We start from the raw sequence: 57,011 nt of genomic DNA on the forward strand, positions 1-57,011 counted from the left end.
TCTGGTGGCTGTGGGCTTTTTCATTCCTTTATTTTACCAGATGCCGCCACTTAAGTTTTTTTGACCTGAATCCTTACCATAAAGCTTCAGTAAAAGTAGAACCCCTAGAAGGCGAAACAATACTTTTTTTTAACATAGATGACCAATCAAATCCTGGTTGTAAGCTGCGTCAATTTTTATGGGGCACAGAAAAAGGTCAAAAAATGTGCGACCTGATGGTGTTTTACGCTAAAGACAGCAAGCGTGTTATCTGTTTTGTAGAATTAAAAGATAATATCGGTGATTTAGGTCAGGCCACAAAGCAAGTAATTAATACATACGATACTTTCAAGGTACATCTGCAAAAAAGTTATACGCCGAAAGCATTTATCTATGCGTGGGCCGGTTCTTTACCCTACGAACATGAGGAATATCAGAGAGAGTTATTAAAGGCGTTTGGGAAAAATAATTTTGATTTTAATAACAGAAGTAATGATGCTTTAGGTGATTTGTTGCGGGGAAACCCACCTAAAACAGGTGGAGGGAAGCGGAAAAATAAAAAGTAGAAAAAATCTGTCAATTAAGGCTATTCAATAAGATTTTTTTGAAGCGCCACACCTATGTTCTCTCTTTAGTTGCACCTCTGCGGTGAAAATACGTCAAATCAAAAAACAAGGCGACCCAACCAGGTTGCCTTGTTTTTTATCATAAAAGATGCAATTTGTCAACAGCAAAGAGCTACTTTTTTTTCCGTTTAGCCTTATCTAACCGCCTACGATCGCGCCACTCAACAGAAGTCAAATAAGCGACCCCGCCAGTCACCGTCACCAGCAGTACAAAGGCCACTAAAACGAGAAAATTAGCAATCGAAAATTCCACAACCCCTCTTCCTCTGATTTTACATTTTCTACTTTCGATTTTAGATGAAAAATGTTAACAATTAACAGTTAAATGTTGACGGCTAACTGTTAACTGTTAAGACTCCCTTCAAACTGCTGGCAACTCTTCCAAAATGGTAAACCTCACATGATTAATTGCCAGACTCCCCACGGAAACATCCTCCTTGTTTAAAGGAAGACCGCCGCTGGTGAGACCTTGAAACCGGATTCCTTTGCCAATTTCTACGTGATACCAAGCCAAACCCATAAAAAATCGCAACGGATAAGGGCCTCTGTCTTGAATATCATCAGGATTAGATTCCATCGGCACCCAGCCAAAACCTGGAATGTAAAATTCCAGCCAAACGTGATTGAAATCCGGCTCCAGCGACACACCTTTTCTGTCACCAAAAGCCGGACACTTGTAGCGGCCGATCGTGCGGCAAGCAATCCCGTTTAACCTAGCCAAAGCTAACAAAAGTCCCACGTATTCGCCGCAGGAACCGATACCACGGCGCAGCACAATATCGGGAGTGTCAATGTGAGGTCTAATTCCGTAAGAAAGTTGATCGTAAACAAAATTACGAATGCTCAGCAATTGCCTGAGAATGTTAGTTTCCGAACCAATAGCCGCCGCAGCCGCCGATCGCACAATCTCCGTATCCATCGCCAAATTGTCATTATCCACCAAATACTTAGCTGCAAACTCCGGCGACAGCTTCGGACTCTTTTCGACATCCCGAGGCGATAACTGATACTTAATCGATCGAACTTCTAACAAAGCCTTCCAGCCAAAAATTCGGCGTTCCCCAGGGTGCAGCCGATCGAACTTAAACACCGCCACCCGTTCCCCTTCCTGAATTTCCTCAGTAAAAGGCATTCCAATCGGCGTAATTTTCCTGACCTTTTGTCGGTGAGTTTGCGAAGGCAAAGCAATCCGCCACTCCAAATTTTCGATTTCTACCTCATCGAGAGGAGACAGTTCCTCCACATAAGACATTTCCATCAAAAAACCGTTTGACAAAGCGTAGCGCTCGGCTTCATTGTAGTGAAAAGACAAAGGCTGAATAAAAGTGCGATCGCGCTTCGTCAACTGAAAAGGATCTTCCGAATTCGGGTCATCCCGGATGTAAAGTTCATCCCCGGCATAAGCCACGTACAGAACCTCCTCCCCAGTTTCGGAATCCTTGTGAAAAGCCAAACCCGAAGGCGACTCAAAGGGAGTCAAAACGCTAAATTTAATCTCCCCAGTTCCCCGTTCCAAACAGTAAACAGTTTGCTCAGTCTTGTCACAAACCCAAATTTCCTCATCCCGGACAGTGATATTTTCTACCCCAATACCGGGAGCATAAAACCGAGTAATTTCTCGACCAGTTTTTAGGTCAAAAACCAGAATCGAGGCTAATCTCTGGCAAGTCACATAAAGCGTAGATTTCCAAACAGCAATCCCGTCAGCAGGATAAGAAAGCGAAACAAAATGTTCCGGTTGGAGTTCAGTTATCGCCCCGTCCCGAATTGCGCCCCGACAGCAACAAATATCCTCATCCCGCGCAAACCAGAGAGTATCTTCCGAAATAGCTAGCCCAGTTGCGCCCGCAAACTTAGCCGTTTGATAAGGATTCAAAACAGTAGTGTTGTCAGTTTCTCGATCGATCTCCAATAGCAGCCCTTCGGCGCGATCGACAGCGAACAACCTATTTCCTAAAAAAGCAATGCCGTGCAGTGCCAAGACTCCGATGGGTCTGACCATCCGCAGCCCCGAAGGCTGTTTGTCCGAGAGAACAGGTGAATCGAGATTCATGCTAAATTTCTTGCCGGTATTGTACACAAAAACTGATTTGTAACTTGTAGCCGATCGCTTGAGGTTCACCAGCAAAATTGCCGAGTTTCCTGATATCCATGATTGACGCATCAACCGGGTGTTGTTAGGAAAAGACGCCTTGTAGCCTCTTGTCTGAGTTAAAAAACCCGGAATATTAGTCTTTGTCAAAGTTGGGTTGAACAAGCTCAACCGAACCTGCAGCCGTGAATGGAAGTAAGTATAACTACTAAGCTACCACTGACAAACGCGACAGAGAATTCTATGTTGAGCACAGCGACCAAAATAATCGTATCTGCCTGAAGATATAAATTAAGTACAACAGATTACGATATCCGTCAAAACCTTGGATAGAATAAAACCGTGAGATAAAGTTCCTAGGTTCATCAAAAGGCAGGTTCGTCATGGCTTTGAAGTCTGCTCTAAATATCGGTGCTCTTTCCTTAATTCTGTCTTTAGAGGCAGTTGCCGCCGGTAGTTTTTTAATACCTGCAGAGGCTCTCAACAGCCCCGCAAACATTGTCCAGCGCGCCTCACCACCGCAGCTACCCCTCAACTGGCAAACAGCTCAACCCCCTGAACCAAGCGGAAGCAGACCGAACAGCCAGCAATTGGAACCCGCGTGGAATAGCTTTCAACCGCCGGAGGACGGAGTACCCGGAAGGCGGGAAGGGGGAGGAACCCGCGGGTTAGAATGCCCCACGGCCACAACTGCCTTAACTGCCTTGATTCCCCAATCAACTATGGGGCAAACCATATCAGCAAAGCCAACATTTTTCTACTACCTTCCCGTAGCCCTCGACAAAACAGTTCAGTTTGAGTTAGCAGACGAAAGGGACAAAACACTATACAAAAAAAGTTTTCGCATGGTAACTAGCCGTGCAGGTGTAGTTAGCGTCAGCCTCGGCTCCGATGACAACTCGCCAGCCCTGGAAGTTGGCAAAAACTATCAATGGTACTTTACTATCAAATGCAACCCAAAAAATACAACCGATGATGTTCTCGTTTCCGGGTGGATCAACCGCACCGCACTCGCCCCAACCGTGAAAACAGAGTTGGATCGATCGTCCGATCGCACCAAGCTCAGCATCTTCGCCCAACAAAATCTCTGGTACGAGTACCTGGCAACTCTAGCTCAATTGCGTATCGAGTCTCCCAGCGATGCCAGTTTAGCGATCGAGTGGTCAGCAGTGCTCAACTCAGTCGAACTCGGCAAAATAGCCCAAGAACCCTTAGTCGCAAGTGAGTTAACACCTATCACAAGAAAATAATTCAACACCAGTTTCACGCAAAGAATGCAACGGTAGGCCCGTGCCCCAAACCCTGATAGCCATAAGTCATTGGCAATTCTAAAATCTAAAATCTAAAATCTAAAATCTAAAATGGTATGACTGGTGCAGCAAGTACGAAAAACTCGGTTTCGAGCGCGGTATTTGGCAGCGCCACAGATGATTTTTGCCTGTTGCGGATTGTTTGGTCGATCGTCCTAAATAAATTAAAATTTTTGTACCGATCGGCAGTTCGGACTTCTGACATCTTGAAAGCCGGACTGTGGAAATTTTGATGGTCAAATTTCGCCTAATACTAAATGATAAACTGGCATAGTCAAGCAGGCGACAAACTTATTTTAGAGAAATTATTAATTATGCGCCCGAATGCAAATATTGCACTATTTCGGTTGGGGATTTCACTTCTAACTGCGCTGCCGATGGCTTGCTTTTATGCCAATAAAGCTATATCCCAAACAAAGGATATTTCTCAGTTGCCCGTCGCCGCTGACAACTCAGCAGATACGGGCAATCAAGTATTAGCACTTCAAAAACTGGAAATCAAGCAAAATGAAACAGCAACAAACTTAAATCAGCTTCCCGATTCGATCGAGACCAACCCTGAACGAGAAACACAATCGAACCCCGCCGAGAACAGGCAAGATGCCTGTTCCACAAGCAGTTTGATTGATTGTCGTACGGGCATCTTGCCCGTAGCAAAAAATCTGGTTGACAACGATCGCCAATGTCAGAACCCGCTAGATTGCAATCATGTTTTAGCCCAGAACCAACCCTCGCTGCCTCCAAACCTGCCATCGCCGCCGACGGAGCCCGATCCAAATCGCGATCGATTTCTGCAACCGGCCCCGCAGCCTTCCCCAGAACCTCCCCAAGCACCGCCCACAGTAGCGCCGCCGTCCCGGTCGCCAGTTCCCCCAACCCTGCCGAATACACCAATTGAGGTGCAGAAAATTCAAGTAGTTGGCAGCACAATTTTAAGCCAAGACGAAATTAATGCCTTAGTCAACCCGTTAGAAGGCCGTTCTACCACCCTAGAACAGCTCAAACAAATCGCCGACAAAATTACCGAAATTTACCTCAATCGTGGCTACATCACTTCGAGAGCAGTCTTGCCGCCCCAAACTATCACCGCAGGGGTAGTCCAAATTCAAGTGATTGAAGGCAAGCTAGCCCGAATTGAGGTAGAAGGAACTAAAAGATTGCATCCGAGTTACATCCGCAGCCGGATTCGACTCGGTGCCGGAATGCCTTTAAGCACAGCTTCATTAGAAGACCAACTCCGGCTGTTACGAGTCGATCCTTTATTTGACAATGTAGAAGCCAGTCTGCGGGCTGGGGATAATGAAGGAGAGAGCATTCTGATCGTCCGAGTCTCGGAAGCTAATCCGTTTCAACCTACTTTCAGCATTGACAATTACTCGCCTCCCAGTGTCGGTTCCGAAAGATTGGGAGTTAGTTTGCGGCACCGCAATATAACAGGAAATGGCGACGAACTGGCAGCGGCTTATTACAGATCGCTCGGCGATTCAGACGTGTTTGATTTTAGCTATCGCGTGCCGCTAAATGCAATGAACGGCACTTTGCAATTGAGGGCGGCACCGAATCGCAACAGTATCGTACAACCACCTTTTAACCGTGCTGACATTTCGGGAAAATCGCATTTATTTGAAGTTAGTTACCGCCAGCCGCTGCGGAGAACGCCGATCGAAGAATTTGCCTTGTCTGCCGGTTTTACTTATCAAACAGGTAGAACTTTTGTCGCCGGCGAACCGGTTCCTTTTGGCATCGGCCCGGACTCCAATGGTGTCACCACTACGAGCGCAATTAAGCTGGGACAGGACTACATTCGGCGCGACCCGCAGGGTGCTTGGGCCGTGCGATCGCAATTTACGATCGGCACTAGCTTGTTTGATGCTACTCAAAACGAAGGTTCTGATCCCGACGGACAATTTTTGAGTTGGCTGGGTCAATTGCAGCGAGTACAGCGATTGAATGACAAACATTTATTAATTTTGCAGGCAGACTTGCAGTTGTCAGCTAATAGTTTGTTACCTTCCCAGCAATTTGTAATTGGCGGCGGGCAATCTTTGCGCGGCTACCGCCAAAATGTCCGTTCTGGGGATAACGGCTTCAGAGTTTCCATCGAGGATCGGATTACTTTGCAGCGCGATGCTTCGGGAAATCCCAAACTTCAATTAGCTCCCTTTTTGGATGCGGGTACGGTATGGAACGTTGCGAACAATCCTAATACATTAACCAATCAGACATTTTTAGCAGGTTTAGGTTTAGGGGTAATCTGGGAACCGATACAGCGGGTGAACCTGCGCGTTGATTACGCTTTTCCTTTGGTGAGAATTAGCGATAAAGGCGACAATCTGCAAGATAACGGCATTTACTTCAATATAATTTATACACCCTAAAGGGACTTGCTGATATCTGGCACTATTGTCAGCAACAGGCAAGATGCCTGTTCCACAAAATATAAATTTTCTTGTGGAACAGGCATCTTGCCTGTTCATAAAAGGCTAGTTGAGAATGGTGCAACCTATGAGGACTTAGGCACTCCCGGTGTCCTGACTGGGGGTAATATTAATTCCCACGCTACCGGAGTTGGTATTAGACGCAGGTAGCTGTCCCTTGAGAAAAATCAGCTCGCTTTACAAACCACAGTCAGCTAGTCAAAAGATAATAACATCGACGAGCCAACGCCCCGCAGCCGATTCAAGTTACATCCCTTAACGTCCTTGCCTCACCCTTGACGCACCCAATGACAGACAAAGATTATGAAAAATGATAGAGTTTGTCCTTAACATAAATAATTTTTTCTGACAACTAACCCCCAGCCCATCTTAATTTTGATGACCTCGGTAAAAAAAAGAGCCAACGCTAAGCAGATTTGCCTATCCAAAAAGAAACTATAGCTTTTGGCTTTTACGGAGTCGATAGAGAAAGGTTCAGTTGACCCCCCTCTCCCAATTCTTAACTCTCCCAAAAAACAATTATGCTGCCAGATAAATACCGAAAAGTGCATCGCTGTCTCCCTCTGGTGATGGGAGTGGTATTCGCTACTACCTACAGCATCCCCATCAGCGGCCAACCCAGGATTCCCACACCATCCCAGTCACCGACAACAGAAAAACCCAACCCATCGGGAACGCAGCAACCCGTGCAAGCATTTGGCGGGCAACTCGCCATGTTTGTGGGGCATGAGGAGATGGTCATAAGTGCAGTATTTAGCCCCGATGGTCGCCAAATCCTCACTGCTAGTGCAGATAAAACCGCCCGCTTGTGGGATACCAAAGGCAATCTCCTAGTTATGTTCCAGGGAGATAAAGCGGCAAGTAGATCGGGAGGCTTCCCAGGAACCAGATTCAGTACAGCCATATTTAGTCCTGATGGCAGCCAAATTCTCACTACTACTGAGTATGGAGTCCGCTTATGGGATATCAAAGGCAATCTCCTCAAAGAGTTCCGGGGGGATCAGGAGCGGGGTGAAGTTATAAGTGCCGTGTTTAGTCCCGATGGTTCTAAAATCCTAACCAGTAGTAACTTTGGGAATGAAACCGTCAGGTTGTGGGATATCAAAGGCAATCTTCTCAAAGAATTCCAGGGGCATAAAGCAAGAATTAGCGCACCAGTCCGCCCAAAAGCTGTATTTAGCCCTAATGGTCGCCAAATCTTTACTGTCGGTTCGGATGGAACTGCCCGCTTATGGGATATCAAAGGCAATCTTCTCAAAGAATTCCAGGGGCATAAGGATCGTGTCGCCAATGCAGTCTTTAGTCCCGATGGACGGCAAATCCTCACCGCTAGTCTAGATAAAACTGCCCGCCTGTGGGATACCAACGGTAATCTCCTAACCGAGTTCCAGGGGCATGAAAATCATGTCCAAAATGCAATATTTAGCCCCGATGGTCGGCAAATCCTAACCTATAGTAGGCAAGTCCGAGTTTGGGATACCAAAGGCAATCTCCTCGCTGTGTTCGGGCAGCATGGAGATTCCCACTGGAGTTCTGTCTCGATTGCAACAGGATTTAGCCCGGATGGTCGCCAAATCCTTACCAGTAGTATGGATGGAACTGCTCAAATTTGGGATACCAAAGGCAATCTGTTGGCAAAATTGCGGGGGCATAAGGATCTCGTCTGGGGAGTATTTAGTCCCGATGGCCGGCAAATCATCACATTAGGTTGGGATAAAATCGCCCGCCTGTGGGATGTGTCAGCCGCAATTGCTGCCGAATCCGAGCAAATAGCTGTCAAGGAAAGCCTTCAGGAAGGCGTGTCCAAAAATAACGCTCAACTGGCAATATTCCGAGGGCACAATAGTGATGTCCTCAGTGCCGTATTTAGTCCCGATACCAGGCACATCCTCACCGCTAGTCAGGATAAAAAAGCCCGTCTGTGGGATCTCAAAGGCAATCTCCTAACCGAGTTCCAGGGGCAGGAGGGGCTCAGCCGCGCAATATTTAGCCCCGATGGTCGTCAAATCCTCACCATTAGTTTTGGTAGTGTTGATGCGAATGATAGCACTACCCGTTTGTGGGATACCCAAGGCAATCTCCTGGCTCAGTTGCGGGGGAGTGGCTCTTTAGGAATCTACAGTGCAAAATTTAGCCCCGATGGTCGCCAAATTCTCACCGCTGGTGGTAATGGTGGTGGTGATGATACCGCCCGCCTGTGGGATCTTAAAGGTAATCTCCTAGCTGAGTTGCAACCACCTGAGAAAGTATGGGGGGGAATAGCCACAAGTGCGGTATTTAGTCCAGATGGCCGGCAAATCCTTACTGCTAGTAACGATAAAAAAGCCCGCCTGTGGGATCTCAAAGGTAATCTCCTGGTAGAGTTTCGGGGGCATGAGAAGGGGGTCAGAAGTGCACTATTTAGCCCCGATGGTAGTCAAATCCTCACTGCCAGCGATGATGAAACCGCCCGCCTGTGGGATCTCAAAGGCAATCTTCTAGCTGAGTTCCGGGGGCATAGAGAGAGACTCACAACAGCCGTATTTAGCCCCGACGGGAAGCAAATCCTCACCTATGCTTGGGCTGAAACTGCTCGCTTGTGGGATACCAAAGGCAATCTCTTGACAGAGTTTCGGGGAGATGAAAAATATTTCTACAGTGCAGTTTTTAGTCCCGACGGCAGCCAAGTTCTCATTATCAGTAATGATGCTGCAAATGGAATCGACCCTGGTATCGCCCGCTTATGGGATACCAAAGGTAATCTCCTGGCTGTGTTCCGAGGGCATGAAAGAGGTTTCGGTGCAGTATTTAGCCCCGATGGTAGTCAAATCCTCACTGCCAGTGATGATGGCACCGCCCGTCTGTGGGATGTATCAGTAGCAATTGCTGCCCAAGCCGAGCAAATGGCAGCGCTGCAAACTTTTCGGGAAAGCGTATCTAAAAATAGCGCTCAACTAGCAGAGTTACGGCACGATAAGTATGGAGTCAAGCGTGCCGTATTTAGCCCAGATGGCCGCCAAATTCTCACCGCCACCGATAAAACCGTTCGCCTGTGGGATATCAAAGGCAATATCCTCACCGAGTTCCAGGGACACAAGTATTCTGTTGAAAGCGCCGTATTTAGCCCTGATGGTCGGCAAATCATCACCGCCAGCGATAAAACCGTTCGCCTGTGGGATAACAAAGGCAATCTCCTAAGTGAGTTTCAGGGCCGTGATCATAGAATCGAAAGTGCAGTATTTAGCCCGGACGGTCGTCAAATTCTCACTGCTAGTAGTGATAACACCGCCCGCCTGTGGGATACCAAAGGCAATCTCCTGGCTATATTCCAAGGACATGAGATTCATGTCAACAGTGCAGTCTTTAGTCCCGATGGCCGGCAAATCCTCACTGCCAGTTTAGATAAAACCGCCCGTCTGTGGGATACCAAAGGCAATCTCCTGGCTGTGTTCCGAGGGCATGAGACGAGTGTCGAAAGTGCAATATTTACCCCAGATGGTCGCCAAATTCTCACTCTAGGCAGTGATTTCCACGGAAATGCCCGCCTGTGGGATATAAAAGGTAATCTCAAAGCAGAGTTTCGAGGGCAGAAGGATGTAGATAAAGGTTCCAGTCACGATGAGAGTGCAGTATTTAGCCCCGATGGTAGTCAAATCCTGATCACCAGTAACGATAGACTTTCCCGCCTGTGGGATATTTCTGGCAATCTCCTAGCAGTATTGCGAGATCATGACAGTTCTGTCAACAGCGCCGTATTTAGTCCCGATGGCAGGCAAATCCTCACCGCTAGTGAGGATCAAACCGCCCGTTTGTGGGATGCAAAAGGAAATCTTCTAGCGATATTTCGAGGACATGAGGATGGGCTCAACCATGCAAAATTTAGCCCTGATGGTCGCCAAATCCTCACTGTTAGTAGTGATAGAACTGCTCGCCTGTGGGATTTATCAGTTGGGATAAAAGTTTCTGCTGCTGAAGTAGCATTTATCAAAGGAACTCAACTTTCTAGCCAAAGCACAGTCGAATCTAAACAACTTGCACTGGGAAAGTTAGAAGAAGCCCTCGCACTTTATCGTGCAGATAGAAACTACGCCCAAGCCACACGCACTCTCCTTTCAATGGGTAAAATTTACGCCCATTTCGGACAATTTCAATCTGCCCTAGACTCCTACAATCAAGCATTACCCTTATCAAAACAAGCCGGTGCCAAAGCCGAAGAAGCCGCTATTATCAACAGTTTTGGTCAACTTTACATCGATTTAGCTGATCCTCCAAGCGCCCTGGATTACTATAACCAAGCTTTGCCCTTATTCTATCAATTAAATGACCAAGCGACAGTCGCCAACACCCTCAACAACATTGGTAATATTCACGCTGCTACAGGAAACTGGAAAAATGCCCTAGACTCCTACAACAAAGCTCTAGTCATCTCCAGACCCGCAGGTAATTTAGCAGCAGAAGCGACTGCCTTAACTGGCATTGGTAGCACCTACATCGCTTCAAAAGAATGGTCAACGGCCTTGAATGCCTACAACCAAGCCCTAAAAATCTCCCGACACTTAAACGACAAAGTAAAAGAAACCACAGTCCTCAATCAAATGGGGAAAATACAAGCTGCTTTAGGTCAGAATTCTACCGCCATTGAAAACTATAACCAAGCCTTATCTCTATCCCAACAACTCGGTTACAAAACAGAAGAAGCGCACATCATCTACAATCAAGCCATCTTAAACCGCCAACAAAATAACCTCACCGTTGCCCAAACCGAAATTGAAACCGCAATTAATATTATTGAAAACCTCCGCACTCAAATCGGTAGCCAAGAACTGCGCCAGTCTTACTTTGCCCGCAACCAAGATTATTATCAGTTTTACATCGATTTGTTGATGCAACTGCACCAGAAAAATCCCGATAAAGGTTACGACGCACAAGCCTTTCATGCTAGCGAACGTGCCCGTGCCCGCAGTCTGCTTGAACTCCTCAGCGAAGCCAGCGCAAATATTCGTCAAGGTGTTGACCAGCAACTGCTAGCACAAGAACAAAATTTGCAACAACAACTCAGTGATTTTCAGAGTCGCAAATACCAAATTATCAGCGCTAGATCTACCCAAGAATCTCTGGATGAAATTCAAGAAAAAATCGATACAGTTCTCAAGCAACTCGCTCAAATAGAAGCTAAAATTCGCGCCAGTAGTCCTCGTTACGCTGCTCTCCAATATCCCGAACCTCTCAATTTGCAACAAATTCAACAACAGGTAATCGATGACAATACGCTACTTTTAGAATATTCTTTGGGTGAGGAGCGCAGTTATTTGTGGGCGGTGACGAAAACTTCTTTCACCAGTTACGAACTCCCTTCTCGCACCGAGATTGAAGCCACGGCTAAGAATTTCCGCGATACTTTAACCAAAGAGACCACGAGAACCTCTCCTCAAATGGTTGCTGAATCTGCTGGACTTCTGAGCCAAATGATCCTCGCTCCGGTTGCTTCTGAGTTGGGCAACAAGCGCTTGCTAATTGTTGCGGATGGCGCCTTGCAATACATTCCTTTCAGTGCCCTTACTCTGGAAAAATCTGAAGCGCCACTAATAGTTAAGCATGAAATTGTTAACCTGCCTTCTGCTTCAACTCTGGCTATTCTGCGGCGGGATATGGCGACTCGTCAACCGGCTCCAAAGGCGATCGCCTTGTTTGCAGATCCAGTTTTTAGCACGGACGACGAACGGCTCAAAGGCACAAGTACATCGCCTGTAACCAAGAATCAAACTGTTGAAAATCTGCCAGTGGAAGCGCAACAATTACAGAGATCCGCCTCAGAGGCTAACATTTATTGGACTCGCTTACCTTTCTCGCGAACTGAAGCTGAGCAAATCCTGGCTTTGGTTCCCGATGATTTGGAAAAACAAGCGTTTGACTTTACTGCTAATCGTACCACGGCAACCGCTCCCGATTTATCTCAATATCGCATTGTTCATTTCGCTACCCACGGATTTGCTAATAGCAAACATCCAGAATTATCGGGATTGGTGCTTTCTTTAGTTGATGAGAAAGGCTCGTTACAAAATGGCTACTTGCGACTGAATGATATTTTCAATCTCAATTTACCGGCCGAATTGGTGGTGCTGAGCGCGTGTCAGACGGGTTTGGGAAAAGACATTAAGGGAGAAGGGTTGGTGGGTTTGACGAGAGGGTTTATGTATGCGGGGGCGCCGCGTGTGGTGGTTTCTCTGTGGAGTGTTGACGACCAAGTAACTTCTGAGTTGATGACACGATTTTACAAAAAAATGCTCCAAGATAAATTGGCGCCTGCTGCGGCACTGCGATCGGCGCAAATCGAAGTGCTACAGGTTTCAGAATGGCAATCTCCTTATTATTGGGCTGCTTTTGGGCTGCAAGGAGAATGGAATTGAGTGCGCTTCTGGCGGGAGAGGGGGAGAAAGTGGGGGAGTGCGACATGAAGAAAATATTTCCTTCTTGCTTCTTCCCTCTTCCTTGTTCCCTCTTCCTTCCAGATCCGATATTAATCGCCGACTTCCCCGACAACCTCCGCAGCAGCCTGAGTTTCGAGCCAGAGTTTGAGCAGCAAGAGCTCTGCCCGATCGCCCAACACAGTCGCAAACACGCCGTCAGCCCCCTCAGACGCATCAGAAATCCACGTACCGCGCAGAGTCACTTCTACAAAGTCAGCATCAGCAACACAAAGGGCGATCGCATCATTGTCGTTTCGGCGCGCCTCAGATTCCAATAGAGGCAGCGCCGGCAAATTCGCGGGCAGCAAAAATGCCGCAGTGCTCGGTTCGACGCTGATGCTTTGACCAACTCGCATAGCCAGCACCACTCGCAGCGCCACTAACTGTTCGGGAGATTGAGCCAAACGCTCTAGGTTAAAGCCCGTTTCAGTATAAGTCAACTTCAGCATATTGACAGCCCTAAATTTGGAATTGAAAGTTAAAAATTGGTAATTGAAAATTGGCGATCGGGAATTGGGAATTGGGCATTGGGCATTGGATAGGAAGGAATGAAAAGTTTGCTATTCCGACCTAAAATCCTTTTTAATTACAGGACTGAATTAGCTATTAACTATTAGCTATTACCAATTACCAAGAGACTGTTTGGCCCATGCCCCATGCCCTATTCCCCATGCCCCATGCCCTATTCCCCAATTTGGTATTCGTGCCAAAACAGTTCGGCAAAAGCAACAGTGGGGTGTATGGGGGCTTTCGGCTTAGTTCGCAGAGACATTCCAGCTTCTACGGGAGTTCGATCGCCCTTACGAGAGTTGCATCGTTCGCAAGCAGTCACCACGTTGTCCCAAGTATGCGGGCCGCCCTTCGATCGAGGCATGACGTGATCCAACGTCAAATGCCGATTGCTACCGCAGTATTGGCAAGAATGAGCGTCGCGGCGCAGAACTTCCCGGCGATTAACCGGGGGCACTTTCCACAGGCGTTCCCTGTTACCAAAAGTCAAGCGGATTTGTTCGGGTACGTGGATGCTGGTGCTGGGCGATCGCACCAGCCAGCCGTTGCCGATGCTAAAATCTAGAGGTTCAGCCTTGCCTGTTACCAACAGTACGATCGCCCGTTTGATGTTGACACGGCTCATTGGTAGGTAATTCTGAGAAAACACCACCACAGATTGCCTCAATACATCAGTTACTACGGTCACGGCTTGCTCCTCCTCATTTGGATTTTAGATTTTAGATTTTAGATTTTAGATTTGGGATTTGGGATTTGGAATTTTCGGTGCAACGCCTGCATTGGCTACATCTGGTTTTTTCCCAGTTCCCCAAGCGGATCGAATTTCTCAAATATCCAATCAAATGCCCCCGCTTCTCTTACTTAGAAGCGGGGGCTAGAAAAACTGCTTTCATGCAAATTTTCATCCTGTCTTGGTACAGTAGTTTAGCTGTACCTCCCGCTTCGCGTCTCTCGATATGGCTGTGCCACTTGCCGACCGTGCTGGTCTACCTCGTTGTAATTAATTTCTGCAATTTCTCCTAATCCACTATAACCGGGTTTAATTAGGCCCAAGCCCGCCCACGAGGTCGCTGCGACAGTCGCAAAACCCGTGCTAAAGACGTGCCGTGACGACTCGGAGCGACCCGTGGGGCGATCGCACTTCAGTTGATAGGTGGAGTAGGTGGGGAGAAATTTCACAGCAGGCAGAAGGTGGTTAAGAGGCTTTCAATCTAGCTGTAAACATACTACACTGATATTACACATATGTCCACCCGTCACGGAGAAAAATTATGCATACCCTACCTAGAACCTCAACCACCGAAATGGAAGTGACCAGCATTCGACTCGAAAGAGAGCTCAAGGAGAGACTCAAAGAACTCGCGGGCAATCAAGGCTATCAAGCTTTGATTCGAGATTTGCTCTGGAATTACGTGCAGCAGAAGTCTGGAGAGTATCGGCAGATGTTTTCTCGATCGGATATTCGAGCTAGCATTAATGCCACAGCACAGCAGGAGGAACGCTGCGCGCTTACAGGAGAGTTGATCCGACCGGGCGGCCCGATGTTATTAGGCCTGACGATGCACGGCGAAATGGTGCCGCTGAGTATAGGGAGTATGGCTGGTTGACACTCCTGGGCCTGAAGGCATGAGGATTCTTCTATCTACGAGCTGACTTGCTCTAATTGGATTTCTCCAACGAAAGTAGAGGACAATTCTCCCGAAGCGTTATTTGCATCTAGTGCAAGAGTTCCGGTATGCCCTACCGTACTCAATCCCCGACTTAGGATTATTCTAGCTGCGTTCTCGTCTCTATCTAACAAGCACCCACATTTACAAGCGTGGGTTCTAGTAGATAGAGTTTTTTTGACAATTTCACCACAACTAGAGCATTCTTGACTGGTATATTGCGGATTTACCGCAACCGTTACCCGCTCGAATACTTTTCCAAAATATTCAAGCCAGACACGGAATTGATACCAAGATGCGTCGTTAATAGACTTGGCGAGACAGTGATTCTGCACCATATTTTTGATTCTCAAATCTTCGTAGGCTATCAAGTCGTTGGACTGAGTGACGCACCTTGCCAACTTTAGGGCATGGTCTTTACGTTGCCTGCTTATTTTGAGATGGCGCTTACCAAGAATCTGTCGAGCTTTGCCTCTATTCTTTGAACCTTTGACTTTTCTAGATACCCGACGTTGACTGCGTTTGAGAACACGTTCACCTTTCCTCAGAAACCTAGGATTTTCAACCTTGATTCCGTTTGAATCGGTGTAATATTCTTTTAGCCCGACATCCAATCCAATAGTATTACCTGTCGGCGCTGTATTTTCCTTTCGGTCAACATCAATACAGAACTGGACGTACACACCATCCGCACGTTTTACCAATCGAACCCGTTTTATTTGGTTGATTTGGTAAAAATGCAGGTCGCGTGTGCCTTTGAGTTTGAGTTTGCCAATTCCTTTTTTATCCGTGAAAGTTATCGACTTTCTGTCATCTGCAACCTTCCATCCGGTTGACTTGTACTCTACCGAGCGACAGTCTCGCTGGAACTTTGGATACCCTTTTTTACCAGGAATCTTCTTCTTGCAGTTTTCGTAAAATCGGGAGATAGCTGCCCAAGCACGTTCAGCACTTGATTGTCTTGCCATTGAGTTGAGTTCGTCAGCAAACGGAAACGTAGCTGCCAGTACAGCACAATATTTATTCAAGTCGTATTTGTTCTTTTTGGGATTGTCCATCCAATAGCGCAAACAGCTATTGCGGACAAATTGAGCGGTACGAATTGCTTCGTCTACTGCTTTGAACTGACTTGATTTTCCGTAAGATTTAAACTCAAAAACGAGCATGGCTCTACCTCCACTCTTATGCTACCGCAATCAGCACAAAACGGAGTATGGCGTAATGAAAAGTTACAATTAAAGCCGTCCTAGAAGGACGGGGTTTTCAACCCAGTTTTTTGATAAACCAGTTTATCGAAAATTTGTGAGAGCGATCGGCCTGGGGTGAAGGCCCCAGGCGCTGAAGATGGGTTTCCGAAGCATTTCAAGGAGATATATTTAACGAACCGCGAAGACGCGAAGTGCGCGAAGAAAGATGGAGAAGGAAGAAGATAGGCAATTTTAGCGGTTCGGGAGTTTGGTAATGCAGATCCGGAGGCTCGCCCCACGCGCGAGAAGAATGCTAAACTTTCCATCGGGCGTGCCGAACAGACGATCGTACATTATGATGAAAAAAATTAAAGTAATGCTGAAAAACCGCTACTTGACTGCTGCGAGTTCGATCGCCCTTCTCACAATTATTGCCGGATGTGCAGCTACTGAATCACCTCAACTTGCATCTCCCTCTCCTGTAGCTGAATCTTCCCCGCCGCCAGTTAAACCAAGTCAGCCTCAGCCCTTAATAGTCTCTGCTACCAATCCCGAAACCCCCACAAATACCAAAATCCAGCAATATCTCAACGGCTTAGCCGCCCAAGGTTTTGCCAAAGAAAACCAAGGCGTCTGGATGCAATCTGGCAATACTTTGCTAGCCAATCATCAAGGTACCGTTCCTCTGTCAGCCGCTTCTATTACCAAAGTAGCAACATCTCTCGTAGCGCTGCAACAATTCGGGCCGGAACATCAATTTATTACCTTAATTGGTACAACGGGAAAAATTGAAAACGGCGTATTAAAAGGCGATTTAATTGTGGGCGGAAGCGAAGATCCGTTGTTTGTTTGGGAAGAGGCGATCGCCCTCGGTAACGCCTTAAATCAAAAAGGCATCAAGCGAGTCAGTGGCAATTTGATAATTGTCGATAAGTTTTACATGAACTTTGAACTTGATCCCCTCAAATCGGGAGAATTGCTCAAACAAGGATTGAACAGTCAAATCTGGCCCAGCGAAGCCGCCGCCCAGTATCAAACACTGCCTCCAAATACGCCAAAACCCCAAATAGCAATTGAGGGTACTGTACAAGTTTTGTCAGCACCTCCCAATGACGTGCAGCCTTTAGTCAAACATTATTCTTTGCCCCTTGCCGAACTGATCAAAAAAATGAATCAGTACAGCAACAATCTCATGGCAGATATGCTAGCTGATACTGTCGGTGGCGCTAAAACAGTCGCGCAAAAAGCAGCAGCAGCAACCGGAGTTCCTCCCGCAGAAATTCAACTCGTCAACGGTTCGGGATTGAGCGAAGAAAATCTCATTTCTCCACGGGCGGCTTGCGCGTTGTTTATCGCTTTAGAACGCTATCTTGAACCTTACAGCATGACAGTTGCTGATGTCTTAACTGTAGTTGGGAAAGATGAAGGAATACTGGCAGAACGGGCGCTTCCAAAATTAGCAGTAGTCAAATCTGGCACCTTGGATAATGTTAGCGCTTTGGGCGGAGCGCTGCCAACTCAAAAACAAGAAACTGTGTGGTTTGTGATTATGAATGGAGGGGCAAATGTCGAGACATTTCGCACTCAGCAAGAGGTTTTGCTGAAAAGCTTTTTGAATGAGTGGGGAAGTGTTCAAGTTTCGCCGCCGGAATTAACGCCAAATCCTGCTAGAAAGAGTAAGGTATCTCGCAGCGAAATTGTCAATTGATATCAATTCCGGTTGCACTCTTTATGATTGTTGACTGTTGACTGTTGACTGTTGACTGTAGAAGGAGGGGTGGAAAAACTCAATGGTTGAGTGTTAACTGTTGACTCGATTTTATTATTCCGATGCAACCGGAAACGATATGATTGGAGGCTTACGCATGGGGGCCCAGAAACCGGGTTTTTTTACAAAAAGACGCCTTGTCACCCGCAAATTCAGCAAAAAATCCGGTTTCTTTAGTTTGTAGGGTGTGTCAGCACAGAAAAGTGGAATTTTTAGCTAAAATAATGCAAGCTGATACACCCTAGGAGTACAAACCAATTTAATTAGGTGTTTTTGCCCTAGCGACTACAATGCCGATCGCACTTTCGACTCTGCTAATATATCTCTGCAAGTCGTAAGCAACTGTCACCTCCCCAGCCGGCGAAGCGTGAATTAAACCCATATTGCCGTCAGCATTGCGGTATACTAAACCGGTGTGGGTGACATCCAATCCTTTAACATCCGTGGCTACCGCTACAATATCCCCTGGTTTTAACTGAGAATAAACACTTTTTATCTGATTTGTGGGGATGTAATTAACAGTAGTTTTGGCTAACTCTGCTTCTTGGCTGACTATGCACTGATAAGTCGTTTCGTCTTTGACCATTTGCGGGTAACTGCTGCGGTGCTGACTCATGAAATTTAGTGTTTTATTCATGGGTACTCCCCCTAATTCAGCCGTGATATTTTCCACAGTTTGCCGTTTTTGATTGTCGTTAATCCATTCGGAAAAATAGTGCAATCTGCTGCAATAACCGTTGATTTTACCGTTTAAATACCGCTGTTCTTCTATGCGATTTACAAAATTTTGATAGTCGTAATCTTGTACTGCTACGCCCCTGGCGATCGCCAAAACGGTTTCTACAAATAAAACGCAATCAAATTTATTCAAAGTTACGATCAACTTTTCTTCGCCGGATTTGTCCAGCAAACCAGCGGCGTAGGGCAATCCTTGGAACTTATCGGCGATCGCCTGGACGATTTCTCCGATCGAGCGATCGTGCAAATTTTGTTGTTTTGCATACTGTACAACCTGTTCAAAACGTGCTATGTCTTCAGGTTGTGCAGCGGTTTCTCTCTCCGTGTTATTTGAATTATTTGAGTCCGATCGTCTCGCCAGCACTTTCAGCAATTCGGAATAGGAAATTTCCGCTAAATTGTTGAAGTCCCACAACATACTCGGAAAACTGGAAACAGTTTGCTTGTTTGTTATCTCCAGATTTTCGCTTTTTCCCGTCAAGGAAAACGCTACATCCGCGCCCTGTCCTGCTGTTTGTCGATCGACAACATATCCCGTAGCAGATTGAGACTGAAATGCCCAAACATCAGGTATCAAAGAATTATTCACGCCGACGATCGCAAATCCCAAAACAGCCAGACTCCAAAAATTTCTCATGTTTTTCAAAGGATTTTGCTTCAACTCAGTGCTATCCTGAAAATTTTACAATTACTAGAAGTCTCAATCAGCCTAGTAGACAGATAAACTTGGCAACAGCGGACTAGATCGATACACTTGTCATTTAGATGCCGCCCTATTATAAACTGATCGTGCGAGTTTGATAGCACAAAACTGTAATGCAAGTAGAACGCCGACGCCGCCCCATCGGGCCGCAACCCCCAATCGAGTCCCGACGCCAAAGCACCGAGCGCCCATTCCAGTCCCGACGCCAAAGCACCGAGCGCCCAGTGCTATCTCGTCGTCGCCCAATCCCGACCCGACGCCCCATAGACCTCTTGCAAAAGTCGCTCTCAATTCTGGGAATTATCTGGGTTAATCTGCGTTCATCTGCCTTGTATCTGCGGTTGACCGATCGAGCAAAGATTCATGCAACAGGTCTAATCCAATCCCGACGCCAAAGCAGCCAGCGCCCCGTCGGACGCCGACGCCAAAGCAGCGAAGGCCCAGTGCCATCTCGTCGCCGAGTGAGGACGAAATTTTCTCGGCTAAAATACCGTAACATTTTGTGTTTAATCGCCGGGGCGATCGCGATCGGTTGGATTGTCACAATACCGTTCAGAATTCGCCGTGCCCCAGAACCGCCAGTCATATTGCCTCAACAGGCCGTCTCGCCTCAAGAAACACTCTCGCCTCCGACAATTGAACCATCGGAAAATTTAGCCGATCGTCAAAGCGAGCCTACCTTTAGCTACAACATCAAAACACCTCCCAATCCAGTTTACTCTCAAGAATTGCAAGGGATTGTTGATGAATCTGTGAAAATTGCAACCAGCAAAGGACTGCCTGCTGAACGGGTATCAATTACCCTATTTGATGTCAGCAATTCCCAAAGTCACACCTTTGCTGGATATCAAAATCAAACTCTCCGATTTCCCGCTAGCGTGGCCAAGTTATTTTGGATGGCAGCGTTCTACTCAGCCATAGAAAAAGGCATCATTACGCAAAGAGAATCTGCCTTTAAAAACGACCTAGAACAAATGATGCGCGTCTCCAATAACGATGCTGCCAGCCGACTTTTAGACAAAATCACAGATACAAAATCCGGCGGCAGGCTCGCAGGAGAAGAGTTGCAAACCTGGCTGAAAAAGCGCACTCAAATTAACACATTTTTCCAGTCGGCCGGCTACAATGATCTTCGTATAAGCACCAAAAATTATCCCATATACTATTTAAGACAAGAAGGGCCAATCGGTCGCGACTTGCAATTGCGGGGCGATGCTTCTGTGCCGATTCGCAATCAAGTAACTACCGACCAAGCAGCCAGATTAATATATGAAATCTATACTAGGCAAGCGGTTTCCAGCGTCGCCAGCCGCAAAATGGCTTACTTGCTAACGAGAGACTTAGACCCCAAGGCTTGGAAAAAAGACCCTCTCAACTCAATACAAGGATTTCTCGGCGAATCTTTACCACCTAATATTTATTTTGGTTCCAAAGTAGGCTATACTTCCAAATCCCGCAGCGAAGCGGCATTTGTGAGAACTTTAGACGATCGCGCCATTTATATCTTAGTTGTTTTCGCAGACGATCCGGCTTATGCCAAGGACGAAACAGCATTTCCGGCAATTTCCCGATACGTTTTCGATCGGCTAAACGATCGTGGCCCCAGCACTTTGCAGTGATATGGAGTAGTGCCTGTTGACTGTTGACTGTTGACTGTTAGTCGAAAAACTGAATGATGGTTAGATGCAATCGGGTAGCATCGGAATTATTCGTCTCTCTGTTCTCTTCCTCTGTTTTCTCGGCGTCAACAGCGGTTTAATCATTCCAATGCAACCGGATTTGATATGAGTGTTGAATGTTGACTCGATTTTACAATTCCGGCGCGGTCAGAAGTGAGATTATGCACAAACAACTGTTTCTGCGAAAAATGGGTACTGGCGGCCAAAAAAAACAATTTTTTGACCACAACTCTATGCTTTTAGGTTAGGTAAAACCCGCATAAATAAATCCGGTTTCTGATATCCTATGATACTATGTCCGGCCCATTACCCTTAATAGGGTAAGGGCGGGTTCACGAAAAATATCTGCCAATAATTGACAATCTCAAAAACCCGCCCTTTTAATCACGGTCACTCGATCAGACATGATATGAGCAAGTGCTAATTAAGTTTGTCGTAATGAAGTCGTTTTTCTCTCGTCTGCCAAGCGCTAACTCTAAACGGTGAGTTTAACAATTGATTTACTGGATACAATTTAACTGGGGCGAAAGGATTCGAACCTCTGAATGGCTGGACCAAAACCAGCTGCCTTACCACTTGGCGACGCCCCAACGTCTCAACATTTAATATAGTAACACCCAGACACGGGAATCTGTCAAGCATTTTGACAATAAAATTTAAAAAATGTTTTTGGAACCGCTCGCCCGCAGGTTTATGCTTTGACCGCAGGGGGGCGAGCTACCGGGATTTCAATCCTGAAATCCGCTCCCTGTCCAGGTTCCGAGATACAATTCAAACTTCCTCCGTGTTTTTCCACCACTATCTGGTAGCTGATAGACAAGCCGAGCCCCGTACCCTTGCCTACAGGTTTAGTGGTAAAGAAAGGGTCAAACAAGTGGCATTTAGCTTTTTCGGGCAATCCGGGCCCGCTGTCTTGAATCCGAATCACCACAACTTGACCCCTCGACTTTCCTGACTCATCAGCCTCCGAGTCTGGGTTCACCACCGCCGTCGAGATTTTGATCGTCTTGGGCGGAGGCTGATTTTCCAAAGAGTCGATCGCATTCGCCAAAATATTCATAAATACTTGGTTGAGCTGTCCGGGATAGCACTCTACCTTCGGCAAGTCGCCGTAGTCTTTAATTACCTCAATTCCCGGCACTAGCCCGTTTGACTTCAAGCGACTCTGCAAAATCAGCAGCGTGCTGTCAATCCCTTCGTGAATGTCCACCGGCTTCATCTCTGCTTCGTCGTGCCGTGCGAAGTTCCGCAGAGACAGGACAATTTGGCGGATGCGTTCAGTTCCCATCTCTATTGAAGACAGAATTTTCAGCAAATCCGGCACTATGAACTCAACATCGATTTCTTCGTTTTTGTCGAGTATTTCGGGGCAAGGCTCGGGGTAGTGCTTTTGATACAAGTGCAGCAAATCCAGCAGATTTTTCATGTACTGCTTGCAATAAGTCAAGTTGCCGTAAATAAAATTAACCGGATTGTTAATTTCATGGGCGACGCCGGCGACCATTTGACCGAGAGAGGACATTTTTTCGTTTTGGATGAGCTGAGCTTCTTTCTGCTGCAACTGCTGCAATGTTTCCGTCAGTTGGCGGGCTTGAGTTTGAGCTGCTAAGGCTGCCGCCCGGGTTTGGGCGTAGAGTTCGGCTTGGTCGATCGCGATCGCCAATTGATCCACCACCGCTTGCAGCAATTCCACTTCGCTCGTCGCCCAAGAACGGTGGCTGCTGTAATGGTTACAAACTACAGCACCCATTTGACCGGAGCGAGTCTTGACAGGCAGCAGCAGGTTAGAAACAATCCCGATACTGCTCAAAAAAGCTCGCGTGGGCGGTTCGATGCACAGTGCTGTGGCAGTGTCGCCGAGCCGGAGCGTTTGGCGGTGGCTAATTTTCTCGGCCAGCAGGGTTACTTGTTCGATCGGGTATTCTGTAAGTCGGTCTTTCAGTTCGGGATTTGCCGCTTCGTGGGTGATTGCAAAGCTTGGCTGCCCGTCTCGCGAGATGGAATACCACAAAAAGTAGCACTGGTCAACCTGCAACAAGCTGCGAATTTCGTTGACAGCCGTATCTAAAATTTTGTCGAGATCGAGGGAATTCCGCATCTGGCTGGCGAGGCCGAAGAGCAGGGCTTCGCGGCGGCTCAACAATTCTTCTCGGGCAGTGACGCGATCGATCGCCACGGCGATGGCGTTAGCCATGCAGCCCAGAACTTCTAGCGCTCCCTCGCTTGCCAAAGCGTTACTGCACAGAGCCATCACTCCCACCAACCGATCCTCCACAATCAGCGGATAGGCGGCGCAGAGAGACGGGTTCGACAGTAGGCACACAGGAGCCGTTTGGAGGTTTCCGGCTTCTGTTCGCACCCAATCTTCTATTTCCCGTGCCCACTCTTGGCTGCTAAGTCCTGAATTGGCCTGCAATTCTAACCGCTCTGTCTGCGGGTTGAAAGTCCAGATGCTCACCCCTGTGGCGTCTAGGTACTCTACCATTGCCTCGGTGCAGCGGTTGAGGATGACCGATATTTTCCCGCCTTGTCCGAGGGCTGCACCGACTTTAGCTTGCAGGGTTCCCAAGCGAGCTCGCTCTTGTAGGGATGCTGCCGTTAGTTGGCGATCCGAGGTGTCGCGGGGGCCGGCAACGATTTCTCGGATTTGTTGGGTATCGTCCGCGCGCCCGATGCCCGCTGAAGCTTCCCACCCATATTGAGATTTGCCTGTTTCCCCCAGCGTCGGGAGCTTTTTTGTTCCGTATATTGTCCTGCTACTCTGTGGCGTATGTACCGCATACCAGCTCGATCGGTTAGAGCCAGGAACTAACTCCGAGATTTGCTGGCTGTTCGAGCTGATATCTTCTACCTCTGGCAACTGTTTCTGGGCTTTGACTAATTGCCAGCGCAGCTCCACCAAACTCGCAACTTGCCGACTTAAAGCTTGGAGAGCTTCTATCGTTTCTTTTGTCAAGTCTCGCGGCACCGAGTCCATGACGGATAGCACTCCCAGCACCTGCCCATCTGAGCTAACAACTGGGATTCCGGCGTAAAATTTCACGAAGGGGTAGAAAACGATCAGCGGATGCTCGCCAAATCTCACATCTGTGGAAGCGTCTCGAACAATGGCTGCAGGCAGTCCTTTAAAGGAATTTATAGGGAGTTCGATCGCTAATTCGGGAGCAACTGGCGGTTTTTGCAGGGGAATTGCCCGGTCAAATTCCGAGTTTGAGTTTGAGCCGACTGCGAACTCTTCGGGAATTTGATCCAGGGCGCGAGCGCAAAAATTCAGGTAACGGTGGGCCAAAGTTCGATCGATACCTAGCTGCGACTTCAACCAGTGGCGGTTTCCGTCAATCAAGCTCAAGAAAGCAATAGGAGTTCGGCTAAGCTGAGCTGCCAAACCTACCAAATTGTCCAAGCAAGCGTCTGGAGCAGAGCCGAGAAGCTGATACAAGTCAATGTTATGGAGCTTGAACACTTTTTTATCAAGAGGCAAGGGTGCTTTCATCATGTGTAACTGCCCGTCTAGTTGCTGGCAACCGCCCTTCTCAATACTTTCGAGAAAAACAAGCTATGAATTGTGTGATGGGAGACTGTGGGCGCAAATTCGGCGCAGGCTGCTTGCGCCAAATTCCGACTAACCTCTTGACTGATCTGGAAACTTTTGGGTTATGGGAGTTAGAGCACCCCAGATCTAAGACTATATAAATTATACTTCCAGTTGACTATGCTTTTGAATACCTCCGGCTCTCTAAATCTAAGAGCCTCTGTTGGGAGGAAGCCGCTTTCCCAAATATATGACTATTGCTTACCTTTAATTTTTTAATCAGTTTAATTGTATTTTAACAGACTTGTCTAATCGTGGGTAGCTGGCTTGCTGGTAGATTTAAATCAGGGGTTTGTGCCACAATACCAGTGTCCTTTACCGAGCTGTGCCGATTCCGACCGTTCAACTACAGTTAGGAGATGAATTACAAAAGATTGGTAAGATGTTAAACTTTGTAACAAGAGTTGTTCAAACTCGACCTTTTAGGGTTTATGGGCCCGGATGCACATTTTGCAACTGTTGTAATTGCCGATCGACCACTCTCCCAATCCCTTTTTTCGGGTTTGAGGTAAAAAAACCGGGCTAAAGTTTCAACTAACGCTCCAACGGGGTTGACAATTATTGCACAGAGACAACTCTCAAAAAATGACGGCGGGAATTATGTTTGGTATTTTCAACAACTATAAATAAACAGGGAGAAGAATATGTCTGCAAGTAGCAGTCAAGTACCAACTATTTTGGCAGTTGATGATAGCGTCGTGATGCAAGGACTTGTTAAACAGGCCTTAAGCAAAGAGTTTCGAGTTCTCGTAACCGACAATGCAGTGGATGCTTTGTCAACGATTTATCACGAACAAATTTCGGTTTTGTTGCTCGATGTTTCGATGCCTGGTATTGACGGATTGGAACTCTGCCGCACGGTGCGGAGCTTGCCTCAGTTTCAGAATTTGCCGATCGTAATGCTGACAGCGCGAGATGGAGCCTTTGATAAGGTACAGGGGCGTTTGGCGGGAGCAACAGAGTATTTAACTAAGCCTTTTGATGCTGATAAGTTGCGCGAGGTAATTGGTAAGTTTATCAAAATCAAATAATCGGAATAAAAAAAAATCAGTTTTGAGTAATTAATGAAGTAATTTGAGTAATTAATTAACTAAAAAGTTGGGTTCGCGCTCTCTGAGCCTCGACTTCTTTAACAAGTCGGGGGGCGGGGTATTCTGCACTATTTGCGAGGTAAGTCCTAAATTTTTAATTTTGCCAGGAGTAGGGGAGCGATCGCACTGACAGGTAGAACATATTGGGCGGCACCGAGGGCGATCGCCTCCTTGGGCATTCCGAAGACAATGCAGCTAGCTTCGTCTTGGGCGATTGTCAACCCCCCTTGTGTGGCGATAGCCAACATTCCGTCAGCACCATCTCTACCCATTCCTGTCAGCAAAACCCCCGCTGCTGCCCGACTATAAAAATTAGCTACCGACTTAAATGTCACCGTTACAGAAGGGCAGTGTCCCGCGACATGAGCCGATTCTGAATAAACAAATCGCCCTTGAGAGTCCAATTCTAAATGACGTTTTTCGGGCGGGAAATAAACAGTCCCTGCTTGTGGCAATTCCCCAAAAGAAGCTATCTTAACAGGCAGTTTCGATTCATTACCCAGCCAATCAACTAATCCTTGCAAAAAACCTTCACTGATGTGCTGGACACAAATTATAGGCACTGGAAAACTAGCCGGAAGTTTAGAAATAATCGTGTACAGTGCTTGCGGTCCCCCTGTTGAAGCCCCTATAGCCAATACTTTAATAGTTGGAGATTTAATATTTTCGTTGGAGAACTTGTAATTAGCAACTGGTGCTTGGTTGATTTTTACAACTTGATTATTATTATATTCTGTTGGCATCTTTTTTTGATGCCGTGTAAATACTTTAACTCCTGAGAGGATTTTAACTTTAGCTATTAATTGATTGGCGAGGCGAGCGTAATCAGATACCAACCCGCCAATCGGTTTCGGAAAAACATCCAATGCACCAGCCTTTAACAGTTGAAATACATTCTGAGTATCATTCGCTTGCACTGAAGCACTAATTACTAAAATTGGTAGCGGATATTTCTTCATTACTTCTTCCGTAAATTCTAACCCGTTCATTGGTACCATGTTCAAATCCGTACAGATTACTTGGGGCTGAAGTTTGGGGATTAATTCTAGTCCTTCTAATCCGTTGCAAGCGGTTCCTACAACTTGGATGTCTGGCGAGGACTCAAAAATTCGTTTGAGGACGAGCGTAACTACTGGAGAATCTTCAACTAACAATAGTTTAATGGGCGATAACATCAGTTTGCTGGGAAATGGGGAATGGGGAACGGGAAATGATAAATTCGGCATCCATGCACGGGGAATTTTTCACTAGACACAGGGCATTGGGCCTTGCTAATTGGTAGTAAATAACAAATAGCTAATAACTAATGACTAATGACTAATGACTAATGACTAATGACTACACTAACCTTTTTAGTGTCTCTACCAGCACATCTTGATTGAAAGTACCTTTAGGAATATAAGCATTTGCCCCCGCATCAGCACCTCTTTTTTTATCTTCATCCGATGCCAAAGATGTCACTAAAATTATCGGCAACTCACTGTATTCTTTTTGCTCCCGAATCTTAATAGTCAGGGCCAAGCCGTCTAAATTTGGCATTTGTATGTCAGAAATCACAGCATCAAAATCGCGAGTTTTCAATTTATGGAAAGCATCCAATCCGTCTACCGCAGTCACAACTTCGTAACCCGCACCTTCCAGGATGCGTTTTTCTTGAGTGCGCGTGGCGATCGAGTCTTCTGCTAATAGTATAACTTGTTTTCTGCTGGCAGTCTCAAGTTGCGATCGCGCACTCCCAACCCCACGAGACGAAACTTGCTGGCGTACAGATTTTATCAAATCGTGGGGATTGAGTACCATACAAACTTCCCCAGTAGCGAGAATGGTTGCACCCGAAACATTTCGCACCCGTTTCAGCAATTGACTTTGAGGTTTCATCACCACATCCTGTTCGTCTATCAAAGCATCTACAAATAATCCCAATCTTTCCTCCCCGACTTTCAAAACAATACAAGGCATTTTTGAAGTGGAATTTACGAAGTATTTTTGATTTTTTATCAGACTTTCACTCCCGGTTTCCTGTCTCAAATACCGATTCTTTTGCCAGCCTTGTCTAGTGTTTAATTCTAGTAAATCTGTCAGATGAGCAACTGACAGAGGCTGACCCTTGGAAAGTATAGTTTCCTTACCTTCTATAGCAAATATCTCAGACGGAGACACCTGTTGTGCCGTGTCTACAAACTCGACTGGCAGAGCATAAGGAATGTCTTCAACTACGACAATTAATACATTTGCTGTAGCTAAAGACGTGCTGATTTGCAGCCTCAAAGTGCATCCTTTTCCCGGTAAAGACTCTACTTGAATACTACCTTTTAGGGCTTCAACATTAGTGCGAACTACATCTAAGCCCACCCCGCGGCCCGAAACTTCGGTAACAAATTTTTTGGTCGAAAAACCAGGAGTAAAAATTAAAGATTGTACTTGATTTTCTGTCATTTCTGCCAGTTGTTCAAGCGTACAAAGATTACGTTTGACAGCCGTTTGTTTAATGCTCTCTAGATTTAGTCCCCGACCATCATCAGCAACTTCAATAATAATATTGCTAGCAATATTATAGCCTTTAATTCGGAGAGTAGCCACGGGAGGTTTACCTAGTTGTTTCCGCTCCTCAACAGTTTCAATACCGTGGTCGATCGCATTTCTAATCATGTGCATTAAAGGGTCTTTCATTTCCTCTAAAATGCGTTTATCGGCTGTAGTTTCGCCTCCTTCAATCACTAATGCAACTTCTTTACCTTCCCGTTTCGCTAAGTCTCGAACAGTTCGAGGAAATAAATTAAAAATAGTAGACAAAGGCAGCAGTCTCAGAGTGCGAATTCCTGATTCTAATGCCTCGGCGATTAATTCGAGTCTGGCAGTATCTTCATAAACTCGATTTCTCAAGCGGTTGACTAAAGTTCCGAGACGTTCCAAACGTTCTTCTGTACGTTGATAGTAATCCTGCAATTGGCTAAACTTACCGTTGGCTTTAATACCGTTTTCATCTATTTGCATCCGATCGAGAGTCAAGCTCGTTACAAAATATTCTCGGCTCCACTCTTCCCACAAAGTTGTAATTTGTTCGAGCTCTGCAACTCGGTGTCCTAGCCGAGTTTTTGTGACAGTAAGTTCCCCTGCTTGAGTCATTAAATCGTCTAAATTTTGAGTAGCAACGCGAATGGTTTCAATGCGGTAAGATGAGGTAGAGGATGCAGTAACTGCCGACTGCGACGCCGACGCAGGGGCGGGTTCAGAAGGTGCAGGCAAGTTGTGAGCTTGCAGTGGAAATTCGGGCTGGGATTGTCGGGGTAAAAAAGAGGAATTCTTCTCTAAGTTAACGACTTCTGAATTTTCAACGTTGGTTTCTGGTTGTTGGGTAGGAGGCTCAGTAAATTGCGGTTCTACCAACGGTTGTTCTGGTACTGGTGAAGATGATGGCTCTACTATTGAGGCGGCCGCCTGTGGCTGTAACTGACTAGAAGCACCCATCATGCTAGCGAGGATATAAAATGTATTAATGCCGGAATCTTGGCCGGTAACGGCTTCGTTAACGAGTTTGCGGATGGCCTCTAAACCTTGCGAAAGTCGATCGCTAATATCTGAATTTAGTGGAGTTTCTCCCCGCTTGACACCTCCCAAAATATGCTCCATTTGATGAGCTAAAGATGCTACATTTTTTACTCCCAGCATCCCAGCATCACCTTTAAGAGAATGGGTTTCCCGCAACAATTGTTCTAACTGAGCGAAGTCGTCTGGATGTTGTTCTAAGTACAGCAATCCGTCATCTAGTTTCTGTAAGTGTTCTTGACTAGCGACTTTAAATACATCTCGAAGTTCTTGATCTTCAATCATCATATATGTTTTTGAGTAATAGGTAATTGAGCATGGCTTATGGGCAATTGGTAATGATAATTATCTTGACTACTCAGTCGATTGCTAATGACTAATGACTAATGACTAATGACTAATGACTAATGACTACTGACTACTGACTAATGACTAATGACTAATGACTAATGACTAATGACTAATGACTAATGACTAATGACTACTGACTAATGACTAATGACTACTGACTACACTACTTTTTTAAGATTAAATGCAGCTTCTGTGAGTTGTTGAGTACCGATTTTAACTTGATTAATGCCGCTGACTGTTTGAGACGCGGATTCCTTCATAGAACTCATGGCATCACCTACTTGCTGAATTGCGCTCGCCTGCTGTTTAACATTAAAAGAAATTTGCTGGTTGCTAGCAAACACCAGATTGCAAGCTTCCCTCACACCCGTAAAAGCTTCGGCCGTATCTTGTGCTGTTTTCACCCCTTCTGCAACCGTTTTGCGACTATCTTCAGTTGCTTTCACCGTAGAGTCGATCGCGCCCTTAATTTCTGGAACAATACCATTAATCTTTTGTGCTGCTTGTTGGCTTTCATCTGCTAACTTACGAATTTCGCTTGCTACCACCGCAAAACCTTTACCGTACTCACCGGCTCTGACTGCTTCAACAGCAGCGTTGAGAGCCAGCATATTAGTTTGGCTGGCTAAATCGCTAACCAAACTTGCGAGAGTCGATATATTGCCAATCTGACTCGTGCTGTCGTCGAGTCGATGATTTTGCTTAGAAATTGCCACCACAGCTTCTCTAAGATTCAGCATTTGATTGAGAGTTTGATCTACCTTTTTAGTACCTTCTTCGGCGAGATTTAAAGCTTGGCGAGCGGCAGCGGCAACAGACTCAGCTTGCTCGGCTGTTTGCTGAGAAGATCTGCCCAAATTTTCTAGAGTTATAGTTGTTTGATTGACAGAGACAAATTGCCGATCTGCTATTTGCTCTTGCCGATTCATATTAGATTCTATTTGCAGTGAAAATGACGATATTTGGTAAATCAACCCCCGAATGAGAGCAACAATCTGTTGCAAAAAAAACCAGCCAAATCCCAGCACCACAGCCAGGGAAACAATAGCAATAAACGCTGCTATTTTCTGAAGAGAATCAATAGAAGAAAATAGCAACCTTTTGGGTGAAGTATCCACAATTACTAAAAATTTATTTTTATTTTCCTGGCTGGGAAAAACTGTATTATAGCTAATCACTAGATCCGTCTTGTCAATATTTCCCTTGCCACCTGAGAGTATTTTAGCAACAATGTCTCCTGAATAATCATTTTTGACATTTTCCTTAGTTTTGAGTTCCAATCCCCATGCTTTTTGAGGATTGGGATGAGCCAGATAATACCCATCTTGATTTAAGATAAAAGATTGGTCTGATAGTTCAGGATTAAAATTTTTAACCATATCGAGCAAAGTGCTACCCAGAGCATTCGTAATGACAAAGCCTTGTCTTTGTCCTTTGGCATTAAAAATTGGAGTGGCGTAGCGAATGGTTGGCTTGTAAGGAATTTCTATTTTCCCCCTTTCCTCATTCAGATTTAAGGAAGACACATAGACTTCTCCTGATTTTAGCTTCATAGTTGCCGAAAAGTAATCTGCGTCTGCTTTATTTTGTAGTTGAGAATCTGGAATAACTTGGAGATTTGTGCCGTCAGAATCTACGCGCACGATCTCCTTACCGCTGTTATCTATGTAACGCAATTGCATATAATAGGGCTTGGCTTCCATCAACGATAAAAATGTGAGTTGCATTCGATAAACCCAATCTTTATAAGTTGAATTAGTTTGTTTGTCTACTCCCTTTCCTTCTCTAGCTCTAATCATTCCCTGAACTGGGGGAGTTTTGCGGAGAAACAAAATATCGGCTCTCAGATTGTCAAATTGGTTAATCATTTGATTGGCGGTGGAATTAACACTGTCACTAAGGGTTATTAATGCTAAATTTTGTAGTGCTTCTGTTGAAGAAGAAATTCCATACCAACCAACCAGAGATACTGGAATCAAGGTACTTAAAATTAGGAGTAGGAGCAGTCGGTGCTGCATTTTTTGGAAAAATTTGTTCATCATTGGTTACGGAGGATTGGTTACTGGGAACTTGTACGCTCGCATAGTCTAAGTATAGGGAATTGGGAACTTGTACGCTCGCGTAGCCGAAATATAGGGAATTGGAAAATTGTACGCTCGCGTAGCCGAAGTATAGGGAATTGGGAATTGGTACTAAAGAAAAAATAACAACTCCCAAATAATAACTCACAAATCACAACTAACTACACTGCTGATTTGAGATTAGGTCCTGATTTGCCCAGAAACAAGTTATTACTCCCGTTAATATCGCTGGAATTGTAGCGATGCCGATCGCCAAAGCAATTGATTTAATTTTTAAGGATATATTGGGCCTTTTTTGGGAACTACTCATAATTCATCGATCTCCTACAAAACTGCTTTCAAATCTAAGGCTGCTTCATTCAATTTTTGAGTGCCGACTTTAGTTTGACTGATACCGCAAGCGGTTTGGGCTGCCGCTTGATTGAGGGAGTTCATAGCTTGCACTACCTGTTCGATCGCGATCGCTTGCTGTTTGGCATTCAGAGAAATTTGCTGAGAGCTCAAAACCACATTGTTAATGGCATTGGCAACTCCTGCAAATGCCACTGCGGTTTCTGAGGCAATATTCACGCCCGATTCCACAGTTTTAGTTCCTTCGTCTGTCACCATTACCGTTGAGTTAATCGCCCTTTGAATATCAGCAACTAATAGATTAATTTGCGCTCCTGATTTTTTACTGCGATCGGCAAGTTTGCGAATTTCTGACGCCACCACGCCAAACCCCTTGCCATGTTCCCCCGCCCGCACGGCTTCCACAGCAGCATTGAGTGCTAACATATTAGTCTGATTTGCCAAATCGCTAACTACAGTTGAGATATTACCAATGTGATCTGTTTGTTCGCTCAACTCTATAATTTGTCCTTGGATATCCTGAACTTTAGTTTTGAGAGTGGCCATTGCTTCTAAAGTTTGTTCTACAGCTTTTGTGCCACCTCCAGCTAAATTCAAAGCTTGCATTGCTTGAACCACGGCTGTTTCTATCTGCTGTGAGGTAGCCCTGGAAGATGCTCCCAATTCGTCCATTGTTGTAGTAGTTTCATTTACTGAAGCTGCTTGCTGACTTGCCATGCGTTCCTGTTCTTCCACGGTGGCTGCAATCTCAGTGGAAGAAGTGGCGATCGAGCTAATTGCCCGATCGATAGTTTGGGCAATTCCTGACGAAATCAACCCAGCCATAATAGTACCTAACACCAATAAAAGTACGGAAGCAAATACCACAGCCCAGAGCAAGAAAACTAAAGATTCCTTCGTTTTTGCGGTGGCTTGCTTAATCGCATTGACTTCAATGTCGCGAAATTGCTTATTCACTTCCACAAATTCATTCACAAATTTTGTCTGTTTTCCGGTGTTAAATATAGCCACGGCTTCCGCCCTCTTATTTTGTTGTAAAAAAAACACCATTTGGTTAGAACTCTCATAATATTGGTTGCAGAGTTGTAGCATCTTCTCTAAACGTTCTTTTTGTTCAGGATCTTGGATCATTGACTCAACACTATTAGCCGACTGGCGCGCTAATTCTAAACCTGTTTGAAAATCATTTAAAAAGTCCGTGTTTTTATTATTAATTAAATAACCGCGCAACCCCCGTACCATTTGCTCGGCACCTGCAGACATATTATTTGTGTGTCTGATCACATTTTCGATCCTTTCTACTTCTTGAAAATTACTCAATACCTGATTAGTGGTTGTATAAACTAGCACGGGAAAACCCAAGTATATAGTTGCTGGCGCTACATATGCAAGCAGCATTCTCTTTCTAATATTGAATTTTATTAAGTTAGCAAACATATTTTTCTCCTTAATTTTAGTCCAATATGGCTTGAAAAGCGAGGGGATTTGGTATAGCGTATGTTGAAGGAAGAAGGAAGAAGCCGCTTCGGATCGCTTCCCTTTGACTACGCTCAGGGGAGGCGAAGCCGATCGCCATTCGGTTACGATCAGGGCGCGATCGGCCCCCTGAGCCTAGTCGAATGGCAAGTTAAAAAGAAGGAAGAAGCAATAAAATCAATGATTTGGGCCATAAACAACTTCCTCACCGTATTGGCGGTTGCTATATAGCAAGTCTAAATCATTTATGCAGATTGGTAGGGTTAGTGGCAAGAGTGCCTACCCCGATCCGCTTAAGCACGGGGGGAGTGGACATACCTTAATTTTACAACTCATTTAGACGCACTATAGAAGATAAAATCTGCTAGCATCGTCGTGGTAAAGTCGAGTCAAGTCGTCTCCATATGTATCTTCCATATATCAGCGCAATTTGCACCTTTTCGACTCACTGTCAATCGTTCAGTCTCAACCGTGAAACGTCAACAATCATCGCGATCGTGCAACCGAAATTGATATAATTGAGATAACTTGTTGATTCAAACCTCCTCATCAACAACAAGTCCTCCTTTGCTCAGGAGTTTGGGCAAGTTCAGAATAGCCATCATTTTTTCCCCGTAAAGAGCTGTCCCCCTTAGATATTCGCGGTTGGCAGAATACAGTGCAGTCGGAACAGCCGCAATTTCCGACACATTTAAGTATATAATATCTAATATTTCGTCAACAACTATACCAGTGACTAAATCCCCAACTTCAACAACGATCGCCTTAGAGAGATAATTGGCAGAGTCCGACATATTTAAAGACATATTTAAAACACTGCGAATATCAATTAGCGTCACAATTTCTCCCCGTAAATTTATATTTCCCACTATGCGATCTGGAGTGCAAGGAACAGGAGTTACTTGACCAATGTCAGTAAATTCGCGCACTAAATCTAAAGGAATACCCAAGTATTCGCCATTCAAAGCAAACACTGCCAAAGACATATTAAGTGCAGCACCATTTTCCCCCTCGCCTTGCCGCCTTAAATTATTAGCCCGCAATTTAAAAATTGCCTTTTCTTCCGGCGTAGCCTGCGGGCAAAAAACGTCCCGCTTGCTCAGAATTTTAGGAGTTTCGCCTAACCATTTTCCATTTATTTGCCACTTTAAATTTTTCGTCTCTGCCTCACCTGCTGTTTCTTCACTACCTGCACTGCTTGGAGAAAGAGGCCAGCTTTCCTCTGACTTTTTGGGAGAATATCTAATTAAGGAATCGAGATTCAGCAGCATGATAATATCCGCTTCGCAGCGGGCCAATCCCGCTACAAAATGATGAGAGGCTTCTGAATTATCTCGCCCGTAAGATAGCTGCGGAGTGATGGCATCTTCTGAGATTTCCTTAACTTCGCGAACTTGATTGACAATTATACCGAGTTTCGATTCTTGCCACTCTAGGACGATCGTACTATCTGTCACAGAATACTCTTGCCAAACGTATCCAAAACGAAGATTCAGATCCATCACGGGCAGAATTTCGCCCCGAAGGTCGATCGCCCCAACAATATCTTGAGGTGCTTCTGCAATTGCTGTCAACTCCGGCAGAAAGAAAATTTCCCGAACGTAACAGGCTTCTATACCGCAGAGAAAACCGTTCTGTTCAAAAATAAGATACGGTTTAGTTTCCATATTTTAGTGTACAGTTTCTTTACTGTATAATTTTAACAATTTTTTTTTAACATTCATCAGCACTTGATTAGCTGTCATTTTTCCCTGTGAATCTATGGGAGTATTTGGCGGTAGTGCTTTCAGGATTTCACAAGAGGAATTGTACATTTTAATAGCTCTTTTTACTTGACCTTCTTTATGGTATATATTCCCTAGTTCTATATAAGCTGAAACAAAAGAGGGACACATATAAATAGTCCTCTTTAATAAATTCTTTGCTGTTTCCAATTGCCCCTGTTCTTCAGCAATGTGAGCTTGTAAATAATCAGTAAATACTGAACCCGGATCGACTTTTCTAGCTCGATTGCAGTATTCTATTGCCTGAGAATAATTGCCGGAATTTGCCTGAACTTGAGCCATCAAATAATAAGCCTCAAAATTATGTCCCTGCAAGTCTATTGCCTCTTGTGCCTTGTTGAGCGCCTCAGCATAATTTTTATTCTTAAATGATTTTTTAGCCTCTAAAATTAGCATTTGAGGCGTTTTATTTTGAGTATTTTCTGCTATTATTTTTTCTGTAACTGAAACGGCATTGTTCGGCAAGCCCTCCTCCAGATAGGGAGAGGGCAGCATCTTCCCCAGCGGATTACTTATTTTTAATACGGGCGGCATCTCTATCTCTGTAAAATTGCTGTTAGTAGTAACACTAGGTGGCATCGTTTCCCATGTTAGCAACTCACCACTATCATCGCCCATAGTATCTGCTTTCGGGAATTCCCGAAATGCCGAGTTGGCTTCCCCTACCGTCGCAACCCTCGACTCTATTTGACCGCCTTCCTCCGGTACTGCATCCCGGCGCTGATAAACCACCGACTCCGGGAAAATCTTGGGTTCAAACTCGTTCATAATTTGACCGTAAACTTCAGCGTGACCGGTCATTAAATATCCTCCAGGTCTCAGGGTATTGGAAAATTTTTTCAGTACCAGTGAAATATACTTATGTTCAAAATACACAAAAACGTTTCTACACAAAATTAAGTCTATGTTATAAAGATTTTGGTAAATATTAGGAAACTCATCTGTGATTAAATTTACACAGCTAAAGTTGACACTTTGGCGCAATTCTAGATTAATTTCCCAATCATTTTCCCTCGGATGAAAATATTGCTTTTGTATCTGCGGTTCAACCAAGCGAAACGACCAATGACTGTAAACTCCCTGGGGCGCTTTTTTGATTACTTTTTCATTGATATCTGTACCTAAAATTAATATTTTCCATTGATCCCAATCGGGAATCAACTGTTTTAAAACAATAGCTAAAGAATAAGGTTCTTCACCGGTGGAGCACCCCGCACTCCAGATTCGCAGCGTCGGCTGCATTCCCAAGGTCTTGTGCAAGTTTCTTTTCTGCTCTATCAATTCAGGAAAAATTACTCTATTTAACAGAGAAAACTGTCCTTTATCTCGCATAAAATAACTTTCAATTGTTGTTAATAGCAATACTAATTCTGCCCATTCATTTTTACTTTCCAAAGTTGGGGCGGTTAAAAGTTTATAATATTTTTCGGGTTCTGCGATTTTTTTGGCTCTCATCCGAGTCAAAATTTTGTGAGACAAAGCCGAACGATCTTGCGACCGTATTCGCAAACCAATCTGAGTAGTAATTAAGTTAATAAATAGCTGAATTATTGAATCATTCATGTCAACTGAGGTAGATTCATTTAATAATTTGGGAAGTGGCAACTTTTACTGAGCTGGTGCTGAGTTTGTGCTGAGCATAGCTGCTAGCCTGCGGCTCGTCGGTTCGCGAAGCCGAAGGGAAGTGGGTAGCCGAACTATTGGGAATTGGGGAACTTGTAAGCTCGTGTAGTCGAAGTATTGGTAATTGGAAATTGGGGAATTTGGAATTATAAATTGAGAATTTAGCCGATCGCCTTAACAAGAACAGTATCACACAACATCATATCAGAAAGTGGTCAGCTACTTAAAGGAAAAAGGCAAAAGGTAAAAGACAGAAGCCAGGAAAAAATTCTGCCTTCTGCCTTCTACCTTCTGCCTTCACAGGCATCAACCTCCCACTTTAAGCTGGATATATCCGCAGGCGGCGATTGGGTTCTTCCCCAAAACTGTGGGATTTCAGGTGATAGTGTTCCACAAGTTCGTGCTGCATTTTGCGGACGTTGGGAGAACGGGGCAGGAGTTCCACCGGCTGTCCCTTCGGAATGACAATTTGCTCCACTGCTAAGCGCGTTTCTTCGAGAGCTTCGAGCTCGTCAGAAGAACCGCTGCGGGCGAATAAAGCGAGGTCGGCCACTTCCGGGGTACCTGGGTCATCCATGTCCAACAGGCGCCGCAAAGCTCTCGCTACGTGGGGAATAGTGGCGGCCTTAATTGTGTGCAGGGGAACTTGGCGAGTTTTGGCCAAGTGCCTCAATTTCGACTGGTTCCGAACGTTCGATCGCAAAGCCAAAACCACGTCAGCACTCTCAATATCCTTCGTCAGCAGCACCGGCAGATTCAGCGTCGAAATCACCTGTTCGAGCTGGTGTCGAGGTATGCCGTAAGGATAAACGTGGAGGGGCAAATCTTCGCCGTTAGGGCCGACATTATGGGAATAGCGTCCGGGGGTGGGTACTGGTTCGACGGACAGGGATTCTTCGAGCAGTTGCTCGAAATACCGAGTCTCAGAAACCGGCGCGCTTTTAGCAGCGAAGTTATCGCCTTGAGCGGGCATCGGCACCATTTTGCCAGCACTCCGCCACCCAGAGATCGGTGTGACGGGCCGGATTGCCGATACAGCAGCCGGGCCGCCGGAAGCTGGCATCCCCGGAAACCGGGCGGGGGGAGCGGCCGACTCGCGCTCGATAATTACTTCTCCACTCTCGCTGACGCTTCTGATTTGCTGGTTGGGTTCGCGTCCCCGCAGCAGAGTGTCGATCGAATCTGCAACTCGCTCGTGTATTACCCAGCGCTGGCGTTCCAGCATTTCGACGGCTATTTCAAAAGTTGGCGGTGATTTGCGCTCCAAAACCGTCTTTTGAGAACCGCGCCGTCTTGCTTCGTCATCTCCCAGCGTCACCGCTTGGATGCCCCCAATTAAATCGGCCAGAGTCGGGTTTTTCATCAAGTTTTCGAGCCGGTTCCCGTGGGCGGTACCGACCAACTGCACGCCCCTTTCGGCGATCGTCCGAGCCGCCAAAGCTTCGAGCTCCGTGCCGATTTCGTCAATCACGATCACTTCCGGCATATGGTTTTCCACTGCTTCGATCATGACTTGGTGCTGGAGTTCGGGGCGGGAAACTTGCATTCTGCGAGCTCTGCCGATCGCTGGGTGGGGAATATCTCCATCTCCGGCAATTTCGTTGGAGGTGTCGATGATTACCACCCGTTTTTCCAAGTCATCGGCGAGCACGCGGGCAATTTCCCGCAAAGCCGTGGTTTTGCCGACTCCGGGGCGGCCGAGCATCAAAATTGACTGACCGGTTTCCACTAAATCGCGGATAATGCCGATCGTCCCGAACACAGCGCGGCCCACCCTCAAAGTCAAGCCGATAATCTCGCCGCTGCGGTTGCGAAGGGCGCTAATTCGGTGCAGGGTTTGCTCGATACCGGCTCGGTTGTCGCCGCCGAAGTGGCCGACTCGCTCGATGCAATAGTTGATGTGTGCCTTGGTAATCGGCGTTTGGGAAAGAGGTTCGGCCAAGGATGGAAAACGAGCTTCTGGTTGGCGGCCCAAATCCATGACAATCTCAATGAGATTGTTGCGCTGCGGGTGCTGCTCTAAGGGCTGCCGGATCTCATCTGGCACGATGTCTAATAATCTGTTGAGGTCGTCTGTAATCTGCATTCGCCTCGATGTGTTCGGTGACTTTTTCAACTTTTTAGTCAGTTGTCAGTTGTCAGTTGTCAGTTGTCAGTTGTCAGTTGTCAGTTGTCAGTTGCCAGTTGTCAGTTGTCAGTTGTCAGTTGTTGTTGATATTAACGACTAACCACTAACTAATGACTAATGACTAATGACTAATGACTAATGACTAATGACTAATGACTAATGACTAATGACTAAATTTCTTTGAGCTGGGAAACTAGAGAACAAGCTAAACTCACGGCCTGTGAGAGAAGTTCTGGGACGGCTTCGAGCTGAGGTAGCCGAGATGTTTGAACTCCGGCTGCTGGCCGCGCGACTGCCACCGGAACGGCATAGGCTCGATCGGTCTGCATTGTTTCTAATTGTTCTAAAATTGGCGATAGCAAAACCCTGGCATAGCTGCCGTAAGCTACACCTGCAATGTATGGGACAGGGGGAACTGACAAATTTTTCCCGGCATCCTTCATCAGTCCCTCGGCTCTCAGCTTGCTGACAGTGTGAGCATTAGTGCCGCCTGCAAGTTGCACGTATCCCGGCAACTGGGCAGCCAAAACTTTTTGACCGAGTTTGACCGCGGCTCTAGTAGTTCCTGTTCCGATATCTCCGCTCATTGGCCTACCGTCCGTTTGCCAAATTAGGGGACAAGGAAGGGGGGAAATTATTTGATACAGTGTCCGCAAATAATCAATCAAACCGTCTCCATCGGGGCAACTAATTGCTATTACCTTGAGTTGAGCGACCCAGGGAGCTATGCTCGACCAAAGTCGCGCAAAATCTGCCTCTCTGCCTACTTGCGTGTGAATTTCTAGGGCATCCGCACCGGATTGCAAGATTAAAGGTGCGATCGCGGCGGGAGCAGACACGTAAGAACGAGTATAAATCAGTTGGCTCGGACAAATCGGCAGACAGCGACCGCAGCCATAGCATTGCTGGTCTATCACCCCGGAAAAACCACTGCCAGCACTCTGAAAAACTATTGCTTCGGCTGGACATATTTTTTCGCACGGCCGCCAGCAGTCCACCGGACAATCGGCTGGGTTGAATTCGGCTTTGCGAAAATGCGGGTCTTCCCCATCGTTTAAACTCACCATCAGCAACGGCAACCCTTTGCCGCCAAACCTGCGGTTTTGAGTTCTTGCCTGTAATTCGCTGGCCACTTGTAGGGCTTCTTTCGCTGCGGCGACGGCGGCGGGATCTGCCGCGACATCGATACAGTCAGCGCCTGCTAAGGTGTAAGCCAAGGTGAGATTCCGTACAGCCGGTAGGTGCTGAAAGCTCGCCCCACAGATCAGCTTGAACCAATGGCCATCTTTTAATGAGTTTAGGGGATGATAATGTTCTGTCACCCTTATATGTTAATCCTTTCAGCTAAAAATTACGAGGCAAAAATTTGTACTGAGTTTTCCGGCTCAGCCAGATACAAGTATCAAAACGCTACCGATAGGAGTGGGAATTGGGGGGTCAGCCCTAGATGTGGAGTATCGAGCATGACTTTTTTGGCAATCTAATTTTTTTAAGAGTTTTTGTTACGGGTACGATTTTTAATTTTTGGCTGAGGTTTTAATTGCAGGCAGACTTATAATAATATCATTTGTTAGCGGTGGGTGCAAGATAAAAACCGACTATTATTGCAGGATTGAGAGTTTTGGACTCGGAAAACTCGATTCGGAGCCATCTAGCGCTAACCAAAGCACCTGCGCGTATTGAGCGCACTCAAACCAAGGCAGAATGAAAGTTAAATAGCCGATCGCCACTGCTGATAAATCGGTATTTAGCGACACGATCGCGCATTTCAAGCAATATCCCCACAAAGCAACAGCAGCGATTAGTCCCAGAATGCCTGTAGAAATAGCAGTATCTAAAATCCAATTGTGAGCTTTATAACTCGGTATTTTTTCAGTGCGAACCTGTCCGTTTGGGGCAATATAATCATAAGAAAACTGACCTAAATTCACAATTTCAGGAACCTTATTGGGAGTGGCGACGAAAGGATATGCGATGCCAAATCCGTTAAAACCCCAGCCAAAGAGAGGTCGTTTTTGAATCCCGCGCACGGAAATTTCCCACAAGGGCGATCGGCTGGACATTACTTGTGCCAAAGATACTCGATTCCAGTCCAGAGGTTATCGTAAAAGTCATCGCACTAATTGCCAGCAAACCAATAAAAATACCCGGAATTAATTGTTTGTAATATTGCCGTCCCAATAAGTAAGATAGTGATATAATTAAAGATAAAACTGCTGTGCGAGTGTTGGCAAATAGCAAAGCGGGGAGAATGAGAAATAAAGCGAGAGTGGCAGTGCGATCGCTAATTAATTTCCGCTTCCAACCTACCGCACAAATAACGGCTGTCAAAGTCAATACTATAGCTGCGTGACCGCGATGGGAGAAAAGTGCGATCGGCTGCTGTCCTCGAAAAATCGTACTAGCCAAAACATCATTTGCGACCAACTGACCGTTCGTTGCTGTATAATCAATTTGCCAGTTGACAACTTGCGGAAAAACGCTAACAGCTACAACCGCACCTCCTATCAGCAAACCCCGTATTTGACAGCAAAACAATTCTGGATGCAGTTTTAACAGCAGCCTATTGGTGAGGCTAAAAATAGAAATTAACAGCCAGTACAGCCAGCCGTCTCCCATTTGGTCTTGTCCCCAAAAAGAACGCTCCGGGAAAGGACTGTTGAGGGTAGAAATCGCTCCCACCGTCAAAAACACTCCCCACAAAATCAGGCAGACTTTCCACTGCCGGGAAAAAGTTAAAAGTTTCCTTTCTTCCCATAAAAATGATAAATTTGAAAGCACAATCAGCAGGACAACAAAAACTTTAGGTTGCGTCCAAATTTCGCCGCGGCTGCCTCCCCAAGGGTTGATGAGAATGAGACTGAAAGCATATAGCAAAGTGTAAATATTTTTCATATGAAATATAGTTGTGTAATTGCGAGCTTTGTGTCAGTGCCAGCGAATCGAAGCAATCGCAGCATCTTCAGTTCATTCGATAGTGATTCCTGTAGGGGCGGGTTCACCAACAATATCTGCTAATAATTGACAATCTCAAAAACCCGCCCCTGTCTGGATATTAGGCTCATTCGATAGTGATTCCTGTAGGGGCGGGTTCACCAACAATACCGGCTAATAATTGACAATCTCAAAAACCCGCCCCTGTCTGGATATTAGGGTCTATAAAAATTAACCAGCCTGTCGCTTTTTCCGCAAAATATGCCGCATCCCAGCGAACCATAACACCATTCCCTTAGTCGCCACAATACTTCCAGGTTCCGGTACAGATTCCGCATCAATTGGCTTGGAAATTTGCCGCATCTTGAAACTTCCTTCCCGTTCCTTAAAAGCTAATTGAATTGGAAATGCTGTTTCTGCTGTCTCACCAAATAATGAATCAATCCCAGTGATTCTAAACTTGTCTACTGGATAACCCAACAAAGAAACAAAGTCTAATTTATCTCCCGGACTGAAATTACCGAGTATCGAATCTCCTACTGCAACAGTAAATTCCTGGTCATCGCCCGCAGGAAAATCGAGAATTTCAGTAAATAAAGTGTCTTCCAGAGATTGGAATTCAAAGCCGTAAGTAGTTGGAGGGTCAAACCAGCGGCAGCCGGGAACTTTGTTGAAGACTTGCCAGCCATTTTGGATAGAATTGGGAAGGATGGGGTTTTGCTGTGTCAGGCCGCGCATTTCTTTTCCGAATCCGCCGCCGCCGCTACTTGCTACGCTAAAATCTGGCGAGTCTTGTGGGTCGTAAACATCAACAAAAAGCTCGTAATTGCCTGTGTCTTGACCGCGAGCACCTCCACCAGCAGCACCGACATTGAGGTTGATATTGCCAGTGCTGCCCACAGTACCAGTTAGTGCGGAGGCAAAGCCATTTCCTACACGGCTACTGTCGTCGTCAAATCCTAGCTGAAAACCCGAGTCATTATCAGTGCTTAAGAATGTGTTGGGGTTGCAGCGATTGGATGGGAGGTCGTTGTTTGTCCAGGCTATATATTTTGAACCAGGGGTAAGGTCAGAGAGGTTAAAACGATCTAGTTCAAAACCGGAGGCGAGGCTGTCGGAAAACTTTTTAGAGGTTTGAGGACGAATTACTTCGTTTCTCCAACCCCATCTAATTCCGTTGTAAATGGTGACTTCTCTTGGCTCGGTTGCTGGCCGTAAAATCTCCTCAACTAGGTAGACTTCTGCGTCAAAGTAATTATTTCTTTGAGCTGCGAGTTCACCCGGAGAATAAGGTCTGTCTATAAAAAAGCTTTCGCCCGCCATACCAGTAGTATCGTAGTAAGGATCGTCGCTTCTAAATCCATTGTCAATGAAGGGAATATGGGGTATAAAACCATCAACGCCGTCGCCATAGTTTGCTCGTACCATTTGAATCCAGTGGAGTTGTTTACCTTCTTGTCCAGGTTGAGGATCGGTAGGTGCTGGATGGTACTTTAAATAAAAAGTAGCGCCCACTCCATTGCTTCGTGGATCTCGCTCTCCTGGGTTTTCAATACCGCACAGAACTTCATAACCGCAAGCGAGATAATTGACGATCTCAAAATTACCTCTTAATTCTTGTTGTGCAGTCTGAAAATTCCAACCCCCAATACCTTTTTCAGAGCTCAAAGCCCACAGATTAAGTGTTGCAGAAAATAGCCATGTTCCTCCTTGGGGGATAGGTTCTGTCCATAATGTTGTATCTACCTCCGTCACGCCTTCCATCGGGTTTTCTAAATCACCTATATTGTAGCGTGAAACTGGTCTCCAGTTTGAAGTAGCACCGGGTTTTGGAGGTATAATATTAAATGCAAAACTTGCCAGACCCGTCAGCATGACTGTCAAGGCAGACGTAAATCCAGCTAGCAAATATTGTCTTAAACGCATTTTTCGTAGCTCCTCTAACATTAATTTACCAAACAAAGCAATTTAAGTTTTTTGAAAACCGACTGAAATGGCAAGGATTATTTAACTTCGGTTCATAAATTTACTAGGTGTAAGTCCACAAAAGGCATCGCTATCCAACCAGTCCAGACTTTTTCTAATACCTGTTCTTTGATGTTAGTTGCTCTTGGTGCGCCAATGTGGTATCTAAGTCCAAGATGATATGTACCGGGCTTGAGGTCATAAAAATAATAGAAGCCTCCAGCTTGGTTGGGAATTGCGAGTAGAAGCTGATTCCAATGCCAGGAAAGCCTTCCATCTAAAACAAATAAGGCACTATCTCTTGGTGGAGCTAAGTAATAGTTTGGCCCTTTACCTACCCAGGTTCTCATGAGGTCGCTCCTCCATTTTATTTCTTTACCGTCGTCACCTATTAGTGTTAAGTCAAGGGAATCTAATTGCTGAAAGCGAAAAGCGGTTGATGTATTGTTAGTAGCCCGGATACCTAGCTTCACAGCAGTCCGAGCACCAGGCAGATTAGGAGGGATAATTAACACGGACTCCGGCATCTCTGTTTTGAACTGAATGCCATCCACTTCAATTGCACTACTATCAGTCGATAGGGGCATAACTAGGCGAAGATTCACAAAAGGGCTTGCCAACAGCCCCGATCCCGTTTCTTGTGCAGTTCTTGCTGCTTTGGTATCTGACTCGGAAACAGGTGTGGTATTGCAATCGGTATTCAAGACGAATCGGAGCTGATAGGTTTCTTCGGGGATTACCTCGAAATACCAGCAATTGTTATGGTCTATCGAACTTCGAGAATTGTCAGGAATAGTAGGAACTTTAAGTACAAGCAAGTTATTATCCCAATAAAGCAATGCGGTTAGAAAAATAATTCTTGGAAGTTCTGGTTTGATTTCCCACCAATCAAAATTTCTCGTCTCGTTGTGTTCGATCGCAGGGGCTAAGTTGGGTCTTAAACCAGCTAACCCGCTCGTTGCTTCTCGATCGAAAGGTCTGTTTGGGTGAGTGCTAGCTGCAAGACAATCAATATCTCGAAGTCTTTGTCTTGTTTGATTATCAGATGTCCAAACCTCTGGAATAAAGGTTTGGGATGGGTTGACGCGAAAAGAAGTTGAAGTGTTGTTGATAATACGCAGCGTCACTTGGATAGAAGTATGGGAGCCAAGCAGATTTTTGGGGATGGGAAAGACTAAGGTAGGATAAAACCTTGGACTTGGATTCGTGACTTCTATGAATATGCCGTTTGCTTCAACGGCATTGTTGTCAAAAGATTCTCTGCAGCCATCACCTTCACTAGATGTCATGTTTGTTATCCTCCTATTATGCTAATAGCTGCGATCGATCTCTAGCTTTTTGTAGTCGCAGCGATCGACCATTTTGTCCTACCATTTCTGGAATCAATGTAATGAATGTTGTTAGTGTTGGTAGACAACACTTGTGAGGTAACTTCTGTTCAGGATGAGACTATGCAGAATTTGACAAATGGTGTAATAACCCTACCAGTCCATAATCTTTCTAATAATGTTGGCTTTGTCCCTTCTTGGCCTCGATCGTTTATTCTATCAACCTCGTTTTCATTTCTGTAGATAAATCGAACATGATATTCTCCCGGATTGAGAATGTCAAAATTCCAATAGCCACCCGTGCCTTTGGCAATGCTAATTTTTAACTGGTGCACACGCTTAGACCAGATGAGCCTTGCATTTGGAAAGAAGGTAATGCTTTCTTCAGGCATAGCTAACAGAAAATATGACTCTTTAGGTTTTAGGCGTCTAATGCGAAGGAAAATGCTGGGTAGTAATTGACTGTCCGCACCCATAAGTTCTGGAGTTAATCTGCCATAGGAACTGAAACGAAACGGCATAGGTGTGTTGTTGGTAATGCGAATACCCAACTGCACAGGGATATCCATATTGCCATCGGGGCTGAGTGGTTCCACTGGAATACTGAACGTGCGCTGTGGCATTAAAGTTTCAAATTGGACACCATCCACTTCGATTACACTCTTCTCAAAAGATTCTCCTGATGTCATATTTGCTACCCTCTTTCTTCCAAAAAAGCTAGTTGAATAGGAAAAGCTGTTTCTACTATTGCGCCAACTAAATCATCAATGCCAGTAATTGTAAAGTAGTCAACTGGGTTCCCTTTGACTGTATATATGAGGACAAATCTATTAATCTTGTAACCGTAAAAATACCGAACTTTTTTAGACCAATTTTCCCTACTACTAGCAGTAGAACGGCTCTCCCGGATGCTTGGTGCAAAAAGTAGCGATAGATACAATCTACCGCAGTTTTTTACCATCTTGCCCTAGAATCTGTAACGTTGTATTTAACTATTAGAAGCGCAACGAGGATGCCGTTTTATTCGTAATCTGAAGAGCGAGTTTTACAGGAGTTGCAGCATTGGGCTTATTTGAGGGGATTGTCAAGACAGGCTCTGGCATGAAAATTTCAAGATGTTAGAACCCCGACTTCTCTAAGAAGTCGGGGTTCTGAGTATTTTGTTTTTTGAACTCCGTCTGCTGGTTACTTGCTCAGCCGCTTGTAAACAGTAGCCAAAGCATGGCTATCCCCCACATTTCCCGGAAACAAAACCACTGGTAAATTGGGAAACAGAGGATGATTAGCCTCGGTTTTCACCACCGAACAACCTGCGATAATTTGACCGATTTGCCTGACACTTTTGAGCGACAAACCTGTACTCAAAACATCATTAGAAGTAATGCCGCCCTTGCTAATCAAAAACCCGATATCCGCAGGCAGTCCCCGCACGATATCCATCAATAAAGCAGAAACCGCCTCTCCAAATTTTAACCGGACTTCGGTATTTTCAAATTCGAGTTCCTTGCGGCTGGTATAAATTACAGGCGTTTTGCCATCGGCATGAGAATTGCGGGCTTTTTCGATAATTTCATCGAGCAGTTGGGTGCGATACTCTGGTGAATCTTCTAACAAGTGAGATACATCTATTTCAATGCTAACTATATTGGGTTCTTTTAACAAGCGCTCCAATTGTTCAGTAGTTTTCTTAACGTGGGAACCAACTATTACTGCACCGGGTTTGCCATCCCTCACATATTTTGCCATTTCGTCGGCTGCTACTGGCTGCGGGCCGAGGTCAGCTAAGGATGTTAAAATACTCGCCGCGCTGCGGAATAAAAACTTTTTGCCTTGACTGACTGCATTGAGAATGTGTTTGGCAAATGTGTCTAAATCGCCTTGGCTTTGGCCGTCAACAACCGCACATTGGTTGTCTGTCATATCCATCAGTCGATCTAAACTTCCGTAGCGAATGTCTCCGAGTAAAATGCGATCGACTGCATCAGCAGGGATGCGACCTTTGGTTTTTTCTTCTACATAGTCTGGCAGGTAACTGTGACTGTAGCCGAAGACTGAATCTTTGGCAAATTCGGTTTCGTGTACTGGTGTCGGGACGCTGTTAACTATTAGGTAGTGCACGCTGTGGCGGGTAATTCGACCTCCTTCAAAAAAGGCGGGAATTAGAAAATGGGCGTCGAAGGGACCAAGTTCTTCAGCGATCGCGTCGGTTTCGATGGGATAGTGGCCGCGCAGGGTAGAATCGGAACGGCTAACTATTAGGAAGTCTTCGATTTTTTCGCTGGCGATCGCCCTTTTTAGATTTTGGCACACTTCGCGGGTGACGGAGGCTGCTTTTTCGGGAGTTAGCGATCGAGTATTTGTCAGTATGAAGAAAATCGGGCACTTGTCCCGCAGCCCCAAACGCAGGGTGTCTTCGTCCCAACGTGTCAGCAGCAAGCAACTGTGCACGGTTTGAGAACCTGTCGGATCGTCGTCGAGAACTATAATCTTGGGTTTGGCAGAAGACATACTGACCTGGTTGTTAACGTCACCTTTCCAAGATATCCTTACCTGTTACGTAATAGGTAAAAATTTACAATAATTATGATATTTTTTCAACAATTCTCCTAATTCATAATTTTAAAAATGTCTTTGAGTTCGAGTGGAACAGGCATCCTGCCTGTTGCGGTTCAGCAAGCTGCATATTGCTACTGCGTAAGAGGCGCACGCAGCCGTGCACGCTACTTACTTTTGCCATTTTTAAAATTAGCAGCGTTTCGCTCTTGCAACTTTTTCATTTCTGCTTGAACTCCCACGGCTACCTGCAAAGCTTCGTTGAGTAATCGTCCCGGCTGGCTCGATCTATCGCTAATTTGCAGGGCATTCAAAGTTCTCAAATTATTGGCAAACAATTCGGAGTTAGTAGCGACAAATTTTTTGTTTTCCCTGAGAATTCTTTCGGTTTTCAAAGCTCGAACTAAATCGTCTCTGATTAGCTGCAAGGCTTGAATGACTTTTGCCCGATCGCCGATTTTGACTCCCGCATTGCCAGCATCTTCTATCCGATCATTAATGGCGATCGCTTCGATTATACCATTATAGCGATCCACATCATCAAAAAGATTGATTAAATCTTTGTTTTGCCGACTGCACCGAATTTTCCACGCATCCTCAAGGATTAAACCGAGTATCGCAACCAAGTGGAGGGCGAACCACAACAAATAAGCTCTAGGAAATATCGCAACCAGCAGCCAACAACTGATTAGAAGCAAAACAATTAAACCGACAGTTTTCAAAGCTTCGCGGGCAAACTTAGTCGCTGTCGGCGGGCGGTATACGCGATCGGGCCCCGCGCCTGTGAGGTGCTTGAGCTCACCGACAGTAATTTCTAATCCCTGAATGTCAGCTCGCATAAATCTTCACAAATATTTCTTAATTATAAAGTTTTGTAGTAGAACAAGGGGCTCGTCTACAATAAACCTAACACTTTTTTCACCCAAAACTGCACTATGTCCGCACGTCCTATATACCTCGACAACCACGCCACAACCCCCGTAGATCCAAGGGTACTTGATGCGATGCTGCCGTATTTCACCGAACAATTCGGCAACGCAGCCAGCATCAACCACGTCTACGGCTGGGAAGCAGAAGCAGCAGTAAAACAGTCACGACAAATCATAGCAGAAGCGATCAATGCTTCTCCAGAAGAAATTGTTTTTACCAGTGGCGCCAGCGAAGCAAATAACTTAGCGATCAAAGGCATCGCCGAAGCTTATTTCAGTAAAGGAAAGCACATTATCACAGTAAAAACCGAACATAATGCAATTCTAGACCCCTGTACCTATTTGCAAAAATTGGGGTTTGACATTACTGTTTTACCAGTGAAAAGCGACGGGCTGATTGATATAGGCGATTTGATCAAAGCGATTCGCGCCGAGACAATTTTAGTTTCAGTGATGACGGCAAATAATGAGATTGGCGTCATCCAGCCGATCGCAGAAATTGCAGCAATTTGTCGGGGAAATGACATTCTTTTTCACACAGATGCGGCACAGGCGATCGGCAAAATTCCCCTCGACGTAGAGGAGATGAATATCGATCTAATGTCCTTGACAGCCCACAAAATCTACGGGCCAAAAGGCATCGGTGCTCTCTACGTGCGCCGCAACAAACCGAGAGTGCAGCTAGCGCCGCAAATGCACGGAGGAGGCCACGAAAGGGGAATGCGATCGGGAACTCTCTACCCACCGCAAATAGTTGGGTTTGCCAAAGCAGTAGAATTGGCAATTGCGGAAATGGAGTCGGAAACAGAACGAGTGGTTAATTTGCGGCAGCGTTTGTGGGAAAACTTGAGTGAATTGGGCGATGTTTTTCTCAACGGTCATGCTACTAAGAGATTGCCGGGGAATCTCAATATTAGTGTAGCCGGGGTTGACGGTCAAGCGTTGATGTTGGGTTTGCAACCGGCGGCGGCAGTTTCTTCGGGATCTGCTTGCACTTCGGCGAAAATATCTCCATCTCATGTTTTAGCAGCGATCGGGCGATCGGACAAATTAGCTTATGCTTCAATTCGGTTCGGTATTGGCCGGTTCAATACCGAAGCAGAAATAGATGCAGTTTCCCAACACGCGATCGCAACTATTCAATCTCTCCGACAAGCTCAAAAAGTAATGAGTTAGAAAGTTGACAGTTGACAGTTGACAGTTGACAGTTGACAGTTGACAGTAATCTGTAGGGTGCGTCGCTATGAGATACTAAATGAAACTTTCAGATTCAAGCGTGGCGACGCACCTTACCATTTGAGATTGGACTGTTCAATATCGTAGATGAGTTAAATTATATAACACCAGATCCCCGACTTCTGCAACCGTTTCCCAGACTTAACATCAAAGCTAATGCTAGAAGTCGGGGATCTACTAAGGATCGCGAATTAAATAATTTACACTCTTGAAAGTGGGGAGTAGGGGTTGGGCTTATAGCCCGCCCTTTCTGGACGGGCGGGACGCCCATCCCACAAGAACCATCACGCATTGTAAGTTATTTAATTCTCATTCCTAAGCTGTTCGGCATTTAAAAGACGATAGTAGGGTGCGTCATTACAGAAGTGTTTCCCGCATAAGCGCGTAAGAGTTCACTCCTGACGCACCATACAAGCCTCGTTACTGGTTTAAATGCTCCACAGCTTAACACCAATCCTTTACTTAGAACCAAACACCTCGCGCACCCGATAAATAGGTTTTCCCTGCGACTCGTGATAAGTCCGCATCATCACTTCCGCCAGCAAACCAAAACAAAATAACTGCACGCCAGTTAACAGCAAAACCACAGCCAAAATCAGCAAAGGGCGGTTCCCAATAATTTGACCAAAACCCAATTTTAAGACTGTCAAATAAATCCCTAAAACCGTTCCCAACGTCATAGAACTCAGTCCCAAAAGTCCAAAAACGTGCATCGGTCGAGTCAGAAACTTTTTCATAAAAGAAATAGTTAACAAATCCATCAACACGCGAAAAGTCCGCCAAATCCCGTACTTACTTTGACCGAAACGGCGGGCGTGATGTCGCACCGGAAGTTCTGCAATTCTCGCCCCTTCAATAAACGCCAAAGCAGGCAAAAAGCGGTGCAATTCCCCGTACAGATTCAAGTCTGCTACCAACTCGGATTTATAAGCTTTCAAAGAACAGCCGTAGTCATGCAAAGTTACGCCTGTAACGCGACCAATTAACCAGTTCGCAATTTTAGAAGGAATCAACCGACTAATAGTATTATCCTGCCTATTTTTCCGCCAGCCGCTAACTAAATCGTAGCCTTCATCTAACTTGGCCAACAATAGCGGAATATCAGCCGGATCATTTTGCAAATCGCCGTCTAGGGTAACAATAGCACGGCCGCGAGCGCGATCGAAACCTGCCGACATGGCAGCAGTTTGCCCGTAATTGCGGCGCAAAATTACAGCACAAAGGTCATCGCGAGTGCTGGCTAACTGCTGGAGAAGTGCACCCGAACCGTCCTTAGAACCGTCATCTACACAAATAATTTGATAGCTGAGTCCAGATGGTTGGATAGAAGAGGCGATCGCCTCAATCAAATGAGGCAAACTTTCCACCTCATTATACACCGGCACCACCACCGAAACGTCGAGAACAACCTCAGCCTCAGCTTGCTGTCTCGCCAATTTTTCCAAAAATAATGCAGCGTCCATTTGTTTGTTAGATAACATCAGTAATCATTAGTCATTAGTCATTAGTCATTAGTCATTAGTCATTAGTTAACAGTCATTAGTTAACAGTTAACAGTCAACAGTCAACAGTTAACAGTCAACAGTCAACAGTCAACAGTCAACAGTCAACAACTAATTAGGTTGATAACTTGCCACAACTTTACCATATCCCCGCAATTGCTGGTAATAAGCTTGACTGACTAGATCGCCCTCCTCCGACAAAACATCGATACCGATACCGTTGCGACCTTGTGCTTGTCCCGAACTGTGAATGTAGCGATTATCTCCGAGATACAATCCTACGTGAGTGGCTTTTTCTGGCGTACCAAAAAATACTAAATCCCCCGGTTCTAAAGCACTGATACTAATAGGTTTAGTAAAAGCTTCCTGCTGATAAGCATCCCTCGGCAACCAGATGCCGGCAGCCACAAAAGCAGCTTGCATCAAGCCCGAACAATCATAATTTGGCCCGACTGTACCGCCCCAAAGATAATAATTGGATTGGTTCATAGCCTCGCGAGCGAAAGTAATTACTATTGGTAATTTTTCCTTGATTTGGGCCTCAGAAAGCACCAGAGGATGATACACTGTTTCTGCCACATCGAGCAACTCAACATCTCGAATATCCAGCCATCCCGGATAATCATCTTCGCACAGCCGCACCATCACAGCCGTTGTATCCAAGTTTACATCGCTCTGTCTTAGGGGGAGTTCGACGACGCGCAAATGCCGCCCCAGGGCTGCTTGAGTTGCCAATCGATCGCACTTTGGGGAATCGTAAATATTTATGTGCGATCGCGCCCGGTACTCCTGAACATCAGATAATTGATAATTGGCCATTGCTAATTGCTCATTGTTTGCTGTTAATTGTTCGCATTTATTGTTCGCATTTAACGATAGATTGCCATTAGCTGCTAGCCGTTAACCGTTAACCGTCAGCCATTAACCATGACATTTTTTCACAAAGACGAACAATTAGAAAACCTCGGCAGTAGCATTATAAGCTCCGCATTGTCAGAATTTACAGGATTAAGTGGCGATCGTACAGCCATTACCTGGATAGTCTACGATCCGCCGGTGCGAGTCAATACAGGCGGTGCCCTGAGTCCAGAAGAATTTTGGAAATATCAACCGCGAGGTTTTAGCGCCAGAGCTTCCGAACGAATTTATCCAGCCAGCATCGTCAAATTATTCTACCTCGTTGCCATCTGGGAATGGGCGCAAAAAGGCATGATTCAAACATCGCCAGAATTAGAACGCGCCGTCCGAGATATGATAGTTGATTCCAGCAACGACGCCACCAGTTTAGTAGTAGACGCCCTCACCGGCACCACCAGCGGCCCAGAATTATCACCAGGCCCCTTTGAAAGTTGGAAACAGCAGCGAAACATCGTCAACCGTTACTTTCAATCATTGGATTGGCCAGAATTACAAAATATTAACGCCAATCAAAAAACCTGGTGTGACGGCCCCTACGGTCGCGAGCGAGCATTTGTGGGAGAATTAATGGAAAATAGAAATATGCTGACCACAAATGCAGCGGCGCGTTTGCTGCACAGTATAATCGGCGGCGTAGCTGTTTCTGCCAAAGCATCGCAAGAAATGATGGGTTTAATGAAACGCAGTTTAGATCCAGCAGAATTAGAAGCAGATCCTGAAAATCAAGTTACAGGTTTTTTAGGTGGCGGATTGCCAGAATCAGCAAAATTGTGGTCAAAAGCGGGACTGACAAGTCAAGTGCGTCACGATGCTGCTTATATTGAAATATCGGGTTTGCGGCCGTATTTGTTGGTTGTATTTACCGAGGGGAAAGAGAATAGCAAGAATGAAGAAATTTTACCTTTTATCTCGCGGCAAGTTGTCGAAGCGATGAAAGCACTTAATTAGACTTAGGGCAAATTGAAAATTATACACGCAGATTCCCGACTTCTGAAAAAAGTTGGGACTCTAACAGCGTCAACTGTCAACCCTAACTTTTTAATTGAACTTGCTCCATCATTCGTTGATCTTGTTGGCTGTGAAAACGATGAGTTGAGGAAAGTAATTCTTCTTTGGTAACTGGCGTTCTTCTTAGGGTATCTAAAGGAACTAGAAACTCACATTTTTGAATTTTGATTTCCAGTGCATCAATTACAAATCTTACATCCAAAAAACTGGCATCTTCGTAGTCATTATCTTCATAACGTTTAATTTGTTCTTCTTTCAGTCCAGCTAAATCTGCCAATTCTTTTTGGATTAGCTTAGCCATTTGTAACAAGTTAAGCCTGTATGGCAGTTGTCAAAGGGATTTCAGAAGAGGCATCAAATAAAAATTGATTCAGGCCTCGCTGTCGATCGGGGAAAGGTGCAACAATTAACTTAACATTGGGCTTTCGTTGAGATTTAACAATACCTAAATCTTGGTTTTCGGGCGCGGCGAAATACTCGATCAAGTCAGTGGCCTTACCTTTTTGATGAGCTACATAAAAATGGTAAAGACCCCGGTAAATCATTTCTAATGAAATCGAATCTATTGGTAAAGAGAGTTGGTCAGCAACGGCATCACCTAAATCAACCAAGAGTGCATAAAATATCCAAGTCCCCCAAATTTGAAGCTGGATGCCGTTGAGAGAACCTGTCCACAAATAACTTAATCCCAAAAGCCTTTTTACGGTATTAAAAGCATCTTCAATCCTCCAGCGCCTGCGATATAAATCTGCGACTACGTAGGGAGGTAATACATGAGGATCTAGTACGCTTGTCAAATAAGAATGCCAAATTTTACCGGAACGAACTTCAATCAAACGTAAGGTAATAAATGGAGTTTTTGAAGTTCCTGAGCCTAGCCGTATCCGACTATCTCGGAGTTCATAACTCTTGGTAAATACTTGCTGTATTTTAATTGCTGCTCCTTTTTTTAACAATACTCCGGACAGTTTTTAAAGAGGGATACGATCGCTTTTGCAGCAGAGAAGTGAAAAAAGTGAGTGCAATCTGAACCCAAAATCAACAGAAAAAAAGGCACTCTTTTCGGTTAAGCTATAAAAACACACAAGCTCAACAGATTGCCTTAGGAAAATCATGGAATCCATCTTACAACAAATGCCAGGGATTAGTCAACCCCAAAAGAAGTTTTTAATCACTTTATTCTCAACTATCTTGCTGGCTTATGGCAAGGTCAACTTCACAAATCTCAGTCGTTATAGTTGTTTGAGCGAAAAAACCTACCGTCGTCACTTTCTCAAAAGCTTTAATTTTCCACAATTTAATCAATATTTCCACGGAACTTGCTTTAAATCCTGAACACACAGTCATTGCTGTTATTGATTGTTCTTTTTTAAGAAAAAGTGGCAAAAAAACTGACGGCAAGGCTTATTTTTATAATGGTGTAGCTGGTAAATCGGAACAGGGATTGGAAATTTCTGTGATTTCTATTGTCGAAATTGAGACTCGTTTATCTTATAGCTTAAGCGTGCAACAAACTCCATCACGTCCTCAAATAAAGCCAGGGAAAAAACTGCCACAAAAACCGAAGAATAGCTGGTCAAAAAAATCTCGCAAAAAACAGGAGTCTCAAAGCTCAACGCCTGACATCACAAGAGTTGATGATTATGCAAAACATCTCAAGAATACTCGTTGTTCCTTCCCAACTTCTGTACGTCCAAATGGTCGCTGATGGCTATTATTATCGCTCTAAATTCTGGGATGCTGTGGGGGAGTTGAATTTAGACTTTATTGGCAAGCTAAGAGTTGATGCTAACCTACGCTATCTCTATACAGGTGAACAAAATAAACTGGGAGCACCTCGCAAATATGATGGTAAGGTTGACTGCCAATATCTGAGTCGTCTTAAGTTTGTTAAACAAATAAAACCGGGAGTTTCATTATATACATTAGTAGTGTGGAGTTGTTGTTTAAATTGCCAAATTAGCTTGGCTTGTATTTCTGAGGTTCAAGCCAATGGGAAAATCAAAAATACTTTATTATTTAGCACTGATATTCATCTACCACCTGAGCAAATTGTTGAATATTATCAGGCTCGTTTTCAAATCGAATTTATTTTTCGTGATGCTAAACAATTTACGGGATTGTCAGATTGTCAAGCTCGTCATTTACCACGGCTTGATTTTCATTTTAATGCCAGTCTGATTGCCTTAAATCTAGCCAAATATGAACTCTCTAGTTGTCATTCATCTGCCAAATCTTTTGTGTTTTCAATCTGTTCTTATAAACGTCTGAAATTCAATAAGCATCTACTTTCTACCTTTATTGATAAGTTAGATTTAGACCCGGATTTGATTTTAAATCACCCTAACCTTCCTTCAGTCTTGTCTTATGGTACTCTGGCTGCTTAAAAACTGTCCGAACTATTGTTTTAAACGAGTAATTAAGTGGATATCTCGTTCAATTAATTTGAGCCAAAAGCTAAAATGATAAAATCCTCTATCCAGTAAGAGTAAGGTTTGAGTTGGCACTAATTGCAGAATATTTTCTTCAAGCTTAACATCAGAAGCTCGCTTAGTTTTCCAGAAACCAAATATCGATAGGGAGCCTGGTCATTAAATCTATAACTGTTGCCATTTTTCCTGCCAACTGCCCTTTTGGTATATCTTCCAAGCTTTTGAGCTTGCAAAACAATGCTTCGAGCGTTGAACTATCTATTATCCAAATGCTCGAAAATTTAGTCAAGGCAAATTGAATGCTTTCTGGTAGGGGTCGTTGGTTTCTCTTGGACCAAGCAGTTCTTAAACTTGGTAATAAATTTTTAAAAACTCCTTCAAATAAAGTGGCAGGAAAACTTAAAAACCTTTGAGACATTGCTTGTTGACTAACTGTCGTAGGTCGGCACCACAAAAAACCTTCTCTTGCCAGCATTCTTGTGAGTTCTGTCACTCCAGCTACGTCTCGCCACAGCAAGGTTAATACTGCTGCTACCATCAACGGTAAGTTGACAATTCTCCCTCGTAAACCAGGGTAAGAGCATCTCAATTAGGCTTGACACAAGGACTCAGAAGAATCTAATGTAGGGTCAAGAAAACAAGAAAAGAGAACTTGAATCATATAATCGTTATCCATAGCAGTGCGTTTCATTTTTTGTCGGAGACTGCGTTTGTAAGTCAGTTCTCGATTAAGGGCATTGAGAGCAATGCGTCGTAAAAGAGCAAAATTCCGAGGACTGTGGAAAGAGCGAATGCGGCAAGCATCCTCAGCAAATGTACAGTCAAGAGTCCAATGAGCCTGGTTTTCAATACCCCAATGTTGTTGAATAGCCCGACCAATAAGTTGAGCATCACTGTGTAAAGAAGACCAATAAAACTGAACCTCACGGGTAGTTTTGTTCCAGAGATGACGGACTCGTACAACCAGGGTAAACGCATCTAAATTAAGTCCTGCAAATCTATAGAAGCTGACGAAAAAACAGGTTGCTCGTTCAAAATGG

The 57,011-nt window shown here is 45.2% G+C and carries 43 protein-coding genes, 1 tRNA gene and 2 pseudogenes; 14 read left to right on the top strand and 32 right to left on the bottom strand.

Annotated features, from left to right (window positions below; all coding sequences use genetic code 11):
- Nucleotides 1-545: hypothetical protein (locus QUB35_RS22070; protein WP_333143874.1), on the top strand; the 545-nt coding region annotated here is incomplete at its 5' end.
- A gap of 172 nt (nt 546-717) precedes the next feature.
- Here QUB35_RS22070 and QUB35_RS22075 read toward each other — a convergent pair.
- Both QUB35_RS22075 and QUB35_RS22080 read right to left on the bottom strand, forming a co-directional pair.
- On the bottom strand, nt 718-858 hold the full coding sequence (locus QUB35_RS22075; protein ID WP_190736053.1) for a hypothetical protein: 141 nt from the start codon (nt 856-858) through the stop codon (nt 718-720).
- A gap of 108 nt (nt 859-966) precedes the next feature.
- Nucleotides 967-2,658, bottom strand: a complete 1,692-nt coding sequence (locus tag QUB35_RS22080) for a transglutaminase domain-containing protein (protein ID WP_333143914.1) — start codon at nt 2,656-2,658, stop codon at nt 967-969.
- A gap of 422 nt (nt 2,659-3,080) precedes the next feature.
- On the opposite strand from QUB35_RS22080, the gene QUB35_RS22085 reads away from it, so the two are divergent.
- The 5 genes from QUB35_RS22085 (at nt 3,081) to QUB35_RS22105 (ending at nt 12,831) form a co-directional block, all read left to right on the top strand.
- Complete coding sequence (locus QUB35_RS22085) at nt 3,081-3,947, top strand: DUF928 domain-containing protein (protein ID WP_333143875.1); 867 nt, start codon at nt 3,081-3,083, stop codon at nt 3,945-3,947.
- A gap of 116 nt (nt 3,948-4,063) precedes the next feature.
- Nucleotides 4,064-4,240, top strand: coding sequence for a hypothetical protein (locus QUB35_RS22090; protein ID WP_333143876.1), 177 nt, complete (start codon nt 4,064-4,066; stop codon nt 4,238-4,240).
- A gap of 24 nt (nt 4,241-4,264) precedes the next feature.
- Nucleotides 4,265-6,385 (top strand): ShlB/FhaC/HecB family hemolysin secretion/activation protein, encoded by a 2,121-nt coding sequence (locus QUB35_RS22095; RefSeq protein WP_333143877.1) that lies wholly within the window; start codon nt 4,265-4,267, stop codon nt 6,383-6,385.
- Between the two features lie 87 nt (nt 6,386-6,472).
- Nucleotides 6,473-6,595 carry a hypothetical protein gene (locus tag QUB35_RS22100; protein ID WP_333143878.1) on the top strand — a complete coding sequence of 41 codons (123 nt, stop codon included), beginning with the start codon at nt 6,473-6,475 and terminating at the stop codon, nt 6,593-6,595.
- A 371-nt stretch (nt 6,596-6,966) separates the two neighbouring features.
- Nucleotides 6,967-12,831 carry a CHAT domain-containing protein gene (locus tag QUB35_RS22105; RefSeq protein ID WP_333143880.1) on the top strand — a complete coding sequence of 1,955 codons (5,865 nt, stop codon included), beginning with the start codon at nt 6,967-6,969 and terminating at the stop codon, nt 12,829-12,831.
- A gap of 110 nt (nt 12,832-12,941) precedes the next feature.
- Here QUB35_RS22105 and QUB35_RS22110 read toward each other — a convergent pair whose 3' ends face one another.
- The 3 genes from QUB35_RS22110 to QUB35_RS22120 form a co-directional block, all read right to left on the bottom strand.
- The gene (locus tag QUB35_RS22110; protein ID WP_333143881.1) at nt 12,942-13,340 is read right to left on the bottom strand and encodes an alr0857 family protein; all 399 of its coding nucleotides are present in this window, start codon (nt 13,338-13,340) and stop codon (nt 12,942-12,944) included.
- Between the two features lie 233 nt (nt 13,341-13,573).
- On the bottom strand, nt 13,574-14,089 hold the full coding sequence (locus tag QUB35_RS22115) for an HNH endonuclease (protein ID WP_333056402.1): 516 nt from the start codon (nt 14,087-14,089) through the stop codon (nt 13,574-13,576).
- Nucleotides 14,090-14,325: 236 nt separating this feature from the next.
- The gene (locus QUB35_RS22120; RefSeq protein WP_333143882.1) at nt 14,326-14,580 is read right to left on the bottom strand and encodes a hypothetical protein; all 255 of its coding nucleotides are present in this window, start codon (nt 14,578-14,580) and stop codon (nt 14,326-14,328) included.
- Between the two features lie 92 nt (nt 14,581-14,672).
- On the opposite strand from QUB35_RS22120, the gene QUB35_RS22125 reads away from it, so the two are divergent.
- Nucleotides 14,673-15,008 carry a ribbon-helix-helix domain-containing protein gene (locus QUB35_RS22125; protein ID WP_039886507.1) on the top strand — a complete coding sequence of 112 codons (336 nt, stop codon included), beginning with the start codon at nt 14,673-14,675 and terminating at the stop codon, nt 15,006-15,008.
- 35 nt (nt 15,009-15,043) lie between these two features.
- Here QUB35_RS22125 and QUB35_RS22130 read toward each other — a convergent pair whose 3' ends face one another.
- Nucleotides 15,044-16,234: a transposase gene (locus QUB35_RS22130; RefSeq protein ID WP_333143883.1), complete on the bottom strand. Its 1,191-nt coding sequence runs from the start codon at nt 16,232-16,234 to the stop codon at nt 15,044-15,046.
- A 331-nt stretch (nt 16,235-16,565) separates the two neighbouring features.
- On the opposite strand from QUB35_RS22130, the gene QUB35_RS22135 reads away from it, so the two are divergent.
- Entirely contained in the window at nt 16,566-17,963 is a 1,398-nt protein-coding gene (locus QUB35_RS22135; protein ID WP_333143884.1) for a D-alanyl-D-alanine carboxypeptidase, read from the top strand.
- A gap of 319 nt (nt 17,964-18,282) precedes the next feature.
- Here the strand turns inward: QUB35_RS22135 and QUB35_RS22140 are convergent, their stop codons facing one another.
- The gene (locus tag QUB35_RS22140; protein ID WP_333143885.1) at nt 18,283-19,398 is read right to left on the bottom strand and encodes an N-acetylmuramoyl-L-alanine amidase-like domain-containing protein; all 1,116 of its coding nucleotides are present in this window, start codon (nt 19,396-19,398) and stop codon (nt 18,283-18,285) included.
- A gap of 338 nt (nt 19,399-19,736) precedes the next feature.
- Between QUB35_RS22140 and QUB35_RS22145 the strand changes: the two genes are divergently transcribed.
- The gene (locus QUB35_RS22145; protein WP_333143886.1) at nt 19,737-21,083 is read left to right on the top strand and encodes a serine hydrolase; all 1,347 of its coding nucleotides are present in this window, start codon (nt 19,737-19,739) and stop codon (nt 21,081-21,083) included.
- Nucleotides 21,084-21,661: 578 nt separating this feature from the next.
- Here QUB35_RS22145 and QUB35_RS22150 read toward each other — a convergent pair.
- Both QUB35_RS22150 and QUB35_RS22155 read right to left on the bottom strand, forming a co-directional pair.
- Nucleotides 21,662-21,733, bottom strand: a tRNA-Gln gene (locus QUB35_RS22150).
- Between the two features lie 101 nt (nt 21,734-21,834).
- Nucleotides 21,835-24,639, bottom strand: a complete 2,805-nt coding sequence (locus QUB35_RS22155) for a GAF domain-containing protein (protein WP_333143887.1) — start codon at nt 24,637-24,639, stop codon at nt 21,835-21,837.
- A 740-nt stretch (nt 24,640-25,379) separates the two neighbouring features.
- Here QUB35_RS22155 and QUB35_RS22160 point away from each other — a divergent pair.
- The gene (locus QUB35_RS22160) at nt 25,380-25,766 is read left to right on the top strand and encodes a response regulator (protein WP_015175702.1); all 387 of its coding nucleotides are present in this window, start codon (nt 25,380-25,382) and stop codon (nt 25,764-25,766) included.
- 146 nt (nt 25,767-25,912) lie between these two features.
- Here the strand turns inward: QUB35_RS22160 and cheB are convergent, their stop codons facing one another.
- From cheB to QUB35_RS22180, 4 genes are all read right to left on the bottom strand, one after another.
- The gene (cheB, locus tag QUB35_RS22165) at nt 25,913-27,001 is read right to left on the bottom strand and encodes a chemotaxis-specific protein-glutamate methyltransferase CheB (protein ID WP_333143888.1); all 1,089 of its coding nucleotides are present in this window, start codon (nt 26,999-27,001) and stop codon (nt 25,913-25,915) included.
- A gap of 163 nt (nt 27,002-27,164) precedes the next feature.
- Nucleotides 27,165-29,657, bottom strand: coding sequence for a hybrid sensor histidine kinase/response regulator (locus QUB35_RS22170; RefSeq protein WP_333143915.1), 2,493 nt, complete (start codon nt 29,655-29,657; stop codon nt 27,165-27,167).
- A gap of 224 nt (nt 29,658-29,881) precedes the next feature.
- The gene (locus tag QUB35_RS22175; RefSeq protein WP_333143889.1) at nt 29,882-31,765 is read right to left on the bottom strand and encodes a methyl-accepting chemotaxis protein; all 1,884 of its coding nucleotides are present in this window, start codon (nt 31,763-31,765) and stop codon (nt 29,882-29,884) included.
- A gap of 363 nt (nt 31,766-32,128) precedes the next feature.
- Nucleotides 32,129-33,592 (bottom strand): methyl-accepting chemotaxis protein, encoded by a 1,464-nt coding sequence (locus QUB35_RS22180; protein ID WP_333143890.1) that lies wholly within the window; start codon nt 33,590-33,592, stop codon nt 32,129-32,131.
- Between the two features lie 60 nt (nt 33,593-33,652).
- Here QUB35_RS22180 and QUB35_RS22185 point away from each other — a divergent pair, with 60 nt between their 5' ends.
- Complete coding sequence (locus QUB35_RS22185; RefSeq protein ID WP_333143891.1) at nt 33,653-33,862, top strand: hypothetical protein; 210 nt, start codon at nt 33,653-33,655, stop codon at nt 33,860-33,862.
- A gap of 305 nt (nt 33,863-34,167) precedes the next feature.
- Here the strand turns inward: QUB35_RS22185 and QUB35_RS22190 are convergent, their stop codons facing one another.
- From QUB35_RS22190 to QUB35_RS22245, 12 genes are all read right to left on the bottom strand, one after another.
- A complete protein-coding gene (locus QUB35_RS22190) occupies nt 34,168-35,298 on the bottom strand; it encodes a chemotaxis protein CheW (RefSeq protein ID WP_333143892.1) in 1,131 nt (376 codons plus the stop codon).
- 3 nt (nt 35,299-35,301) lie between these two features.
- The gene (locus QUB35_RS22195; RefSeq protein ID WP_333143893.1) at nt 35,302-36,870 is read right to left on the bottom strand and encodes a CheR family methyltransferase; all 1,569 of its coding nucleotides are present in this window, start codon (nt 36,868-36,870) and stop codon (nt 35,302-35,304) included.
- 487 nt (nt 36,871-37,357) lie between these two features.
- Nucleotides 37,358-39,124 carry a R3H domain-containing nucleic acid-binding protein gene (locus QUB35_RS22200; protein ID WP_333143894.1) on the bottom strand — a complete coding sequence of 589 codons (1,767 nt, stop codon included), beginning with the start codon at nt 39,122-39,124 and terminating at the stop codon, nt 37,358-37,360.
- A 212-nt stretch (nt 39,125-39,336) separates the two neighbouring features.
- Complete coding sequence (ldpA, locus tag QUB35_RS22205) at nt 39,337-40,488, bottom strand: circadian clock protein LdpA (RefSeq protein WP_333143895.1); 1,152 nt, start codon at nt 40,486-40,488, stop codon at nt 39,337-39,339.
- A gap of 279 nt (nt 40,489-40,767) precedes the next feature.
- On the bottom strand, nt 40,768-41,241 hold the full coding sequence (locus QUB35_RS22210; protein ID WP_333143896.1) for an O-antigen ligase family protein: 474 nt from the start codon (nt 41,239-41,241) through the stop codon (nt 40,768-40,770).
- Entirely contained in the window at nt 41,153-42,061 is a 909-nt protein-coding gene (locus tag QUB35_RS22215; RefSeq protein ID WP_333143897.1) for a hypothetical protein, read from the bottom strand. The genes QUB35_RS22210 and QUB35_RS22215 overlap by 89 nt, the downstream gene beginning before the upstream one ends.
- Nucleotides 42,062-42,331: 270 nt before the next feature.
- Entirely contained in the window at nt 42,332-44,026 is a 1,695-nt protein-coding gene (locus tag QUB35_RS22220; protein ID WP_333143898.1) for a hypothetical protein, read from the bottom strand.
- A gap of 92 nt (nt 44,027-44,118) precedes the next feature.
- Nucleotides 44,119-45,354 carry a hypothetical protein gene (locus QUB35_RS22225; RefSeq protein ID WP_333143899.1) on the bottom strand — a complete coding sequence of 412 codons (1,236 nt, stop codon included), beginning with the start codon at nt 45,352-45,354 and terminating at the stop codon, nt 44,119-44,121.
- 149 nt (nt 45,355-45,503) lie between these two features.
- A complete protein-coding gene (locus QUB35_RS22230; protein WP_333143900.1) occupies nt 45,504-46,082 on the bottom strand; it encodes a hypothetical protein in 579 nt (192 codons plus the stop codon).
- 5 nt (nt 46,083-46,087) lie between these two features.
- Nucleotides 46,088-46,354 (bottom strand): hypothetical protein, encoded by a 267-nt coding sequence (locus tag QUB35_RS22235; protein WP_333143901.1) that lies wholly within the window; start codon nt 46,352-46,354, stop codon nt 46,088-46,090.
- 224 nt (nt 46,355-46,578) lie between these two features.
- Nucleotides 46,579-47,901, bottom strand: coding sequence for a four-carbon acid sugar kinase family protein (locus QUB35_RS22240; RefSeq protein ID WP_333143902.1), 1,323 nt, complete (start codon nt 47,899-47,901; stop codon nt 46,579-46,581).
- 212 nt (nt 47,902-48,113) lie between these two features.
- Nucleotides 48,114-48,785 carry a hypothetical protein gene (locus QUB35_RS22245; protein WP_333143903.1) on the bottom strand — a complete coding sequence of 224 codons (672 nt, stop codon included), beginning with the start codon at nt 48,783-48,785 and terminating at the stop codon, nt 48,114-48,116.
- A 96-nt stretch (nt 48,786-48,881) separates the two neighbouring features.
- Here QUB35_RS22245 and QUB35_RS22250 point away from each other — a divergent pair, with 96 nt between their 5' ends.
- Complete coding sequence (locus QUB35_RS22250; RefSeq protein ID WP_333143904.1) at nt 48,882-50,051, top strand: IscS subfamily cysteine desulfurase; 1,170 nt, start codon at nt 48,882-48,884, stop codon at nt 50,049-50,051.
- Between the two features lie 518 nt (nt 50,052-50,569).
- On the opposite strand, the gene QUB35_RS22255 is transcribed toward QUB35_RS22250, so the two are convergent.
- A complete protein-coding gene (locus QUB35_RS22255) occupies nt 50,570-51,574 on the bottom strand; it encodes a glycosyltransferase family 2 protein (RefSeq protein WP_333143905.1) in 1,005 nt (334 codons plus the stop codon).
- 150 nt (nt 51,575-51,724) lie between these two features.
- Nucleotides 51,725-52,432, bottom strand: coding sequence for a C40 family peptidase (locus tag QUB35_RS22260; RefSeq protein WP_333143907.1), 708 nt, complete (start codon nt 52,430-52,432; stop codon nt 51,725-51,727).
- Between the two features lie 108 nt (nt 52,433-52,540).
- Here QUB35_RS22260 and QUB35_RS22265 point away from each other — a divergent pair, with 108 nt between their 5' ends.
- A complete protein-coding gene (locus QUB35_RS22265; protein WP_333143908.1) occupies nt 52,541-53,479 on the top strand; it encodes a serine hydrolase in 939 nt (312 codons plus the stop codon).
- An 82-nt stretch (nt 53,480-53,561) separates the two neighbouring features.
- On the opposite strand, the gene QUB35_RS22270 is transcribed toward QUB35_RS22265, so the two are convergent.
- The 3 genes and pseudogenes from QUB35_RS22270 to QUB35_RS22280 all read right to left on the bottom strand — a co-directional run bounded on the left by QUB35_RS22270 (nt 53,562) and on the right by QUB35_RS22280 (nt 54,886).
- Nucleotides 53,562-53,840 (bottom strand): hypothetical protein, encoded by a 279-nt coding sequence (locus QUB35_RS22270; RefSeq protein ID WP_333143909.1) that lies wholly within the window; start codon nt 53,838-53,840, stop codon nt 53,562-53,564.
- A gap of 10 nt (nt 53,841-53,850) precedes the next feature.
- Nucleotides 53,851-54,492 (bottom strand): annotated as a pseudogene (locus QUB35_RS22275) (transposase); the annotation flags it as partial.
- Between the two features lie 229 nt (nt 54,493-54,721).
- On the bottom strand, nt 54,722-54,886 hold the full coding sequence (locus tag QUB35_RS22280; protein WP_333143911.1) for a hypothetical protein: 165 nt from the start codon (nt 54,884-54,886) through the stop codon (nt 54,722-54,724).
- 296 nt (nt 54,887-55,182) lie between these two features.
- On the opposite strand from QUB35_RS22280, the gene QUB35_RS22285 reads away from it, so the two are divergent.
- Entirely contained in the window at nt 55,183-55,926 is a 744-nt protein-coding gene (locus QUB35_RS22285) for a transposase (protein ID WP_333143912.1), read from the top strand.
- 15 nt (nt 55,927-55,941) lie between these two features.
- On the opposite strand, the pseudogene QUB35_RS22290 reads toward QUB35_RS22285, so the two are convergent.
- A pseudogene (locus QUB35_RS22290) lies at nt 55,942-56,542 on the bottom strand (IS4 family transposase); the annotation flags it as partial.
- An 18-nt stretch (nt 56,543-56,560) separates the two neighbouring features.
- A partial coding sequence (locus QUB35_RS22295; protein ID WP_333143913.1) for an ISAs1 family transposase occupies nt 56,561-57,011 on the bottom strand: 451 nt, incomplete at its 5' end.

The organism is Microcoleus sp. B13-B6 (genome assembly GCF_036705405.1).
In the GTDB taxonomy this organism is placed as follows: Bacteria; Cyanobacteriota; Cyanobacteriia; order Cyanobacteriales; family Microcoleaceae; genus Microcoleus.

Coding starts and splice junctions, on each gene's coding strand:
- QUB35_RS22250 (WP_333143904.1), top strand. CDS start 48,882: ATGTCCGCACGTCCTATATACCTCGACAACCACGCCACAACCCCCGTA.
- QUB35_RS22200 (WP_333143894.1), bottom strand. CDS start 39,124: ATGCAGATTACAGACGACCTCAACAGATTATTAGACATCGTGCCAGAT.
- QUB35_RS22140 (WP_333143885.1), bottom strand. CDS start 19,398: ATGAGAAATTTTTGGAGTCTGGCTGTTTTGGGATTTGCGATCGTCGGC.
- QUB35_RS22265 (WP_333143908.1), top strand. CDS start 52,541: ATGACATTTTTTCACAAAGACGAACAATTAGAAAACCTCGGCAGTAGC.
- QUB35_RS22080 (WP_333143914.1), bottom strand. CDS start 2,658: ATGAATCTCGATTCACCTGTTCTCTCGGACAAACAGCCTTCGGGGCTG.
- QUB35_RS22285 (WP_333143912.1), top strand. CDS start 55,183: ATGCAAAACATCTCAAGAATACTCGTTGTTCCTTCCCAACTTCTGTAC.
- QUB35_RS22215 (WP_333143897.1), bottom strand. CDS start 42,061: ATGAAAAATATTTACACTTTGCTATATGCTTTCAGTCTCATTCTCATC.
- QUB35_RS22220 (WP_333143898.1), bottom strand. CDS start 44,026: ATGCGTTTAAGACAATATTTGCTAGCTGGATTTACGTCTGCCTTGACA.
- QUB35_RS22260 (WP_333143907.1), bottom strand. CDS start 52,432: ATGGCCAATTATCAATTATCTGATGTTCAGGAGTACCGGGCGCGATCG.
- QUB35_RS22155 (WP_333143887.1), bottom strand. CDS start 24,639: ATGATGAAAGCACCCTTGCCTCTTGATAAAAAAGTGTTCAAGCTCCAT.
- QUB35_RS22170 (WP_333143915.1), bottom strand. CDS start 29,657: ATGATTGAAGATCAAGAACTTCGAGATGTATTTAAAGTCGCTAGTCAA.
- QUB35_RS22175 (WP_333143889.1), bottom strand. CDS start 31,765: ATGATGAACAAATTTTTCCAAAAAATGCAGCACCGACTGCTCCTACTC.
- QUB35_RS22160 (WP_015175702.1), top strand. CDS start 25,380: ATGTCTGCAAGTAGCAGTCAAGTACCAACTATTTTGGCAGTTGATGAT.
- QUB35_RS22195 (WP_333143893.1), bottom strand. CDS start 36,870: ATGAGAGCCAAAAAAATCGCAGAACCCGAAAAATATTATAAACTTTTA.
- QUB35_RS22245 (WP_333143903.1), bottom strand. CDS start 48,785: ATGCGAGCTGACATTCAGGGATTAGAAATTACTGTCGGTGAGCTCAAG.
- QUB35_RS22270 (WP_333143909.1), bottom strand. CDS start 53,840: ATGGCTAAGCTAATCCAAAAAGAATTGGCAGATTTAGCTGGACTGAAA.
- QUB35_RS22105 (WP_333143880.1), top strand. CDS start 6,967: ATGCTGCCAGATAAATACCGAAAAGTGCATCGCTGTCTCCCTCTGGTG.
- QUB35_RS22110 (WP_333143881.1), bottom strand. CDS start 13,340: ATGCTGAAGTTGACTTATACTGAAACGGGCTTTAACCTAGAGCGTTTG.
- cheB (WP_333143888.1), bottom strand. CDS start 27,001: ATGTTATCGCCCATTAAACTATTGTTAGTTGAAGATTCTCCAGTAGTT.
- QUB35_RS22235 (WP_333143901.1), bottom strand. CDS start 46,354: ATGGTAAAAAACTGCGGTAGATTGTATCTATCGCTACTTTTTGCACCA.
- QUB35_RS22240 (WP_333143902.1), bottom strand. CDS start 47,901: ATGTCTTCTGCCAAACCCAAGATTATAGTTCTCGACGACGATCCGACA.
- QUB35_RS22190 (WP_333143892.1), bottom strand. CDS start 35,298: ATGGAAACTAAACCGTATCTTATTTTTGAACAGAACGGTTTTCTCTGC.
- QUB35_RS22185 (WP_333143891.1), top strand. CDS start 33,653: ATGTTGAAGGAAGAAGGAAGAAGCCGCTTCGGATCGCTTCCCTTTGAC.
- QUB35_RS22135 (WP_333143884.1), top strand. CDS start 16,566: ATGCTAAACTTTCCATCGGGCGTGCCGAACAGACGATCGTACATTATG.
- QUB35_RS22255 (WP_333143905.1), bottom strand. CDS start 51,574: ATGGACGCTGCATTATTTTTGGAAAAATTGGCGAGACAGCAAGCTGAG.
- QUB35_RS22095 (WP_333143877.1), top strand. CDS start 4,265: ATGATAAACTGGCATAGTCAAGCAGGCGACAAACTTATTTTAGAGAAA.
- QUB35_RS22280 (WP_333143911.1), bottom strand. CDS start 54,886: ATGACTGTGTGTTCAGGATTTAAAGCAAGTTCCGTGGAAATATTGATT.
- QUB35_RS22225 (WP_333143899.1), bottom strand. CDS start 45,354: ATGACATCTAGTGAAGGTGATGGCTGCAGAGAATCTTTTGACAACAAT.
- QUB35_RS22230 (WP_333143900.1), bottom strand. CDS start 46,082: ATGACATCAGGAGAATCTTTTGAGAAGAGTGTAATCGAAGTGGATGGT.
- QUB35_RS22130 (WP_333143883.1), bottom strand. CDS start 16,234: ATGCTCGTTTTTGAGTTTAAATCTTACGGAAAATCAAGTCAGTTCAAA.
- QUB35_RS22090 (WP_333143876.1), top strand. CDS start 4,064: ATGACTGGTGCAGCAAGTACGAAAAACTCGGTTTCGAGCGCGGTATTT.
- QUB35_RS22085 (WP_333143875.1), top strand. CDS start 3,081: ATGGCTTTGAAGTCTGCTCTAAATATCGGTGCTCTTTCCTTAATTCTG.
- QUB35_RS22180 (WP_333143890.1), bottom strand. CDS start 33,592: ATGTTTGCTAACTTAATAAAATTCAATATTAGAAAGAGAATGCTGCTT.
- QUB35_RS22125 (WP_039886507.1), top strand. CDS start 14,673: ATGCATACCCTACCTAGAACCTCAACCACCGAAATGGAAGTGACCAGC.